The organism is Sphingomonas sp. NPDC019816 (genome assembly GCF_050274375.1).
Lineage (GTDB): Bacteria > Pseudomonadota > Alphaproteobacteria > Sphingomonadales > Sphingomonadaceae > Sphingomonas.
This window is the reverse complement of record NZ_JBNNOB010000015.1, coordinates 1-42637: the sequence shown is the minus strand read 5'-3', so window position 1 is coordinate 42637 and position 42637 is coordinate 1. Positions and strand designations below refer to the sequence as shown.

Sequence of the window (42637 nt, the reverse complement as noted above, 5' to 3'; positions counted from 1 at the left end):
CGTCACTCCGCGCTCGACTACATCAGCCCCGCGCAGTTCGAACGAACCGCGTCACGCTGAGCAAATGCCTCTCCACTTAAGCGGGGCAAGTCCAGAAACTTTTTACACGAGTCGAATTCGCTGTCGTTGTCGCTGACATATTGCCAGCCGTCACCGGTCTTCCTGAGCAATATGACGCCGTCGCCGGTATAGCCGCCCATGGCGTTCTTGGCGTTGACGACGAGACAGGCCTTCTTGGTCGTGGGGTTGAAATAGAAGTCGCCGAACTTGGCGGATTCCGGGTCCTTGAGGTTGCGTCTGACTTCCTCTTCCGCGCCGCTTCGATCGCTGGTGCAGGCCCCTAACAATGTGACCGTCGCGAGGAGGGCAAGCAGGCGCAGTGGTCCTTTGATTGTCATGATTGTTCCCTCTGTTGATGGCTGATGGAAATGCGACATCGCGCCTCGACGCTGGATCGCGCAGGCGTGGTTGTGGATGTCGTCATGGTGTCGTCGCCCCCTGATGGAGCGACCTTCGGCTCAAACCCTCGTGCCGCCCCTATGTACCTCTCGGGAGCGGCGGCCGAAGCCGGATGTTGGAAACCTGTCCGTATGAGCAGGCGCATGCGCCTTTACCGGCAGACCGGCTGGACATGCGCGCATGCCACCCGGCCTCGAACATGCGTTCGCGACCGAGTTCATACGGAAAGGGGTTTCCACGCCCCGCCCCCCGGCTTTCACAGGAGGCGCGACGATTATGGAAGGCTGGTGGGCGGTTCGCAATAGCCGTTGCGACGAGTCATCGGTACTTAGCAAGCCTTCATATAAGATGCTGCGCCTTGCGCGTGTGGGGCGAATGCCGCTCCATTATCGAAATAGATAGAGATCAATTAAAATCAGTCAGTCTACTTTTGCTTGGCCAATTACGATAAGACAGATTTGCCCGGGTTTCCAGTTGCGATACATGAAGGTATGGTGTTTGAGTACAATATAAAAATTCTACTTTGCACGTAATAAGTATTAATAATGAAAAGTAATAGATAATGGTAATTTATTAATGTCATTGACCTACTTGTATTTTTAACCTATTAAAATGAGCGCATCGCCCTTACTACTGTAGTAAATTGAAACTTTAAAGATTTAAAATGTACTAATTTCTTATTGGCAATCTGTTGCTATTTGCTGAATAGCAATGGCCTGCTCGCCGAGCACTGCGGTTGTGCGTTGCACTCACCATGAGACCACGATGCGATTATAGTCTCGTCGTCCCTCGCGCTTCTGCCGGCCATGCTGGTCCAGCGGGCGACGCTAGCGGTGCAGATTCGTGCCCCCAAGTGGGAATGTTCGCCAAACTTGCGCCACATTTCAGGTTGTGTTCTATCTATGTTCCGCCTGAAGAAAATGGCCCTCAGTCAAAAAGGACGTCGTTTTCGGGTGCATGAATCGCTATCGTCCAAGTGACGCTATTTTGTTAGGGGACGCCAATGACCACGAAATCCGTCGCGCCTACCAAGGAGCGAATCGAAGCCAAGCCTTCTGAGCCTGCCTCATCAACCAGCCAGCCCGGCCGATCAAGCTGGGTTACAGCAGACAGTAAGATTGCTGGAATCATGCATGGGGATTCCGCGTCCATGCTAAAGCAATTGCCCGACGAGATTTTCAACGTCGCTGTCACCTCACCGCCATATTATTGGGTGCGCGACTACGGTTACGATGGTCAGGTCGGCCACGAAGATAGTGTAGATGCGTATGTTGAAGCGCTGATGAAAGTGTTCGATGAGGTGAAGCGGACGCTACATCCAGAAGGCGTTTTCTTTCTCAACATCGGCGATACATATTATTCTGGTAATGGCCAGCCGCATGGCAGCGACCCACGAAGTTCGTCGCGAAATTTTGCACGAAAGAAGTTGAGGCCCGTCGACCAATCTGGATGGGACATCCCGAAAAAGTCGATGATCGGCGTTCCGTGGAAAGTCGCCTTCGCGATGCAAGCCCGGGGCTGGACGCTGCGGAGTGACATTATTTGGAATCGGGGTAACGCTTTTGTCGAGCCCACTGCTCGAGACCGTCCATATCGCCAATACGAACATGTCTTTATGTTTTCGAAGACCCGCTTCTATTCTTTCGACCGCAGCAAGCTAGTCGAAGAAGACGTGTGGAATATACCAATTGAGCGCAGCATGCGGACGCGAGAAGCAGGTCACAACGCCGCTTTTCCCTCTGAGTTGGTGCGTCGGTGCATCGAAGTCGGCAGCCCCGTCAGCGGCCACGTCCTGGATCCCTTCGTCGGCTCCGGCACGACCATATTCACTGCGCTGGCTCACGATCGGAATGTCGTCGGCGTAGACATGAGCGAAGATTACGTGGACTACGTTGCGACGACCCTCGAATGCGATGGCCATAAACCCATATCCTGGGAGGAAGTGCAGGAGCGACTTAAAAAACCTTCTGGACTTTGGGAGACATGGGCTGGCAACAAGAGCAACTTCCGCAAGCCGGGCCGAAAGCGAGCTGACTGATCAGTGCAATATTTTGATATCCCTACAATCAAGGACGCCGTTGAGCGTCTGCAGAGTTATCAAGGCACGAAGCTCATTTCGGCGTTCGTCTTCGCCGCTAATGACGTAAACGTGAATGCGGTGACCGACCTTTCCAAACGGCTCGGCACCGATCGACTTGTAGATCGATACTTTAGTGGAGCGTTGGTGGGCCTGCCGCCAATGCAGCGAGGGAATCTCCTTCGGCCCCGATTCACGGATGTGACCTGGAAGAGTGGGCGCTTCGCAGGCGATTATGTCATTCGTCAGGATACGAGATTTTGGGCGAACATTTCGTCAAGCCGAGGGCATCGTGAGTGGGCGCAGCGCGGCCTGATCGAGGGAGACAAGTCGATCTTCCAACTCAAGCCCGGCTTTCAGGCTGAGTTCGAACAGGACATCCCAGCCGATTTCCATTTTGAAGATTTTATGGTCTGGCTCTTCGCCTTCGAGGGCTTTCCCGACGAGGTCGACGGGTGGCCTTCACTGTATGACCATCTAGTTCAGACGGTACTTGAGCTTGCGCAATTCCAACCCGAGTATGTTGGGCGTTTCAAGCTCGCAGTCCCCGCTGAACCTTGGCCCGCGACTATCCCTAACAGGCCTACTAATGAAGAGTTTCTCGCTGAGCTTGCGCCCAAATTGCAGGTACTGCTCAGCACGGTCGAGGCGGAACCCGAGCGCGAAAATGAATTGCCACCGCTTCCAGATGATGATGCCGATTATATAGCTGTTTCCACGGCGATTCGGTTGAAGGAGAGCTTTTCGTTCCTACTGGCAGGACCTCCTGGCACCGGGAAATCTCGTAAAGCGCGTCAGATCGCTACCAAGTTGGCTGGGGCTCCCGAGCGCGAGTTGTTCCTTCAGTTTCATCCAGCGATGGGCTACGATGATTTTGTGCAAGGCTTCCGGCCCGTTGCCGTCAAGAACGACAATGGCGAGGAGATCGGTGTCACTTACAAGCTCGCCTCGCGCCTTTTCATGAAACACGCCGAAAAGGCTCAAGGTGACCTCACTCACAATTATGTTATTGTGATTGACGAATTGAACCGGGGTGATGTCGCCAGAATTTTTGGTGAGGTCCTGACATATTTGGAGCCAGCATATCGCAGGAAGTCGTTTCGTCTGTCTTATGCGGACTCTGACGTCACCCTTCCCGAAAATCTGATTATTGTCGCTACGGCGAACCCCTACGACCGTTCCGTGACAGATTTAGATGATGCCTTGCTGCGTCGGTTTTGGGTAATCGAAATGAAACCTGACGCCGCCATACTGCGTGCCCATCTTCTGGACAAGGGTGTCGAGCCCGGCCTTCTAAATCGGACCGTTCGGTTATTCACAATAATAGATGGTGTAATGCCAAATGGTTTTGGTCATACCAACTTTTTGCGAGTGCGAGCGCTGGACGATCTTAAGGCCGTGTGGGTCGGTCGCGTGAGAATGGGGCTAAGCCGTTCCTTCATCCATGATCGAGAAACTTACATCTCTACAGAAACAGAAGTCGAAGCCCTCTTGGCAGCGGGACAGGAAGAGGGCGTAGCGCCTGATGGTGACGTAGCACCTCCTGCGGAAGCATGAGATGGTTTGGGCCCCTCGCGTAGTCGAGATTGAGGAACGCGAGAACCGTATCTTCCCGCGTGAAGACTTATTCGACAGCGCTGGTTATTCACTCGTACTACCCGAAACGCGCGCCCTGTCGGCAGTCGAACTCAAAGACGTCCGGGAGGGGGTCAATCTTCGAGCGTTGGGTTTGATTGGCTATTTGCCCCTTACCGGGCAGATTGTGCTGAACCTACGGCCGAAGTTTCCTGTGAAAAACTTGTGGCGGATGCTTGCGATTGCAGACAACAATTACGATCGCATGCTGCCTGTTTTGCGTTCATACGAGCAAGCCAGAGAAATCCCGCCGCATCAGCTGCTTGCCAGGGGGTTTTGCTATTACCTGCGCGCCATAATGAATATGGGCTTGGCCCGTAGCTACTATCGCGAACCCTATACTGGCTTTTATAAACCGAAGGTTGACTTTTCCCGTACCGTAGCTCGACATCTGTCGAGGGGCGATGACCTCACCATTTCGGGGGACGTTTTCGGTTTTTCGGCAAACCTCCCTGTGAATGCAGTGCTGAAGTCTGCCTGCCTTGCGTTTCTCCGCCTCATCCCCCGAGATCCGAAATGGCTTACCGAAAGAAAGCTCTTGCTGGAGGGCTTGAACTCGCTTCACCGAGTACGGTCGAGCGCGATGCTTGTAGGAGGCGAGGCCCTGGCAAATACGGTTCCTCGCTGGCTTCAAGATCATTATCACGGCGCCCTGTCTGTTTACGCAATGTTACTAGGCTACACTGATATCGGCTTTGGTTACGAAGCGCAGGGAAGTAAAATGCCGTCGTTCCTGTTCTCGCTGGACGAGGTTTTTGAAAGCTTCGTGCGTAATGTTTTTCGAACGGCATCGAGGGAGAGGAAGGTTGCGGTGCTCGATGGTAACAATCCCAAGCACCATGGTCGCTTATTTCTCGACAGTAATCGGTTTCCTACCAAGCCAGACCTTATCTTCCATCGAAAGAAAGCGGTGATTGGACTGGCTGAAGTGAAATATAAGCCGGAGATTAAAGAACATGATCGGTATCAGCTTCTTAGCCATGTGCTAGCAGCTCAGTGTAAGATTGGCGTCTGGATTTCGCCGAGAACAGCAGGACGAGCAGAAGGTCTCGAGTATATCGGCTCAGTCGCTACAGGCGCGAAATTCTATCACTACCAAATCGATATTGGTAATGATCTGGACAAAGCTAGCGCCGCAATGATCGAACAGGTGACCGCTTTACTGAATGACTAGAGATGCAACCAAATGTGGCAGCGCGTTCTATGCTAATTTTCCAACCGACGAAATCACGTCAGGACCAGTTGACTCGCATCCGTTAGGCAATCACTAATGATCCTGCTGGAAGAATTGTGGTGCAGCACAGGATCTCTAGCCTATGACCCGGTTATTACAAATGATTTTCTCTGCCAGCTAAGCCAAGGCGGCCGAACCTTTACATAGCCCGGCGTATCAACCCGTTGGCGTTGCGTTACGATAGTAGTGTTGGGGGAATCGTGCATTCACGAGGTTACCCTCCGCCCACCGACCGGAAGGGGCTTCGGCAGCAGCAGCGACGCATCCCGGCAGGAGTAGAAACAATACCTATTTCCGATGGCATGGACGTAAGCCGCTTTCATCTGATCCAGCCCCATAAGAGTCGAGACCAGCATGAACAGTGTCACCATACCTCGCTCCAGGCGCCACACCGCTAATTTCTATACAGAGGTTTGGCGTGGGTCAGAGCCGCTCCCTGCCCAAAGCCGTTCCAAGCAGGACCTAGTCACCTCCCAAGCCGAACGCACGTTCAGCAGGACGCCGCTGCGTTGCCTTGTGGAAGTGCTATAAAGAAGGGTGGTGCCGCTTACAGGACTCGAACCTGTGACCCCCGCATTACGAATGCGATGCTCTACCAGCTGAGCTAAAGCGGCCCTTTGTCGAAACCGGCTGGTGTCCGGTTGAGGAGGGCGCGGTTAACAGGTCTGTGGGGGGCTGGCAAGCGGCTTTGGCGTCTTTACGCGCCGTTAACGACGATGTCGGCATGAGGGGGCGGAACAAACAGGAAGGCGATGATGACCACCGGGCCGGATCTGAACGAGGCGTCGTCCGTCGACCGGGGCGGTGAGGGCGAGGGCCTAGGTGAGGACCGGGGCGAGGATGTCCTGTTCGGGCTGGCCGGGGTGGAGCGGCGGCTGCATGCCCGCGCCTATCATCACTGGGTGTCCCTGCTGGGCGATGCGCCCTATCCGCTGATCGCCGCGCTCGATCCGCGGGGGATCGCCGATTTCGCCGCCAATTCGGTGCTGCTCGATTTTCGAGATGGTGAGGGCGATCCGGCGATCGCCTATATCGGCGAGGCGTTGCGCGAGGAATGCGGCGCGGTTGCCATGCCCGCCCGGGTCGCCGACCTGCCGCCGGCATCGCTGCTGTCGCGGATGATCGGCCATTATCCGCCGATCCTGTCCAGCAAGGCGCCCGCCGGTTTCGAGGCGGAGTTCGTCAACGATCGGGGACGGACGACGCTCTACCGCGCGATCCTGCTGCCCTATTCCTCGACGGGACAGGCCATCGACTTCATCCACGGGGTCGTGAACTGGAAGGAGGTCGCCGATCCGCTGTTGCAGGCGACGCTCGATTCGGCGCTGATCGATGCGATGAACGCCGACCGGCCGGCATCGAAATCCGGGGGCGACCTTTGGACACCGGCGGAGATCCCGGCGACCGATCGCATTCGACGTGATCCGGCGGCGCGGGCGCATGTCACGCTTGAAACGGGCGCGACGCCCGGCAGCCTCGTCGTCATGGTGGGCCGGGTGGAGACGGACGGGCGCATCGCCATACTCGGTTCGGTCACCGACGATCCCGAATTGTCGGACAGGGTATTGCGCGCTTCGCAATGAAAATTGCGCTGCGGCGCAACATCTTTTCTCATCGCGCAAAGGGTTGAGCGGCGCGAAAGCCGGGCCTAGGACTTGGGGCCTATGGCACCGAATATGTCGCATCCGATGGCCGACGCGATCGCCGCACGGCTTACCCAAGGCGCCCTTCCGGCGGAATTGCAGGGGTTCGGCCCCTCGGAGGTGGCGGCCGCAGCGGCCTTCGTCGCCGGTGTGGCCGAGCGGCGGTCGGCAGGCGAGCCGTCGATCGCGCTGGAGCCGATCTCAGGCGACGACACGCATCGTCGGATGCGCCTGGCCATCGTCAATGACGACATGCCCTTCCTGGTCGATTCGATCGCGGCGATGGTCGGCGCGGACGGCATCGCCATCGACCGGGTGATCCACCCCGTCCTGCCCGTCACCCGCGATGCCGAAGGACAGCTTCAGACGATCGGTGCGGGCGGAAAGTCCGAATCGTTCATCTATCTGGAAATGGAACGCGCCGATGCGCGCGACCGGCGCGGGCTGGTCGACGATTTGCGTGCCGTCCTGGCCGATGTGCGGGCGGCCGTCGCCGACTGGTCGGGGTTGCAGGACGCGCTGGCCGCCGACGCGACCACGCTGGGCGAGAAGAATGGCGAGGGTGCCGCGCTCCTCCTGTGGTTCCTGAACGGCAAGCTGACGCTGCTGGGCCATGAGAAATGGTATGAGGACGGCCGCGACGCGCCCGCGCTGGGCATCGCGCGGACGCCGCACAAGGTGCCGCTGCTCGCCGATACGTCGCGCCAGCGCGCGCTGGACTATTTCGTCCAGGGTGGTGCAGCACCGTTACTGCTCAAGTCCAACGCGATCTCGACCGTCCATCGCTCGGTACCGCTCGATCTGGTGCTGGTGCCGGTAATGGACGACGGCCGTGTGATCGGCCTGTCGATCCATGCGGGGCTGTGGACCAGCGCCGCGCTGGCCAGCCCGCCGCATGAGGTGCCGGTGCTGCGTACCCGCCTCGCCGCGCTCCAGGCCAAGTTCGGTTTCGACCCGCGCGGTCATACCGGCAAGGCGCTGACCCATGCGCTGACCGCGTTGCCGCATGATCTCGTCACGGCCTTCCCGGCGGACGCGCTGGAGACGCTGGCGCTGACCGCCATGTCGTTGGCCGACCGGCCGCGCCCCGAGCTGGTGCTGATCCGATCGGCATTGCAGCGGCATCTGTTCGCCTTTGTCTGGTTGCCGCGCGACGAGCTGACCACCGCGCGCCGCGTCGCGATCGGCGACATGCTGGGCGAGGCCGCCAATGGCTCGCTGCTCAACTGGTCGATCGCGCTGGAGGACGGCGTCGTCGCGCTGATCCGCTATACCATCGACCTGCGCCAGGACGGGCGCCTGCCCGATACGGCGGCGCTGGCCGAGCGGCTGCGCAAGATGGTGCGCGGCTGGATGCCCGATGTCGAGGCGGCGCTGGCCGAACAGGTGCCGGCACCCCGGGCGGCGCGCCTCGCGCTGCGCTGGGCCAATGGCTTCCCGACCAATTACCGCAATGTCAGCGATGCGGCCGAAGCCGCCGCCGACATTCTGCGCCTGTCGAGCCTGGAGGACGAGAATAGCCGCTCGGTCCGCCTGTTCCCGGTCCAGCCGGGGCAGGATCGCCAGCTGAAGATCTACAAGCTGAACGGCGCGCTGCCGCTGTCGGACGCGGTGCCGGTCTTGGAGAATTTCGGTTTCCGCGTGATCGGCGAGCTGCCGACGCGTCTGCGCGACGACGCTGATCCCTTCGTCCATGACTTCATCGTCGAAACCGAGGCGACGACCGAGCCCGAGGGCGCGGCGGTGCTGGAGGGGGCGATCGCGGCGGTGCTGGAGGGCGCGGCGGAGAACGACGCGTTCAATCGCCTGATCGTCGATGCCGGCCTCAGCCCGCAGGCGGTGGTGCTGTTCCGCGCCTGGTTCCGCTATCTGCGTCAGGCCGGGCTGCCTTATGGGCTGACGACCGTGGTCGATGCGCTGCGCCGGGCACCCCGCCTCGCGACTGCGCTGATCGAGCGGTTCACGGCGGCGCATGATCCGAAGGCGCGAGGCGACATCGCCGCTGCGGACGCCGCGATCGCCGCCGGGCTGGATGCGGTGTCGGCGATCGACGACGACCGTATCCTGCGCAGCATTCGCGACATGATCGCCGCCACGCTGCGCACCAACGCCTTTGCCGAGGCGGGCAAGGAAGCGTTGGCGTTCAAGTTGGACAGCCACCAGATTCCGGGACTTCCCGCCCCGCTGCCCTGGCGCGAAGTGTGGGTCTACAGCCCCCGCGTTGAGGGTATCCATCTGCGCGCCGGACCCGTGGCGCGTGGCGGCCTGCGCTGGTCGGATCGCCGCGACGACTTCCGCACCGAAATCCTGGGCCTGATGAAGGCGCAGCGGGTGAAGAACGCGGTCATCGTGCCGACCGGCGCGAAGGGCGGTTTCTACCCGAAGCAGCTGCCGTCGCCCGTGACCGACCGTGACGGCTGGGCGGCCGAGGGCAAGGAAAGCTACCGCGTCTTCATCCGCGCGCTGCTGTCGATCACCGACAATATCGTCGAGGGCGTGGTGGTGCACCCGGACGGCGTGCGCGTGCTGGACGGCGAGGACCCCTATTTCGTGGTCGCCGCCGACAAGGGCACCGCGACCTTCTCCGACGTCGCCAATGCGCTGGCGCTGGAGCGCGGCTTTTGGCTGGGCGACGCCTTCGCGAGCGGGGGCAGCCAGGGCTATGACCACAAGGCGATGGGCATCACCGCCAAGGGTGCCTGGGTGTCGGTGCAGCGCCACTTCGCCGAGCGTGGGCTGGACGTGCAGAACCAGCCGATCCGCGTCGTCGGCTGCGGCGACATGTCGGGCGATGTGTTCGGCAACGGAATGCTGTTGTCCAAGGCGATCAAGCTGGTCGCGGCGTTCGACCATCGCCACATCTTCCTCGACCCCAATCCCGATCCCGCGACCAGCTGGGACGAGCGGGCGCGCATGTTCGCGCTCCCCCGGTCGAGCTGGGCGGATTATGACACCAGCCTGATCTCGGCCGGCGGCGGCGTCTTCCCGCGTTCGGCCAAGACCATCCCGCTGTCGGACGAAATCCGCGAGGCGTTGGGCATCACCGCGACGTCGCTGGAGCCGACCGCGCTGATTTCGGCGATCCTGAAGGCCCCGGCCGATCTGCTGTGGTTCGGCGGTATCGGGACCTACATCAAGGCGGCGGCGGAGAATAACGTCCAGGTCGGCGATCCGGCCAACGACCGTCTGCGCGTCGATGCCGAGGATCTGCGCGTCACCGCCATCGGCGAGGGCGCTAATCTGGGCGTGACCCAGGCCGCACGCATCGCCTTTGCCGAGCGCGGCGGGCGGATCAACACCGACTTCATCGACAATTCGGCGGGCGTCGACTGCTCGGATAACGAGGTCAACATCAAGATCGCGCTCAACCGCGAGATGATCGAGGGCCGTCTGGCGGAGGGCGACCGCAACACGCTGCTCGCCTCGATGACCGATGACGTGGCGCATCTGGTGCTGGAGGATAACCGCCTCCAGACTTTGGGTCTGTCGATCGCCGAGGCGGACGGCGCGGGCGCGATGCCGAGCTATGTCCGCGTGATCGAGATCTTCGAGGGCACCGGGCGGCTCGACCGCGCGGTCGAGGGGCTGGGCAGCAACGACGTGCTGCTGCGGCGCGGACAGGACGGCATCGCGCTGACCCGGCCTGAACTCGCCGTGCTGCTGGCGACGGCCAAGCTGACCTTGCAGGACGCGATCGAGACCAGCCCGCTGGCGCTGGACGACGAACTGCTCCCCGATCTGCGCGCGGCCTTCCCGCCCGCCATGCAGGAGGCGTTCGGCGAGGCGATCGACCAGCATCGCCTGCGCGGCGAGATCGTCGCGACCAAGCTCGCCAACCGGATCGTCAACCGCATGGGCATCCTCCACCCGTTCGAGCTGGCGGAGGAGGAAGGCGCGGCGATGGCCGACATCGCCGCGATGTTCGTCGTGGTCGAACGGCTGTTCGATCTGCCGTCCTTGTGGACCGCGATCGAGACGGCGGCGATGCCCGAAGCGGCGCGTATCGCGCTGTTCGACGAGGTGGCGCGCGCCACCCGCTCGCAGATCGCCGACCTGTTGCGCTCCATGCCTGCGGGCACCGCGCCCGGCGCGGCGCTGGAGCGGTTGCAGCCCGGCATCGAGCGGCTCGCGGCGGAAACGCCCGCGCTGCTGCGCGACGAGGCCAAGGCGCAGAGCGCCCGCGTGGTCGCGGCGCTGGAGGAAGCGGGGGCGCCCGCCGATCTGGCGGCACGAGTGGTGCGGGTGTCCGAACTCGACGGCGCGGTGGGGCTGGCCGATCTGGGCCAGCGGCTGTCGCTCGACGAGACGCGGTTGACCCATGCCTTTACCCGTCTGGGTCAAGCGCTCGGTCTCGACTGGGCACAGGGGCAGGCGGCGCGGATCAGCCCCAGCGATCCGTGGGAGCGGTTGCTGATCGCTGGCCTCGCGCGCGATTTCCAGCAGCAGCGGCTCGACTTCCTCGGCCGTGCGGGCGCGACCGATCCTGAGGCGGCGGTCGAAGCCTGGCTGGAACGCAACGCCGCGCGCGTCGGCCAGTTCAAGGCGGTGATCGACCGGGCGCGCCTCGCGGCCCAACCCAACGCCGCGATGCTGGCCCAGATCGCAGGCCAAGCGCGGGTGCTGCTCGGGCGCTGATCTGTTCCCCGGCGAAGGCCGGGGTCCAGTTCCTGTGTCGCTGGAGGCGCGCAAAACGCCGCGTGGGCATCTCCCGCGCGGCGTTTTGCTGTTTCACGCGAAGCCGCGATGACGCGAAGATTGATTTCGGGCGGAGACGCGGAGGCGCGGAGAAGAAGGTTTGTTCGCGCAGAGGCGCAGAGGACGCAGAGAGGCAGAAACGCGCGCAGCGCCCTCTATTCGTCAGCGTCCGAGATAAGAAGGCCGCTGGCGCGGCGGGCGAGACACCTCCGCGCCTCCGCGCCTCCGCGCGAACCAACCTTCTTTCTTCTTCGCGTCCTCGCGGCTTCGCGCGAAAATCAGATCGCCGCACACTTCTCCAGCAACCAGTTGCGATCCGCCCCCTCCAGCTCCGGCGCCAGAACGTCCGCCACCCGCGCATGGTACGCGTTGAGCCACCCACGCTCCTCCGTCGTCAGCAACTCGGGAACGATCAGCGTCCGCTCGATCGGGCACAGGGTCAGCGTCTCGAAGCCCAGCATGTCGCGGTCCGCGCCGGCGATCTCGCGCGGTTCGACCAGCACGAGATTCTCGATGCGGATGCCATACTCGCCCGCCTTGTAATAACCCGGCTCGTTGGACAGCATCATGCCCGCTCGCAGCGGCTCCATCGCCGCACCGCCGGGATAGTTGGGCGCGGCGATACGCTGCGGCCCCTCATGGACCGACAGGTACGCGCCCACGCCGTGCCCGGTGCCATGCGCGTAATCCAGCCCGACCTCCCAGAGCGGTCGCCGCGCCAGCGAGTCCAGATGCCCGCCCAACGTCCCGTCCGGGAAGACGGCGGTGGCGAGGCCGATATGCCCCTTCAGCACGCGGGTGAAGCGGTCGCGCATCTCGGGCGTAGGCTCGCCGATCGGCATGACGCGGGTGATGTCGGTGGTGCCGTCCTGATATTGTCCGCCCGAGTCGATCAGGAATAATTGCCCCAACTCGATCGCCGCGTTCGACTCCTCGGTGACATGGTAATGCGGGCTGGCGCCGTGCGCGCCGGTCGCCGAGATGGTCGAGAAGCTGGTGTCTTTCAGCAGGCCCGTCGCCTCGCGACACGCCAGCAATTGCGCAGCGGCGGAGAGTTCGGTCTGCCCGCCCTTGGGGCACTCCAACTCCACCCAGCGCAGGAAGCGGACCATCGCCGCGCCGTCGTGCACCGAGGCGGCGCGGTGCCCGGCAACCTCGGCGGGGTTCTTGATCGCCTTGGTCAGCACCACCGGATCGCGAAGCGCGAGCACCTTGGCCCCGCCCGCCTCCAGTCCTTGCGCGATCGCGGCGACCGCACGCTCGGGATCGGCGACGACGCGCTTGCCGGCAAAGCCGGTCAGATAGCCCTCGAACGCCGTGCGCTCATGCAGCCGCACCGCATTGCCCAGATGCGCGCGGACCTCCGCCGTGATCTTTTCGGGGGCGATGAACAGGTCGGTCTCACCATCGGCGTGGACGATCGCATAGGACAGCGCGACCGGCGTATGCGCGACATCCGCCCCGCGTACGTTCAGCGCCCAGGCGATCGAATCGAGCGCCGACAGCACCACCGCATCGGCGCGCTGTTCGGCCAGCCATTCGCCGATCCGCGCACGCTTGGCGGCCGAGCTTTCGCCGGCCACCTCGTCGCGCTGCACCGTCATCACGGCGGGCGAGGGGGCGGGGCGATCGCTCCAGACCGCGTCGATCGGATTGGCGGCTACGGGGACCAGCTCCGCCTCGCGATCCGCCAGGGCGGCGGCCATGTCGGCGACCTGCTGGCGGGTGTGTAGCCACGGGTCATAGCCGATCCGCTGCCCCGCCGCCGTCTCGCGGCCCAGCCAGCCCGCCACGCTGTCCTGCGGCACGGGGATATAGGCATAATCGTCACCCGACACCTGTTCGCGCACTTGCAGCGTGTAGCGCCCATCGGTGAAGATCGCCGCCTTGGTCGCCAGCACCACCGCCGACCCGGCCGATCCGCCAAAGCCGGTCAGCCAGCCCAGGCGCTGCGCATAGTCGCCGACATATTCGCTCATATGCTCGTCGGTCAGCGGCACCACGAAGCCGTCGAGCCCCTGATGAGCGAGTTCGGCGCGAAGCGCGGCAAGACGGGTGGAATGAGACATGACGGGACCTGACAGGCGTGAAAACGGAAGATGCGGTCTAACCCCGCACGGTACGCAGGTCGAGCCTGACGGCGGCTCAACTGGGCTGAGGATCAGGGGGGTTGAGGATATTGTCAGACCATATACGATCCTGGCATCGGAAAGAGGTGGCATGATGGACCGGCGGGCATTGTTGATCGGGGCGGGCGCGGTAACCTTGCTGGGGGGCGTCGCGCGCGCGGCCAGGTCGGCGGCGTTCCGGCCGGGCGAGGTGTGGAACGACAACAACGGCGTCGCGATCAACGCGCATGGCGGCGGGCTGCTGCGTCATGCCGGGCGCTGGTGGTGGTATGGCGAGCACAAGACGGCGGGCAAGGCGGGCAATACCGCGCTGGTCGGCGTCCATGCCTATAGCTCGACCGATCTGGTGAACTGGCGCGACGAGGGCATCGCGTTGCCCGTATCGGACGATCCCGACAGCCCGATCGCGCGCGGCTGTATCCTGGAGCGGCCCAAGGTCGTCTATAATCCCCGCACCCGTACATTCGTGATGTGGTTCCATCTGGAATTGAAGGGGCAGGGCTATGCCGCGGCGCAGGCCGGGGTGGCGATCGCGCGCCGGCCGCAGGGGCCGTTCCGCTTCCTGCGTGCGGGCCGCGTCAATCCCGGCATCTGGCCCGCCAATGCGACGGCCGAGGACAAGGCGCCGGACACCACGCTGGCGCGCGACTTTGCGGGCGGACAGATGGCGCGTGACATGACGGTCTTCGTCGATGGCGACACCGCCTGGCAGGTCTATGCGTCCGAAGAGAACGCCACGCTCCAGATCGCGCGGCTGGCACCCGACTGGACAGCCCATGACGGCTATTATGTCCGCGCGCTGCCCGATGGTGGGAACGAGGCGCCCGCGCTCTTCAAGGCCAAGGGGCGCTATTACATGTTCGCATCGGGCCTGACCGGCTGGCGGCCCAATCCCGGGCGGGTCTATGTCGCGGACCGGGTGACGGGGCCGTGGCGCTCGCTGGGCAATCCGGTGCGCGGCAGCGAGGAGGACCGGAAGACGACCTTCCACTCGCAATCGACCTTCGTGGTGCCGCTGCCCCCGGAACGGTCGGGCGGCGAACCGCGCTTCATCTTCATGGCCGATCGCTGGCGACCCGACAATGCGATCGACGGACGCTATGTGTGGTTGCCGGTGGAATGGGACGGCGAAACACCCGTCTTGCGCTGGCGGGATCGCTGGACCCTGGCCGATGGATGGAATGCGCGATGATCTTCGCCGCCACCATGCCGTTCGCCGGTGTCGGCGCGTCCCCGACACGTCGCGGTCGGCCGGTGCAAGCGCATTGCCGCCCCCTTTTCAAGACGCTGACGGTCAGGCCATGACCCCAACGCCGTATCGGCGATGACCGCGATGGCGATCGGATGAAACCGATTGTGACATCTCCGTCACCGAATCGTCATCCCGATCACATCGCAACGTAACAAAGCGCCGCCACGGGGACGGGAACGACCGGCGCCGGGGGGTGTCGGCACGACCAGCACCCAGGGGGAGCATCATGCACGCCATCCGTTCCGGCATCCGCGGTCTCGCGGGGGCCTCTTTCATCGCATTGGGCCTCGCCAGCGCGCCCGCTTGGGCGGGTGTCAGCGACGCCGCGCCGGCGGGCGTGCCCGCGGCGGGTCCGATCCTGTCGGGGCGCATCTATGATGCGACCGGCGTGGCGCTGCCCGGCGCGCGGGTGGTGGTCGAGCGGACGGGCGCCCAGGCGACGACCAACTTGCAGGGCGAGTTCAGCATCGTCACCCCGGACGAGCCGGGCGACGTCACCCTGCTGATCGACTATCTTGGTCGCCCGCCCGTCACCCGCGTCGTCAGCGCGGCCGCGCGCGGGCGCGACGTGTCGCTGACCCTGCCCGCCGCCAGCGGGGAGGTGGGCGACATCGTCGTCACCGGCGCCTCGCTGCTCGATAACACCGCGCGCGCACTCAACCAGCAGCGGACCGCCGACAACACCGTCACCATCATCTCGTCCGACGCGATCGGCCGCTTCCCCGATCCCAACATCGCCGAAGCGCTCCAGCGCGCGCCCGGCGTCGGCATCGAGCGTGACCAGGGCGAGGGCCGCTATATCAACGTGCGCGGCGCACCGAGCGAGTGGTCGGCCATCTCGGTCGACGGCATCCAGATCCCCTCGGTCGACCCGACGACGCGCGCGGTCGACCTCGACACGCTGCCCTCCGACATCGTCGCGAACCTGGAAGTGACCAAGTCGCTGCTCCCGTACCAGGATGCGGACTCGATCGCGGGCGCGGTCAATATCACCACCCGCTCGCCCTTCGACCGCAAGGGCTTCGCGCTGACCGGCATGGCGGGCGCCAGCTATAACCAGTACGGCAAGGGCAGCGACTATCGCGGATCGGCCGCGGTCAGCGACACCTTCGGCCCGGACCGCCAGTTCGGCCTGCTGTTCTCGGGCAGCTATTCGCGCACCCATCGCCAGCCCGACAATGTCGAGAATGGCTGGGCGCAGACGCCGGCAGGCTTGCGCGTCACCGAGACGCTGTTCAAGGATTACGACACCAAGCGCCAGCGCTTCGCCGGAACGGGCGCGTTCGAATGGCGCCCGTCGGACCGCACCCATGCCTGGGTACGCGGCACCTATGCCCGATTCGAGGATGACGAATATCGCAACCGCATCGGGATCCTGTGGGGTGACGGCTCGCTGCTGGCCGGCTCCACCGACCGTTCGGCGACTTGGCGCAACACCCGCATCGAAAAGCAGGTGCGACACCGCAAGCAGGTCAACGAGATCTGGACCGCGACTGCCGGCATCGAGCAGCGGCTGGGTGAGGGCACGATCCGCGCCGACGTCGCCTATAGCGAAAGCGCGCAAACCTATCCGCGCCGCGACGAGCTGCTGTTCCGCTCGTCGCTACGCCCGACGCTGTCCTATGACTTCGCCAATGTCGATCTGCCCAGCTATTCGCTGTTCACCTCGAAGGAGCATCTCCAGCTCGGCACCTACGGCTTTCGTGAAAACGCCTATCGGTCGAACACGACCAAGAATGACGAGCTGACGCTGGCCATCCGTTCGGACGTGCCGCTGGGCGATTTCGTCACCTTGTCGAGCGGCGGCAAATATCGCGAGCGGCACATCAACGCCGATGAGGAGCGGTTCCGCGACCGCCGCGCGTCCGCGGCGCCGACGCAGAGCCTGGCAGGGCTGTTGTCCGACCAGGACTCGCGCAATTTCGGCTATGAACTGGGCAAGCGCTTCGACACCGGGTTGGTGGATGCCTATTTCGACGCGACCAAGGCCGCCTCGGAGCGTCGCCTGCCGCAGTCGCTGACCGCCGACTATACCGCCGAGGAGAAGATCCTGGGCCTGTTCGGCATGGCCAAATATGTGAAGGACGGCACGACCCTGATCGCCGGGCTTCGCGTCGAGACCACCGATTTCGATGCCCAGGCCCCCAGCGTGTCGCGCACCGGCGCGGTGACCACCGCGCGCGGGCGAAACGGCTATACCGACTTCTTCCCGAACCTGACGCTGCGCCAGGCCTTCACCCCGAACCTGATCCTGCGCGGCGCGCTGAGCCGTGCGATCAACCGCCCCAACTTCCCCCAGATCGCCCCGCGCGTGCTGGAGGCGACCGAGGGTAACACGGTGCGTGTCGAGTTCGGCAACCCCGATCTGCGGCCGACCCTGTCGAACAATGCCGATGCGGGGCTGGAATATTACATCCGGCCTCTGGGTGTGATCTCGGTCAACGGCTTCTACAAGGACCTGACCGACTATCGCTACACGCTGACCAGCACCGGCGTGTACAATGGCGTGGCTGGCGCGATCCTGAGCAGCCCGATCAATGCGCGCCGGGGCGAGCTCTACGGTGTCGAGCTGAACTGGCAGCAGCAGTTGAGCTTCCTGCCGGGCGTGCTGGGCGGCCTGGGCGTCTTCGCCAACTATACCTATACCAAGGGGCACGCGACCTTCGACGCCGCCTATGGCGGGCGCAGCCGCTTCGCGCTGCCGGGTCAGTCGACCCATATGTGGAACGCCAGCGTCTTCTACGAGCGCGGGCCGGTCAATGTCCGCGTCGCCTATACCAAGCGCTCGGACTATCTGGACGAGATCAACGCCGACAACCCCGCGCTGGACCTGTATTGGGAAGGTCGCGGCCAGCTCGACGTGACGGGCAGCGTGCAGTTGGCGAAGGGCATCAACCTGTTCGCCGAGGGCAAGAACCTGACCAACACGCCAGGCGTGCGCTATTTCGGCGAGCGTTTCCGTACCTATGAATATGAGAAGTTCGGCTACACGCTGTTCGGCGGCCTGCGGGTGAAGCTGTGAGGGCCGCGCTCCTCACGCTGTTGCTCGCCGGATGCGCCAGCGTGCCCGCGACCACGCCGACCGCCGATGCGCCGGTCATCGCCGCGAGTGCCGAGACCGATCCGGTCGACAGCATGGCGGACGCGGCCGACGATCCCGCGATCTGGCGCAACGCCGCCAATCCGGCCGCGAGTCTGGTCATCGGTACCGACAAGCAGGCGGGCATCCATGTCTATGACCTGAAGGGCAAGCGCCTGTCCTTCACGCCGGCCGCGCGGCTCAACAATGTCGACCTGCGCGACATGGGCGGACGCGTGATCGTTGCGGCCAGCGACCGCGCCGACAAGGCGACCGCGCATGTCGCGCTGTTCACCCTCGACACCGTGGCGCGCCGGCTGGTGCCGATGGGCCGCTATCCGGTGGGCGCGGGCGAGGCGTACGGCATGTGCCTGTGGACCCGTGCCAGGGACAAGGCGCTGTTCGGTTTCGTCGTGCTGAAGGATGGGCGGATCGACCAGGTCCGCATTGACGTCTCCGGGACCACCCCGCGTGTCGAGACGGTGCGTAGCATGAAGCTCGGTACCCAGGCCGAGGGGTGCGTGGTCGATGACCGTACGGGCACGCTCTACGTCGCCGAGGAGGATGTCGGGCTGTGGCGCTTTGCCGCCGATCCCGCCGCGCCGACGACCGCCACCCCGATCGCCAGGGTCGATGGCCGCACCCTCGTCGCCGATGCCGAAGGGCTGGCGCTGGCGCCCCGGGGGGCCAGGGGCGGCTATCTGGTCGCCTCCAGCCAGGGGGACAATGCCTATACCCTCTACCGCTTGCCCGACATGACCTATGCCGGGCGCTTCCGCATCGGCGGGGGCCAGATCGACGGGACCAGCGAGACCGACGGGATCGAGCTGGCGCTCGGTGATTTCGGCCCCGATTACCCTGAGGGCCTGTTCGTCGCGCAGGATGGCGACAACGCACCCGACACGCAGAATTTCAAATATGTCAGCTGGGCGAAGGTGAAGGCGGCACTGGGGCTGTAGGTCCTCGCGTATAAGGAGAGGTCGGGGGCTTCAAAAGGCGTACCCTGGAAGCGATTCCCCCCTCCGCCATGCTTCGCATGGTCCCCCTCCCCGCGCCGGGGAGGGGCCCCGATATTGTGGCGAAACGGGACATGCCGCGCCATGCGCCGCCCCGTCCTCGGTGCATGGCAATTGCCCTGAACCGACCCTTCGGGCATGGCCCGGCGACAGGGCTCGTGGGGCGGTCCCGGTCAGTTGGGATGGATGACATGAAGATTGCGGTTTTCGGCCTGGGCTATGTCGGCCTGTCCAACGCGGTGCTGCTGGCGCAGCACAACATGGTCGTCGCGGTCGACATTTCGGCCGAGCGGGTGGCGATGGTCAATGCGCGCACCTCGCCGATCATCGATGCCGAGTTGCAGGATTTCCTGGCCAGCCGCACGCTCGACCTGTCCGCCACGACCGACGCACAGGCCGCCTTATCGGGCGCCGATTACGTCATCGTCGCCACCCCGACCAATTACGATGTCGACACCAACAGCTTCAACACCGAGTCGGTGGAGGCGGTCATCGCGCTCGCCAAGGCCCATGCGCCGGAGGCCACCGTGGTCGTCAAGTCGACCATCCCGGTCGGCTTCGTCGACGATGTCCGCGCGCGGCTGGGCACCACCCAGGTGATCTTCAGCCCCGAATTCCTGCGCGAGGGGCGCGCGCTCTACGACAATCTCCACCCCTCGCGGATCATCGTCGGCGAGGATTCGGAGCGCGCGCGCGTCTTCGCCGATCTGCTCGCCCAGGGAGCGGAGAAGCAGGACATTCCCGTCCTGTTCACCGGCAGCCGCGAGGCCGAGGCGATCAAGCTGTTCGCCAACACCTATCTCGCGATGCGCGTCGCCTTCTTCAACGAACTCGACAGCTATGCGATCGCCGGCGGCATGGACACGCGCCAGATCATCGAGGGCGTCGGCCTCGATCCGCGTATCGGCAGCCACTATAACAATCCCAGCTTCGGTTACGGCGGCTATTGCCTACCCAAGGACACCAAGCAGCTGCTCGCCAACTATACCAGCGTGCCGCAGAACCTGATCCGCGCCATCGTCGACGCCAATCGCACGCGCAAGGACTTCCTGGCCGACCGGATCATCGCCAAGCGTCCCGGCAAGGTCGGCATCTTCCGCCTGACGATGAAGGCGGGGTCGGACAATTTCCGCCAGTCCTCGATCCAGGGCATCATGAAGCGGATCAAGGCCAAGGGGATCGAGGTCGTGGTCTTCGAGCCCAGCCTGGCCGAGGACAGCTTTTTCGGCTCGAAGGTCTACCGCGACCTCGCCGCCTTCAAGCAGGACAGCGACGTCATCATCGCCAACCGCAACGACCCCGAACTGGCCGATGTCCAAACCAAGCTGTTCACCCGCGACATCTTCGGATCGGACTGATCGCCCCCGCCGGTCAGAACAGCTTGCGCACCCCCACCCGGATCGATCGGCCCAGCGGGTCGATATAGGCGGGCTGAAAGCGGTTGGGGGTCTGGCCGTTGCGGTCGGTGACGTTGATCCGGTCGTTCAGCAGATTCTCGACCGTGAAATTGACGTTCAGCCCCTTGGCCCAGGGCTTTTGGACGATCTTGTCGACCTGAATGAAACTGTAGAGGACCAGCCAGGTCCGCCCCGAAAAGCGCAGGTCGGAGGCGGCGATGTCGTTGCGGACGCGGGTCGGCCCCTGGAGGCGGCCATAGAGGCCCAGGTTGAACACGCCGTAGGAGAAATTGCCGTTCAGATCGACGTCCCAGCGCGGTCGCCCGCCCGTGCCGTTGAGAGTCGCACCGTCGAGCAGGTCGAGGACCGCGCCGCCGTTGCGCAGGGTCAGTCGATCCTCCAGCCGGTAATTGGTCGTCGCCGATACCCATAAGGAGGGCGGTCGCTTGGGTGAGCGGGGCGGGGGTGCGGTCTTGGCCACAGCCGCCTCCGCGTCGGGCTGGGGCGGTGGCGGGGGTGGCGGGGTCTTGCCCAGCGTCACTTGCGCATTGACCGTCAGGCGCAGTTTGCGCTCGCGCTCGAACGCCAGATTGACCGGGCGCAGATCGACGCTGACCAGCTGGCCCAGCGCATCGCGTACGAACAGGTCGGGAAACACCCGCTGGAACGCCGGCGTGGCACCGCCCAGCGATGCGGCCTGATTGTCGATATGCGTTTCGACATAGTCCGTGCTGAGGCGAATATCCTTGTCCTTGATCGGCTGCACCGCAAAGCCCAGCGTCGTGGTCCGCCGCTTTTCGGGGGCCAGATCGGGATTGCCGCCGGCGATGGTGGTGACGAGCGTGCTGCGCCCGGTCACATAATCGAAAAAGGGCGTGTTGGGCGTCGCCAGCACCGGTGCGACGAGCTGGGTCACGGCGGGTGCGGCCTGCGCGAGATTGATCGAGGCGTTGAGCTGGACGCCTCGGAACGGCGTCCAGTTCAGTCCGAGATCGGAGGTGTTGAGGCGCCCGAAGTCGGATACCTGCGACACGCCCGCCATCGCGCTCAACTGCATTTCGCCCAGAAAGGACAGGGAGCCCTCGCGTGCCGAGGCGATCGGCACGACGGCATTGACGCTGGCCCCGCGCGTCGTGCGGCCGACCCCGCCCGTGGCGAGCGCCAGGTTGGTGCTCGCGTCGCTGTCGATCCGGGCGTAATCGGTGGTGACGGTCAACATCGCCTCACCTGCGGGCAGGCGCGCGACGGGGCCGTTGGCGGTCGCCTTGATCCCGATCGTGTCCGATGCCGCCCGGCTGCGATTGCGGGTGCGCCGCCCGGCGGTCGTGGGATCGATTGCCGCCATCGGATCACCCCCCGCATCGATCGATGCCCTAAGCGCGCCGAGCGGTACGCCTGTCTCGGACATGCTGCGCGACACCATGCGATCGTAGTTGCCGGTGATCGCCCAGGCCCAGCGGCGGGCATCGCCGGTCAGCGTGCCGCCGCCATGCAGCGCCATGCTGGTCGTCCGCTGATGCAGCACGCTGTCGGGGAGGTAGCGATAGAGGAGCGCGTCATTGGCGAAGGGGAAGACGTCCAGGCCCCCGGGCACCCGCAACAGGGCGGGGGCCAGACCGTTCAGCCCCTTGCTCTGCATCGCCTCCATCGACAGCGTCAGCGATCCCGACACGGTTTTGTTGAGGGGCGAGGCCAGGCTCGCCTCGCTATGGATGGTGTCGCTCAACGGCTGGAGCGTCCGGTAAGGGCCGAGATCGGTGACGGCGGCCGGGCTGTTCGCATAGCCCGCAAGCGTGCCCCGCGCGGCCGGATCGACCGGCACCCCGGCCAGCGTGACGCGTCGCCCCGCCAGCGCATCGAGCCGGGGGTCGAGACTGGCGCCGTCCACGCCCGCCACATTGCCGGTCGTGGCGAATAGCGTGTCGGGATCGGGCACGATGTCGCGCTGGCTTTGCAACACGCGGTTCTGGCGCAGATGCCAGACGTTGAAGGTCAGGCGTCGCGGCCCGTCGATCCGCGCCGAGGTGACCTCGCCATATCGGGTGCCACCCCCGCCCTCGGTCGTGACGCCGGGCAGGATATGGGCCGTCACCGCGCGGAATGTCTTCTTGGTGATGAAGTTCATCACCCGCACATTGGGGGGATAGCCGAACCGTGCCGCTTCCTGCTCGGGAAGTATCTCGACCCGGTCCATCGCCTCATAGGGTAGCGACTGGAACTCGGCGAACCCGGACACGCGCCGCCCGTTGAGCAGCATCACTGGCTCGCCCCCGCTGGTCGAACTGGTCAGCGACTTCATCTTCTTCAACAGATCGCCGACACTCGTCGCGCCCAATGCCTCCAGCGCCTGCCCGTCGAGCACCGCCACAGGCTCGACCGCGCCGATGACGGAGCCGGGGATGCGCTTGCCGGTGACGGTCACTTCCGCAGGGGGCGTCTGTTCTCCGGCATCGCTCTGCGCCATCGCCCCTGTCGGCATCGCTAGTCCCAGGACAGCCGCCGACCATCCCGCGCAGACCCTTGGCTGCACGCGCTCCCTGTACCGCATCGTCCAGCCACTCCCATCGCCGACGTGATGGCGATACTTAGTGTGGCGATGATGTCACAATTAAGGCAAATTTTCCGGGCTGCTTGACTTTTTGTTGGTATATTAAGGCCGCCAAATAATCTGATGCCTTTCCGGGTACTTTGCATGGGAAGGGCGGGTCAGAGTTGCGGGGCCACCGGCGCCTCAACCCGCGCCGCCGCCGCCGGCACGGGCGCGGTGCGACGATGCAGGACGCCGCGCATCACCCGCACATAATGGTCCGCGCCATGTTCGATGGTGAAGCGCCGCGCCTGGTGGAGGGTGCGCTGGGCGTTCTGGCTCTGGGGGCGGGCGGCGCGGATGGCGGCGGCGAAGGCCGTTTCGTCGCCGACCGGCACCAGCGTGCCCAGCGTGCCCTGTTGCAGCAAAGCGGCCATCGATCGGCTGCAATCGGTGGCGATGATGCCGATATTGGCGGCCAGCGCCTCCAGGATCACCGCCGGCACGCCTTCGTAATGCGAGGACAGGAGGAGGGTGTCGTGGCGTGACAACAGCGCGGCGGGGTTGGCGACATAGCCCTGGAACGCGACACGCCCGGCCACGCCGAGTTCGGCCGCCAGCGCCTCCAGCATCGTGCGTTCGGGACCCTCGCCGAAGATGGTCAGCGTGTCGGCGGGGCCTGCGCCGCGCGCGAAACCGCGCAGCATCAGCGCAAGGTTCTTCTGCGGGGCGAGCCGCGCCACGGTGACGAAGCGGTGCCCGCCACCGTCACCGTCACGTGGCGGCACGACCGGCGCGTCCCGGCGCAACGCGGCGATCTGCGCCTCCGACAGGGCGGGATCGGGGATGATCGCGACGCGGGCGGGCGACACGCCGACGCACTGCACGATCTCGGCGCGCATCGGCTTTTCCATGCCGACGAAATGGTCGATCGCCAGCCCCTGGATGCGCAGCCAGATGCGATAGAAGAGGCGGTAGAACCAAGACGCGTCGGCGCGGTCGAGATTGTTGCTGATCTTGGCGACGATCGGCGGGCAATCGCGCCCCAGGATCAGCTTCAGCATCACAGCGACGAAGGCATAGGTGTTGCCCGCGCAGAACAGCACGTCCGGCCGGATCGTCCGCACCGCGCGCGGCAGCGTGGCGACCATCCATAGCGTCTCCCAATGCGCGATGCCCGGCCAGCGACGTCGGGGCGTCACGAAGTCGAGCCCTTCGCCGACATCCCGCGCCATCGCGCCATCGGTGCGCCCCAGGAACAGCGGCGCATCGACGCCGGTCGCGCGCCAGCGATGGACGAGGCGCAGCGCGATACGCTCCACCCCACCCGGCTCGAAACTATGGAGGAAGGTCAGGACGCGCACGTCGTCCGTCCGTCCCGATTCCCGTCGATATGGGCCATGATCCCGCTCATAGGCGGCCCGGATAGCATGACCGGCCGGGGTATAGACAGCCCCCCGATGACACCCGCGTCATCGCGCGTGCGGCCGATGGGGATTCGCATTGCCGCTTGCCTTCGCGGGCAAAGCGACCCACCCGCTGGTCGCATGAAGGACGCACAGGGGCGACAGGGTTGGACGGGGCAAGGCGGCTGGGCCGGGCGGGGGGCGGTGCTGCTGCTCCTGAGCATCATCGCGCTGGTCGCCCGTGCGCAGACCTTCGGCAATCCGGTGATCGGTTTCGACGAGCAATTCTATCTGCTGGTCGGCGACCGGACGCTGCACGGCGCGCTGCCCTATGTCGACATCTTCGATCGCAAGCCGATCGGCCTGTTCCTGCTCTATGCGGGTGCGCGAAGCCTGGGGGGCGACGGGTTCCTGGCCTATAAGCTGGTCGCCGCCGGTTTCGTCATCGCCACCGCCTATGGCGTGCAACAGGTGGCGCGGCGCTTCGCGGGCGCGAAGGGCGGGATCGTCGCGGCGATCCTCTATATCCTGTGGCTGAACCTGATGGAGGGGGAAGGGGGGCAGTCCCCCGTCTTCTACAATGCGCTGATGCTGGCGGCGGCGGCTGCGGTGCTGCGCGCCGTCGAGGGGCGGGGACGGTTGTTCGCGCAGGGCGCGGTGGCGATGGCGGCGGTGGGATGCGCGCTTCAGATCAAATATTCGGTGCTGCCCGAAGGGGTCGCCTTCGGCTGTATCCTGCTGTGGCGGGGATGGCGCATGCGGGTGTCGATGGTGCGGCTGGCGGGCATGGCGTCGGGGTGGATCGCGCTGGCCCTGCTGCCGACGGTGATGGCGTACGGCGTCTATGCCGCCATGGGGCTGGGTTCCGCCTGGCTGTTCGGCAATGTCCTGTCGGTCGGCGGACAGGCGGCACGGCCTTTCGTCGATGAGCTGGAAGGGCTGGCGGCGTGCGTCGGCATCCTGTCGCCGCTGATAGTGGCGATCGCGTTCGGCCGGCCGTGGCGGCGTGTGCCGGCCGAGGCGCGGGACGGCTTCGGCGTGCTCCTGATCTGGCTGACGGTGACGGTCGCGGCGGTGCTGCTCTATGGCCGGTTCGGCAGCCCCCATTATGCGATGCCCATCGTCCTGCCCGCCGTGATCGTCGCGGCCCCCGTGTTCGACCGCTGGCGGCGGGGATGGATCGTCGCCTTCGTCTTCGTCATCGCGCTGGCGGGGCAGATCGTGCTGTCCTTGAGCGAACGCGCCAAGGGCGGCGCGGCCGAGGCGATGGCGGTCGCGCGTGCGGCGACACCGGCGGGGGGGTGCCTTTATGTCTATGACGGCTATCCGGCGCTCTACATGCTGACCCATAGCTGCCTGCCGTCGCGCTGGGTGTTTCCAGGCCATCTCAACACCCGCGACGAAGCCAGCGCAGCCGCGATCGGCATCGATCCCGTCGCCGAGATCCGCCGCATCCTGGCGACCCGGCCCGGTGCGATCGTCGATGACTATCCGCGCTTCGCCTTCGGCAATCCCGCCACCCGCGCGGTGCTGCGCGACCTGCTGGCGCGCGACTATCATCTCGCGGCCTGCGTGCCGACGGGGCCGAGCCGGGTGCGGCTGGTCTATCGGCCGGGGCCGGGAAAGCCGCCCGCCGGCTGTCCGTCCGCGGCCGATCTGGACCAGCCGGCCTGACCGACCGGGACGCTTCCTCCCTTCGCGACCCACGCGATGGCCTCCGCGATTCGGCGTTTGCGCTCATCCTGTCGGCCCCGATACCGCCCCCGCGCGTTATTCCCGATGCCGCAACGGCTTGGGCGGCAGCCACCCCTTTCGGTGGCGCGAAAGCCTAGCTACATCCGGGCGATGACCGAACCCGCCACGCCGACGCCGACGCCGCCCCTTGCCCAGACCCGCCCGCACAGCTTCACCGCGCACGGGGTCACCATCGAGGACCCCTATGCCTGGCTGAAAGACCCCGCCTATCCCGAGGTTACCGACAAGGACGTCCTGGCCTATGTCGAGGCGGAGAACGCCTATTTCGAGGAGGTGATGGCCCCGCGCCAGCCGCTGATCGACCGGCTGTATGAAGAGATGAAGGGGCGGATCAAGGAGGATGAATCCTCCGTCCCGCAAAAGGATGGCGACTGGCTCTACTGGACCGGGTTCGAGACCGGCGGCCAGTATCGCAAATGGTGGCGCAAGCCGGTCGCCGGCGGCCCCGACGAACTGCTGCTCGACGAACCCGCGCTGGCCGAGGGCAAGGAATATTTCCGGCTGGGCGCCTTCTCGATCAGCAACAATGGCCGTTACCTGGCCTATGCGATCGACGACAATGGCTCGGAGCGGTTCGAGGTGCGGATCAAGGACCTGACCACCGGCGAGCATTTGCCCGAGGTCATCCCCGGCATGTTGTCGGAGATCGTCTGGGTCGCCGACGACAGCGGCTTCCTTTACGGCGTGGCGAATGCCCAGTGGCGCACCGACAATGCGCGGTTCCACCGGCTGGGCACCGACGTCACGGAAGACGTCGAGCTGTTCCACGAGGATGACGAAGGCTACCGCGTGGCCGTCGCGGAAACCTCCGCGCGCAACTGGATCGTGATCGCGACCGGCGATCACGTCACCAGCGAGGTGCGGCTGCTGCCCGCAGACAATGTCTTCGCCGAACCGATCCTGGTCGCGCCCCGTAAGGAGGGGCGCGAATATGACGTGGACGAGCATGACGGCACGCTGTTCATCCACACGAACGACGTCGACCCGCAATTCCGCCTGTGCACCGCCTCGATCGACAATCCCGGCGACTGGCACGAGTTGATCGCGCCGAGCCCGCATTTCTATATGACCGGGGTCGAGTGCTATAAGGACTTCTTCGTGGTCGAGGGGCGCGAGGACGGTTTGGACCGCATCGCCATCCACCGCTATGATACGCCCACCGTACCGCAGCGGATCGAATTTCCCGAGGCGAGCTATACGGCGGGACTAGGGGACAACCCCGAATATGACGTGTCCGTCTTGCGCCTGGGTTACGAGTCGATGGTCACGCCGGGTACGGTCTATGACTATGACGTCGCGACCGGTGGCCTGACCCAGCTGAAGGTGCAGGAAATCCCGTCGGGCTATGACGCGGCCAAGTACCGCACCGAGCGGCTGAAGATTTCCGCGCGCGACGGGACGATGGTGCCGGTTTCGATCGTCTACCCCAAGGACTTCCCGCGCGACGGATCGGGCAAGCTGTTCCTCTATGCCTACGGCGCATACGGCTATGCCATTCCGCCGGGCTTTTCGACCGGCCGCATGAGCCTGCTCGATCGCGGCTTCGCCTATGCCATCGCGCATATTCGCGGCGGCGACGATCTGGGCCAGCAATGGTATCTGGACGGCAAGCTGGAGAAGCGGACCAACACCTTCCACGACTTTGTCGATGTGGCGAAGGGGCTGATCGACGGTGGCTGGACGGCCAAGGGCCAGATCGCCATCGCGGGCCGATCGGCGGGTGGCGAATTGATGGGCGCGGTGGTCAATTCCGACCCTGAGCTGTGGGGTGCGGTGATCGCCGATGTGCCGTTCGTCGACGTGCTCAACACGATGATGGATGCCGAACTGCCGCTGACGCCGGGCGAGTGGCCCGAATGGGGCAACCCGATCGAGGACAAGGCGGCGTTCGAGCTCATCCGCAGCTACAGCCCCTATGACAATGTCCGGGCGCAGGCCTATCCGCCCATGTTCATCTCGGGCGGGCTGAACGATCCGCGCGTGACCTATTGGGAGCCCGCCAAATGGGCGGCCCGCCTGCGCGCCACCAAGACCGACGACAATCTGTTGTTGCTCAAGACCAACATGGGTGCGGGCCATGGCGGCAAGTCGGGCCGGTTCGAGTCCCTGCGCGAAGGTGCGGAGGAGCATGCCTTTGTCCTGTGGCAGATGGGAGTCGAGTCCTGAGTATCGAGGCGATCGTCGCGCGCTTCGGCGTGGTGGCGATCGCGCTGGGCGCGGGGCTGGAGGGGGAGACGGCGGTCGTCACCGGCGGCATCCTGGCGCATCAGGGGCTGGTCGCCTGGCCGCTCGCGGTGGTGGCGGCGGCGGTCGGTTCGTTCCTGGCCGACCAGATCTTCTTCACCATCGGCCGGCGTGCGCGCGACGGCCGATGGGTGGGACGCCTGCGCCAGCGGCGCGTCTATGCTCGTGTCATGACGATGATGGAGAAGCATCCGGTCGGCTTCATCTTCGCCTTTCGCTTCCTCTATGGCCTGCGTACGATCAGCCCGGTCGCGATCGGCACCAGCGACGTGCCGACCCGGCTGTTCGTCGCGGTCAATGCCGTGTCCGCCGCATGCTGGGCGTCGCTGTTCATCGGCATCGGCTATCTGTTCGGCGAGGCGTTTCAGGAACTGGCGGCGCGCTGGCGGCCCAGCCTGCCGCATATCCTGATGGCCGCCGCGCTGGTCATGATCGCCGCCGCGATCGGCTGGGGCCTGCGCACGCTTTGGCAACGGCACAAGGAACCGGGTGACACGGCATGAGCCGCTATAGCATGACCATTACCGCCGGCCCGGAGCATATCGACGAGCTGGGCCATGTGAACAACGCCGTCTGGGTCCAGTGGATTCAGGCGATCGCCAGCGCGCACTGGGAAGCCGTCGCGCCGCCCGAGCATGTCGCGGCGCATATCTGGGTCGTGACCCGGCACGAGATCGACTATCGCGGTAATGTCGTGGCGGGTGAGACGGTGACCGCCGAGACCTGGGTGCCCAACCCGCCCAAGGGCGCGCGCTTCGACCGGCATGTCCGCTTCATCGGCGCGGACGGGCAGGTGAAGGTGGAGGCGGTGACGACCTGGGCGCTGATCGACCGGGAAACCGGCCGGCTGCTGCGCGTCACGCCCGAGATCGCCGCGCCCTTCATGGTTTGAGCGCAAGAAGCGGGACGCATCGTGCACGCCGTTGCGCTAGGGTCGGCCCCATGTTGAGCGAATGCATCATGGCCTCGCCGGTGGGCGAGCTGACCCTCGTGGCGAGCGAGCAGGGCTTGCGCGCCGTCCTCTGGGCGGAGGAGCGGGCGGGGCGTGTGCCCTTGCCCGAGCGGCGCGATGATCCGGCGCATGCCGTGCTGGCCGAGGCGGTGCGCCAGCTGACCGCGTATTTCGCCGGGGAACGCCGCGTATTCGACCTGCCGCTCGATCCCGTCGGCACCGATTTCCAGAAGATCGTCTGGATCGGCCTGAATGCCATTCCCTATGGGGAGACGCGCAGCTACGCCGCGCTCGCCGCCGCGATCGGCCGGCCGGGCGCCTCGCGCGCGGTGGGAGCCGCCAATGGCCGCAATCCGCTGTCGATCGTCACGCCCTGCCACCGGGTGGTCGGCGCCAACGGCACGCTGACCGGCTTTGCGGGTGGGCTGGCGGTGAAGCAATGGCTGCTCGCGCACGAACGCGGCGAGCCGGTCCTGGCACTGGCATGAGCTATCCGCCGCGTGCCTTTCGCGAAACGCGCGAGGATGTGCTGCTGGCGGCGGTGGCGGAGATCGGCCTCGCCTCGCTGGTCGTGTGCGCGACGGCATACCCGAGGCGGTGCCGCTGCCGATGATCGCCGGACTCGCGGCATCGGACGCGGCAAAGGAAAGGGCGATGGCGGTGGTGATGGAACAGGTGGAACGCTACCGGGCGGGGTAAGCGGATCGACAATTTGATCCTCTCTGGAATGGGGGGGGGGGGACCATGCGCAGCATGTTGGAGGGGGATCGTCGCTAGATATGTTTCAAGAGGAAGCCCCCCCTCCACCAGGGCTTCGCCCTGCCACCTCCGGGGAGGATATGAGTGTGAAGGCGATGTCACTGGCGGCGCGAGAAACGTGGCCGTATCGGGCTGAATATCAATTCGTGTCGGAGACACCGAATGCGTCTGCTTCCTTGCGCCACGCTTCTCGCCGTCTTGCTGCCCACTTCCCTTCCCGCACAGGAGGCACCTACCTCCTGCTGCCGCACGCTGGGCGAGGTTCGCACCAACATCGACCGGATCGACGACCAGATCCTGCGCCTGATGGCCGAGCGGTCACGCTATGTCGCGCAGGCTGGGCGGTTCAAGACCTCCGCCGCGACTGTGCGTGATGAGGCCCGCATCCGTCAGATCCTGACGCGTATCCGGGCCAAGTCGGCGGTGGCGGGAGTGAACCCCGACGTGGCCGAGGCGACCTTCCGCGCGATGGTCGAGGGATTCACGGCAGAGGAGGCGCGGCAGGTCGGCCGTTAGTCCCGTGGCCTGATACCCTCACCCTTCTGGCGCTTCGCGCCTTCCTCCCTCTCTCATCGGGAGAGGGAAGGGGCCCACCCGCGTTGGCGGGTGGGAAGGGTGAGGGCGGTTCGATCCGTCAGTCCTCGTCCCAGACAATCGCGATCGGCGCATCGATGCCCAGTACCGCATGGACCGGACAGGCCGCCGCTGCCGCTTCCAACCGCTTGCGTTGCGCCGTGTCGTACCGCCCCGGCACCCGGACCGTCACGCCCAGCGTCGTGATCCGGCGCGGCGCGTTGCCCATCGTCTTGGTGACGGTCGCGGTTGCACCTGCCAGTTCCAGCCCGGCGACGCGCCCCGCCATCGCCATGATGCTCAGGACGCAGCCGCCAAGCGATGCCGACAGCAAGTCACTGGGCGAAAAGCCTTCGCCGCGCCCGTTCAGGTCCCGGGGCGCGTCCAAGATCAGCACCGCACCATTGTCCGGGTGCGTGACGTGGCAGCGCAGACCGCCTTCATAATGGACGACGAGATCCGCCACCTCAGCCGCTGTTACGCAGCGCGGTGGCGATGCCGTTGATCGACAACAGGATGCCCTCGCCGATACGCGGATCGTCCTCGCCGGCACGGTGGCGCTTCATCAATTCGATCTGAAGCAGGTTGAGCGGTTCGATATAGGGCAGGCGCAGGCGGATCGACGCCTCCAGCGCGGGATTGTCGGCCAGCAGCCGCGATTGTCCGGTCACGGTCAGCAACCCGTCGCGCGCGCGGTGCCAGCCGTCATGGATGCGCCCGAAGATCGCGTCGCGCATCCCCGCATCCTCGACCAGCCCGGCATAGCGGCGCGCGATGCCGATGTCGGACTTGGCGAGCACCATCTCCATATTCGCCAGCGTGGCGGCGAAGAAGGGCCAGCTTTCCGCCATCTCGGCGAGCAGCGCTTTGTCCTCGAAATTCGCGATCGCGGTGCCGACCCCGTACCAGCCGGGCAGCATGACGCGCGCCTGCGCCCAGCTGAACACCCAGGGGATGGCGCGCAGATCCTCGATCGCGTCGGATTTCTTGCGGCTGGCCGGACGGCTGCCGATCTTCAGGCCGGCGATCTCGGCGATCGGCGTCATCTGGCGGAAGAATGTGCGGAAACCCTCGGTGCCGTAGACCAGGTCGCGATAGGTGGTGAAGGCGGTCGCCGACAGCGCCTCCATCGCGGCGGTGAAGCGCGCGGTGTCCGCCGCGGACAGCCGGTCGGGTTCCAGGCTGGCGAGCAGGGTGGCCGAGGCCATCGCTTCCAGGTTGGTCAGCGCCGAGTCGCGCGTGCCGTATTTCCCGGCGATCACCTCGCCCTGTTCGGTGATGCGGATGCGGCCCTGCACCGTGCCGTGCGGCTGGGCGCGGATCGCGGCGAAGGCGCTGCCGCCGCCGCGTCCCACCGCACCGCCGCGTCCGTGGAACAGCTGCATCCTGACGCCCGCCGCGTCGAACACGGGGCGAAAGGCGCTCGACGCCTTGGACAGCGACCAGGTCGAGGTGAGGTAGCCGCCATCCTTGTTCGAGTCCGAATAGCCGATCATCACTTCCTGATGACCCCGTGCCCGGACGATGGCGGCGATCTCGGGCAGGTCGAAATAGGCGCGCATGATCTCCGGGCCCGCCTCCAGATCCTCGATCGTCTCGAACAGGGGCACCGCCATGATCGCGGCGGTGGCGGGCTCGCCGGGTCGGTAGAGGCCGAATTCCTTCAGCATCAGGTTGATTTCGAGCAGGTCGGACACCGACTTGCCCATCGAGACGATGTAGTTGGTGATGCACTTCGGCCCATATTTGGCATGGGCGTCGGCGGCGGCCTGGACGATGGCGAGTTCGGAGCGGGTCTCGTCCGAATAATCGGCATAGCGGCTGAACAGCGGCCGGGCATTGGCGAGTTCGCGGCGAAGCAGCGCCACGCGCGCCTCCTCGTCCAGCGCCAGATAGTCCGCCTCGACCCCGGCGACCTTCAGCAGTTCGGCGACGACACGCTCATGCACCGCCGAATTCTGGCGCAGGTCGAGCGTGGCGAGATGGAAGCCGAAGGTTTCGACCGCACGGATCAATCGGCCCAGAGCCCCGCCGCTGGCCAGCGCGCCGTCGCCCCGTGCCGCCAGCGCGCGGGCGATCGCGACCAGATCGGAGCGCAGCCCCTTGGGGTCGGCATAGGGCTCGCCGGTCAGCCGACCGGGGCGGGGCGGGGTCTTGCCGGTCAGCGTCGCGTGGGTGGCGGCGAGCCGCGCATAGATGCCCGACAGGGCCCGGCGATACGGTTCGTCGGCGCGGCTGAGCGCGTCGTCGCCGCTCGCCTCGGCCAGCGCCAGCACCGCCTCGTCCACCGGCGCATGTTCGGTCGAGATCGACAGCTCGGCACCCAGTGCGTGCACCGCCTCGCAATAATGGGTCAGCACCGCATCGGCGGCCTGCGCCAGCGCGGTGGTCAGCGACTCGGCGGTGACGAAGGGATTGCCGTCGCGGTCGCCGCCGATCCAAGAACCGGGGCGCAGGAAGGCGGGTACGCGCGCGCCGAACGCCTTGTCCCAGCGCTGATACAGTGCGGGCAGCGCCGGCAGGAATACGTCGCGCAAGTAAGAGAGCGCGGTTTCCACCTCGTCGGTGACGTACAGCCGCTCGCGGCGCAGCACGCGCGTCTGCCATAGCAGCGCGATCTGTCGCCCGATCGCCGCCTCGACATCGTCGCCATCCGGGGTCACCGTCCGGCCGGCGTCGCGCATCGCCAGCAATTCGGCGATGCGGTTGCGATGGTCGATCATGCTCTTGCGCCGCACCTCGGTCGGGTGCGCGGTCAGCACCGGCACCACCAGGGCCTGCCCGAGCAGCGTCATGGCGGCGTCGCGGTCGATGCCCTGTTCGGCCAGCGTCTCCAGCACATCGGTGATGTCGGCGGCGGGCTCGCGCGCGATGCCCTGGCGATCCTCGGCCAGATTGGCGAGCATCGAAAACAGCATGAACCCGCGCACGAAATCCAGCGTCTCGTCGAGGGCGAGCTTTTCCAGTTGCAGGTCGACCGAACCGTCTTCCCCCAAGCCGCGATAACGATCGACCGAGGCCCGCCGGATCGCCTCCGTCGCCTCGAACAGTGCGTCGCCGCCATAGCGGCGGATCACATCGCCGAGCTGCGCGCCCAGGAAGCGGATGTCGGCATTGTTGGCGATCGGGGGAAGACTGGTCATGGCGGCTATTGCTGCAACGCAATAGGCAAGGCGTCAACCTGCGGCGGCATGCAATTTTGGTATAATATCACCGATCGCTATAGCCTATAATTGCTTTATTTGGCTTTTTCCGCATTCATATTGGCGCCGGTCGCCACCGGGTTGGTCGGAGTGGCGGGCCGTTCGGTGCGTGAGGCTTCGCGTTCCTCGGAGGTAACGGTCCCGTCGCGGTTCAGGTCCATGCGGTCGAAGCGCGCCAGCATGCCTTCGAAGAACTCGCTCTCGGTGATTTCACCGTCCTTGTTGCGATCGAGTGCCCACAGGCGGGAATTGGTCGCGGGCATTTCATCCGCGGTGATGATGTCGTTGCCATCGCGGTCGAGTTCGCGGAAGCGGCGGGCCATCAGGCTGCCGAAATCGACGCGGCTGGTGACGGAGGGCGGCACGAAGCCCGCCTTGGCCGCCGCCCGATCGGCCTCCGCACGGCTTTCCTCCTTCTTGCCACACGCGGTGGTGGCGGCCAGCAATGCCGTCAGCCCCAGGCCCATCGCCCAACCCCGCATTTCCGACTCCTTGGCTCGTTACGCTTCCAGTTCAACGTCCCAATAGAGCCAGTCGTGCCATGTTTCATGAAGATAATTGGGCGGGAAGCTGCGGCCATGTTCCTGTAAATGCCAGTTTGTCGGGCGAATCGGCTCGACATGCAGCGGCATCGCGGCCTGGCGGGGCGTCCGCCCGCCCTTCTTCAGGTTGCACGGCGAACAGGCGGTGACGACATTTTCCCAGGTGGTCCGCCCGCCTTGCGCGCGCGGAATGACATGGTCGAAGGTCAGGTCGCGGTGCGATCCGCAATATTGGCAGGAAAAGCGGTCGCGCAGGAACAGGTTGAAGCGGGTGAAGGCGGGAAATTGCGACGGCTTCACGAACTGCTTCAGCGCGATGACCGAGGGCAGCTTGACCTTGGCGGTCGGGCTGCGCACCTCGCGCTCATAATGGGCGACGATATCCACCCGGTCGAGGAACACGGCCTTCACCGCGGTCTGCCAAGGCCAGACCGACAGCGGATAATAGGACAGCGGCGTATAGTCCGCATTCAGCACGAGCGCCGGACAACTGTCCGGGTGTCGGATCAAGTCGGGATGAAACACAGCTCCTCCCTTCGTGGTACGCCGACGCTCTTCGCGCAGGCGCGTGACATGGCTATGACACTATACGCTATGACAGCATGGGATGGGAATCGCGGTCAAGGGTGCGCGGGATGAGCGGCGCGGCGGACATCGTCACCCGTTTCGCGCCCAGCCCGACCGGGCGGCTGCATCTGGGGCATGCGCTGTCGGCTGTGCGCGCGCATGATCTGGCGCGGGGCGCCGGCGGGCGCTTCCTGCTGCGGATCGAGGATATCGACGGCACGCGCAGCCGGCCCGAGCATGTCGAGACCATCCTGCGTGATCTGGAATGGCTGGGGCTGGCATGGGATGACCTGTCCTTCCAGTCGCAGCGGCTGGACCTCTATGCGACGGCGCAAGGACGGCTGGCCGACCTGCTCTATCCCTGTTTCTGCACCCGCGCCGAAATCGCCGCCAGCCTGTCGGCGCCGCATGGGGCCACGCCGCTCTATCCGGGGACGTGCCGCCATCTGTCGCCCGCCGATCGGCAGGCGCGGATGGGCGAGCCGCATAGCTGGCGGATCGACATGGCACGTGCGGTCGAACGCGCCGGGCCGCTGACCTGGCATGACGAATATGCAGGCGAGGTCATCGCCGATCCGATGAGCCATGGCGACGTGATCCTGGCGCGCAAGGATGCGCCGGCCAGCTATCATCTGGCGGTGATCGTCGACGATGCCGCGCAAGGGGTGAGCGATGTCGTGCGCGGAGTCGACCTGTTCGACGCCACCCATGTCCACCGGCTGCTCCAGGCGCTGCTCGACCTGCCGACGCCGCATTATCATCATCATCCGCTGATCATCGGTGCGGATGGGCAGCGGCTGGCCAAGCGCCACGGTGCACCCGCGCTGGCGGCAATGCGCGAGGCGGGCGCGGACGGCCATACACTCAGCGATGCGCTGCGGCGCAATATGCTTCCTGCTGGATTTCGGCTGGGGGAGGCGTAAGCTCGGGCCCATGACCACTTTTCTCGTGATCCTGCTGATCGCGGCGATGCTCGCCACCCTGGTCGCGCTGGTGCGCGGCATCGTCAGCTTCCTGCAAGAGGCCTCGGCCGAGGCGCGCGGCGAAGGGCCGACTGCGTCGCAGCTGAAATCCAACCGGATGATGCAGCAGCGCATCTTCTTCCAGGCGCTGGCGATCACCGTCGTCGTCCTGCTGCTGTTCATGGCGGGGCGCACCTGATCCCATGGTCAAGCTGACGAAGATCTACACCCGCACCGGCGATGCGGGCACGACCGGGCTGGTCGACGGGACGCGCCGGTCCAAGGCCGACGCGCGGCTGGTCGCGATCGGCGAGGTGGACGAGGCGAACAGCGCGATCGGCGTGGCGCTGCTGAGCATCGATGGTTCGCTGGCCGAGGATCTGATGCGCATCCAGAACGACCTGTTCGACCTGGGCGCCGATCTTGCCACGCCCGGCGAGGTGGAGGGCGCGCTGCGCATCCTGCCCGAGCAGGTCGCGCGGCTGGAGGATCAGATCGACGCGATGAACGCGAAACTGTCGCCGCTGACCAGCTTCATCCTGCCCGGCGGTACCCAAGCGGCGGCGCATCTGCATCTGGCGCGGGCGATCGCGCGGCGGGCCGAGCGGGCGGGCGTGGCACTCGGGGAACATGAGCCGATCAATCCGTCCGCGCTCGCCTATCTGAACCGATTGTCCGACTGGCTGTTCGTCGCGGCGCGCGCGGTGAACAAAAACGGGGCATCGGACGTTCTTTGGGTTCCAGGAGGGGTGCGCGCGATACGGTAACGGGCCGGTCGATGTGCCCCCGCTAGTCCGGGGAGCATCCGAATGCCGACTCTCATTCCGTCCTCCGCGACGGCCCCGACGCCTGCCGATCCGCTGGTCTCCCGCTATCGTGACGTCCGCGCGCTGACCCTGGCGCTGGCCGCGCCGCTGTCCGATGCCGATGCCACCGTCCAGTCGATGCCCGATGCATCGCCCGCCAAATGGCACATGGCGCACACCACCTGGTTCTTCGAAACCTTCGTGCTACGCGATCATGTGCCGGATTATCACCTGCACGATCCGCGCTTCCCCTTCCTGTTCAACAGCTATTACGAGGCGGAAGGGAAGCGCCACGCGCGCCACCGCCGGGGCATGATCACCCGTCCGACGCTGGACGAGGTGCGGGCGTACCGCGCGCATGTCGACGAAGCGCTGGTGGCGGCGCTGCCCGATCTGCCCGAGGCGGCCCGCGAACTGGTGGCGCTGGGCTGCCATCATGAGGAGCAGCATCAGGAACTGTTCGTCACCGACATCCTGCACCTGTTCTCGGAAAATCCGCTCGAGCCGGCGCTGTACGCGGCCCAGCCCAAGACGCCGGTGGCGATGCCCGGTCCGGTCGACTGGATCGAAGGGGCCAGCGGGATCGTGCGGATCGGCCATGACAGCCAGGGCTTCGCCTTCGATTGCGAGGGGCCACGCCACGATACGCTGCTCCACCCCCATGCCATTGCCGATCGCACCGTCACCAATGCCGAGTGGATGAACTTCATCGCCGACGGCGGCTATCGCGATCCCCGGCTCTGGCTGTCGGACGGCTGGGCCTGGGTGAAAGGCGAGGGGATCGCCGCGCCGCTTTATTGGGAAGAGCGCGACGGTGGCTGGACCCGCTTCGGGCTGGACGGTCGCCGGCCGGTCGATCCCGCCGCCCCCGTCACCCATGTCAGCTTCTACGAGGCGGACGCCTATGCCAGCTGGGCCGGCGCGCGCCTGCCGACCGAGGCGGAGTGGGAAGCGGCTGCCGTGTCGCATGATCCGGCCGGCGGCAACCAGATGGACGATGCCGGCGCGGTCGAGCCGCGTCCGTCGCCCGACAGCCCCGCCTTCTTCGGCGATGTCTGGGAATGGACCGGCAGCGCCTACCGGCCCTATCCCGGCTTCCACCCCGTCGAGGGCGCGGTCGGCGAATATAATGGCAAGTTCATGAACGGGCAGTTCGTGCTGCGCGGCGGCAGCTGCGCCACGCCGCGCGGGCATGTCCGCGCCTGTTACCGCAACTTCTTCTACCCCCATCAGCGCTGGCAGTTCACCGGCGTCCGTCTGGCAAAGGACCTGTAATCATGCTGAAGCCCGAGATCGAGGACGGTCAGATGTCCCTTGCCGACCCCGCCTTCCGCGCCGATGTCCTCGCGGGGCTGGAGCGTCGTCCGCGCGCCATTCCCGCGCGCTGGTTCTACGACCGCAAGGGGTCCGAGCTGTTCGAGGCGATCACCGACCTGCCCGAATATTATCCCACCCGCACCGAGACCACGATCCTGGAGACGATGTGCCCCGATCTGGTCGCGCATGTCGGCAAGGGCCGCGCGGTCGTCGAGTTCGGCTCGGGCTCCTCGACCAAGACGCCGGTGCTGCTGCGCTGTGTCGAACCCTCGGCCTATGTGCCGATCGACATTTCGGGCGACTTCCTGCGCGAATCGGCGCGCAACCTGCAACAGGCCTTTCCCGACCTGCCCATCCATCCGCTGGAGGGGGATTTCATGCATCCGCTGACGCTGCCGGCGATGGTGGCGGATGCGCCCAAGCTGGGCTTCTTCCCCGGCTCGACCATCGGCAACATGACGCCCGCCATGGCGACCGACCTGCTGCGCGCGATGCGCGGCTCGCTGGGCGAGGGGGCGATGCTGCTGATCGGGATGGACCGCGCCAAGCCGGCCGACATCCTGGTGCCCGCCTATGACGATGCGTAAGGGGTGACCGCGGCGTTCAACCGCAACCTGCTCGACCGGATCAACCGCGAGCTCGACGGTACCATTCCGGTCGAGGCGTTCCGTCACCGTGCGGTGTGGAACGACGATCGCTCGCGGATCGAGATGCATCTGGCCGCCGAGCGCGATGTCGACTTCACCATCGAGGGGCGCCCCTTCGCCATGGCGGCGGGTGAGACCATCCATACCGAGAACAGCCACAAATACGGACCCCGCGACGCCAAAATCCTGCTGCGTGCCGGTGGCTGGACCCCCGTGGCCCAGTGGAGCGATCCCGACGACCTGTTCGGCGTCTATCTGGCGGAGGCGCAATCGGCCCGGCTCGCGCCGTGACCATCCGGGCGCACAAAAAGGCCGGTAAGGCCGTTTTTTTAAAAAGACTGGGTCTTTTTTCTTTATCCGACGTTGTGTTCCTTGGTTCGGTAGAAATCAGGTCATGATAAAGTCCTTTCTGCCGTGCCCCACCGCAAGTTCTTTTGATGGTAACGTGCCAACGAATAGGGTTTGTGTTGGTTTCCAAGTGGGAGGAGCATGATGACGGAAAGCGCACAATTGCTCGACGCGTTTGATGCACGGGCCCAGCGCCGGGATCAACGACGCGACTTTTTCAAAATGGCGATGGGCGCTGCGGCCGTGGGGGCGACCGCCTTCACCCTGACCAGCAAGGCGGGTGCGCAGGCGACCATCACCGACGCCGATATCCTGAATTTCGCGCTGAACCTCGAATATCTCGAAGCGCAATTCTATGCCTATGCCGCCAATGGGACGGGCCTGCCCGCCAACCAGCTGACCGGAACGGGGACGCAGGGCGCGGTGACGGGCGGCGCGCAGGTGCCGTTCGGCAATGATACGATCGTCCAGGCCTATGCCCGCGAGATCGCGGCGGACGAAGCGGCGCATGTCGCCTTCCTGCGCACCGCGCTCGGCAGTGCGGCGGTGGCGCAGCCGGCGATCAATATTTCGGGCGACGCCAACGGCCCGTTCACGGCGGCGGCCCGCCTGGCCGGGGTGGTCGGCAACACCGAGACCTTCAACCCCTATGCCTCGCCCACGGCGTTCCTGCTCGCGGCCTATATCTTCGAGGATGTCGGCGTGACGGCCTATAAGGGCGCCTCGCCGCTGATCACCAGCAAGCCGTTCCTGCAGGCGGCGGCCGGTATCCTGGCGGTCGAGGCCTATCACGCCGCGATCATCCGCACGACGCTCTACTCGCGCGGCTATGACGAGCTGATGCCGATGCCCTCGCTGGTGACGGCGACGGGCCAAATCTCGGCATTGCGCGACAGCGTCGACGGGTCGAGCGTCCTGGACCAGGGCATTGCCCGCACGACGGTCAACGGACAGCTCGTGTCCAACATCGTGCCGACCGATACGAATGGCATCGTGTTCAGCCGCTCTCCGCAACAGGTGCTGAACATCGTCTATTTGAACAGGGCGGCGGCTACCCTGGGCGGCTTCTTCCCCGCCGGCGTCAACGGTAACCTGCGCGCGAGCGTGGCGAACTGATCCCTTTTTTCCTCGATTGGAGAGGATCATCATCATGAGCGAAGAACGCTTCATTCTCGACGTGATCGAAGAGGCATCGGCCAAGCGCCGGGCCGACCGCCGCCGTTTCATGCGCATGGCCGCCGGGGCCGGTGCCGTGGGCGGGCTGGCGATGCTGGGCGCGTGCAACAACGACGATGACGATGTCATCATCGTCCCCACCCCGACCCCCACCCCGACCTCGACCGCCACAGTCACCGACGCCGATGTGCTGAACTTCGCGCTTCAGCTCGAATATCTCGAAGCGCAATTCTACAGCTACGCCGCCTTCGGCACCGGCCTGTCCTCGTCGCTGCTTGCCGGGGTGGGCACGCAAGGTGCGGTCGCGATCAACACCAGCGCGGCCAATGGCGCCGGCCAGCCGCGCCAGGTCCAGTTCAAGGACCCGATCGTGGCGCAATATGCCCGCGAAATCGCCTATGACGAGATCGCGCACGTCACCTTCCTGCGCAACGCGCTGGGCAGCGCGGCGGTGGCGCAGCCGGCGATCAACCTGTCGGGCGACGCCAATGGCGCCTTTACGGCGGCGGCGCGTGCGGCGGGCGTGATCGACAACAACTCGACCTTCGACCCCTATTCGTCCGACGAGTTCTTCCTGCTGGGCGCCTATCTGTTCGAGGATGTCGGCGTCACCGCCTATATGGGTGGCGTCACCCTGTTGTCGAACAAGAACTTCATCGAGGCGGCGGCGGGCATCCACGCGGCCGAGGCCTATCACGCGGGTCTGGTCCGCACGACGCTCTATCGCAAGGGGCTGACCAACACCGCGTTGATTACCAATGCGGGCAAGATCTCGGACGCGCGCGACAGCCTGGATGGATCGACCGATCTCGATCAGGGCATCGTCGCGACGGTGAACGGGCAGCAGGTTGCCAATATCGTGCCGGCCGACTCCAACGCGATCGCCTTTGTCCGCACGCCCGGCCAGGTGCTCAACATCGTCTATCTCAACAAGGCGTCGGTGACGAGCGGCGGCTTCTTCCCCGGCGGCCTGAACGGCACGGTCCGCTCCAGCGCGGCCAGCGGCTGACGATTACCCTTGCCCCACGGCCTCCCTTTCGGGGCGGCCATTTCACTACGGGCCCTGACCCCGACCGGCATCTTCCCTTTCGCCGGTCGGGGTATTTTTATGTCCGTTCGCCGCGCGAGAGGGGCGGGCGGGCCGGCGCGTGACGAAACCGCTTCTTCGCGGCGCGATTTGCGCCTATGCAGGGCGCATCCCCGGGGGAGCGCTGGCCTGCGCTTGAGAGGGGGGCAAGAGCCCCTGACCCGCTGAACCTGATCCGGTTGACACCGGCGTAGGGAGGGAGCGGCCCCATCTCTCATGGTCCGTTTCCTCCGCATGGAGTGGACGACTATGGCAGATATCCCCGCAAAGGCCGAGATCCCCCCCGCGGGCAGCGCAATCGGCGTGACGACCGGCCCCATTCGTGGCTCGAAGAAGATTCACGTCGGCCCGTTGAACGTCGCGATGCGCGAAATCCATCTCGACCCGTCCTCGGGCGAGCCGCCCTTGCGTGTGTACGATACCAGCGGCCCCTATACCGACCCGAACGCGCGTATCGACATCATGGGCGGCCTGCCGCAGATTCGCCGCAGTTGGATCGACGCGCGCGGCGATGTCGAGGCCTATGACGGCCGCGAGATCCGCCCCGAAGATAACGGCCAGCTCGGCCCCGACCGGTCGGGCGGCGTGCCGCAATTCCCACGTACCGGGCTCAACCGCCCCTTGCGCGCGAAGCCCGGCATGAACGTCAGCCAGATGCACTATGCCCGCCAAGGCATCATCACGCCCGAGATGGAATATGTCGCGACCCGCGAGAACCTGGGCCGCGAGATGCTGAAGGAGTATGTCCGCGACGGCGAGAGCTTCGGCGCGGCGATTCCCGATTACGTGACGCCCGAATTCGTCCGCGACGAAGTGGCGCGCGGCCGGGCCATCATCCCCAACAACATCAACCACCCCGAATCCGAGCCCATGGCGATCGGCCGCAACTTCCTGGTCAAGATCAACGCCAATATCGGCAATTCGGCGGTCGCCAGCAACGTGGCGTCCGAGGTCGACAAGTTGGTCTGGTCGATCCGCTGGGGCGCGGACACGGTGATGGACCTGTCGACGGGGCGCAACATCCACGACACGCGCGAGTGGATCATCCGCAATTCGCCGGTGCCGATCGGTACGGTGCCCATCTATCAGGCGCTGGAAAAGGTCGGCGGCATCGCCGAGGAGCTGACCTGGGAGATCTTCCGCGACACGC

The 42637-nt window shown here is 65.4% G+C and carries 32 protein-coding genes, 1 tRNA gene, 1 pseudogene and 1 riboswitch; of the genes and pseudogenes, 24 read left to right on the top strand and 10 right to left on the bottom strand.

The genetic code is table 11. From position 1 onward, the window contains the following. Nucleotides 1–17 precede the first annotated feature (17 nt). Nucleotides 18–398, bottom strand: coding sequence for a hypothetical protein (locus tag ACQKJZ_RS03890; protein ID WP_427730050.1), 381 nt, complete (start codon nucleotides 396–398; stop codon nucleotides 18–20). Between the two features lie 1064 nt (nucleotides 399–1462). On the opposite strand from ACQKJZ_RS03890, the gene ACQKJZ_RS03885 reads away from it, so the two are divergent. From ACQKJZ_RS03885 to ACQKJZ_RS03875, 3 genes are read left to right on the top strand one after another with little or no spacing between them, the layout of a single operon-like run. Continuing rightward, entirely contained in the window at nucleotides 1463–2497 is a 1035-nt protein-coding gene (locus tag ACQKJZ_RS03885; protein ID WP_427730049.1) for a DNA-methyltransferase, read from the top strand. A gap of 3 nt (nucleotides 2498–2500) precedes the next feature. Further along, nucleotides 2501–4093 (top strand): McrB family protein, encoded by a 1593-nt coding sequence (locus tag ACQKJZ_RS03880; protein WP_427730048.1) that lies wholly within the window; start codon nucleotides 2501–2503, stop codon nucleotides 4091–4093. Between the two features lies 1 nt (nucleotide 4094). Then, on the top strand, nucleotides 4095–5345 hold the full coding sequence (locus ACQKJZ_RS03875; protein ID WP_427730047.1) for a 5-methylcytosine restriction system specificity protein McrC: 1251 nt from the start codon (nucleotides 4095–4097) through the stop codon (nucleotides 5343–5345). Nucleotides 5346–5611: 266 nt separating this feature from the next. Here ACQKJZ_RS03875 and ACQKJZ_RS03870 read toward each other — a convergent pair whose 3' ends face one another. Both ACQKJZ_RS03870 and ACQKJZ_RS03865 read right to left on the bottom strand, forming a co-directional pair. After that, nucleotides 5612–5761, bottom strand: coding sequence for an S-adenosylmethionine:tRNA ribosyltransferase-isomerase (locus ACQKJZ_RS03870; protein WP_427730053.1), 150 nt, complete (start codon nucleotides 5759–5761; stop codon nucleotides 5612–5614). A gap of 182 nt (nucleotides 5762–5943) precedes the next feature. Beyond that, nucleotides 5944–6019: transfer RNA gene (locus ACQKJZ_RS03865), tRNA-Thr, on the bottom strand. 138 nt (nucleotides 6020–6157) lie between these two features. Here ACQKJZ_RS03865 and ACQKJZ_RS03860 point away from each other — a divergent pair. Next, nucleotides 6158–6988 (top strand): hypothetical protein, encoded by an 831-nt coding sequence (locus ACQKJZ_RS03860; RefSeq protein WP_427730046.1) that lies wholly within the window; start codon nucleotides 6158–6160, stop codon nucleotides 6986–6988. Nucleotides 6989–7081: 93 nt separating this feature from the next. Further along, nucleotides 7082–11683 carry an NAD-glutamate dehydrogenase gene (locus tag ACQKJZ_RS03855; RefSeq protein ID WP_427730045.1) on the top strand — a complete coding sequence of 1534 codons (4602 nt, stop codon included), beginning with the start codon at nucleotides 7082–7084 and terminating at the stop codon, nucleotides 11681–11683. Between the two features lie 338 nt (nucleotides 11684–12021). On the opposite strand, the gene ACQKJZ_RS03850 is transcribed toward ACQKJZ_RS03855, so the two are convergent. Further along, a complete protein-coding gene (locus ACQKJZ_RS03850; protein WP_427730044.1) occupies nucleotides 12022–13812 on the bottom strand; it encodes an aminopeptidase P family protein in 1791 nt (596 codons plus the stop codon). Nucleotides 13813–13963: 151 nt separating this feature from the next. On the opposite strand from ACQKJZ_RS03850, the gene ACQKJZ_RS03845 reads away from it, so the two are divergent. The 4 genes from ACQKJZ_RS03845 to ACQKJZ_RS03830 all read left to right on the top strand — a co-directional run bounded on the left by ACQKJZ_RS03845 (nucleotide 13964) and on the right by ACQKJZ_RS03830 (nucleotide 20577). Then, nucleotides 13964–15064, top strand: a complete 1101-nt coding sequence (locus ACQKJZ_RS03845; RefSeq protein WP_427730043.1) for a glycoside hydrolase family 43 protein — start codon at nucleotides 13964–13966, stop codon at nucleotides 15062–15064. A gap of 286 nt (nucleotides 15065–15350) precedes the next feature. Further along, on the top strand, nucleotides 15351–18146 hold the full coding sequence (locus tag ACQKJZ_RS03840) for a TonB-dependent receptor (RefSeq protein WP_427730042.1): 2796 nt from the start codon (nucleotides 15351–15353) through the stop codon (nucleotides 18144–18146). Then, on the top strand, nucleotides 18143–19162 hold the full coding sequence (locus ACQKJZ_RS03835; protein ID WP_427730041.1) for a phytase: 1020 nt from the start codon (nucleotides 18143–18145) through the stop codon (nucleotides 19160–19162). Before ACQKJZ_RS03840 ends, ACQKJZ_RS03835 begins: the two co-directional genes overlap by 4 nt. Nucleotides 19163–19410: 248 nt before the next feature. Further along, nucleotides 19411–20577 (top strand): nucleotide sugar dehydrogenase, encoded by a 1167-nt coding sequence (locus tag ACQKJZ_RS03830; protein WP_427730040.1) that lies wholly within the window; start codon nucleotides 19411–19413, stop codon nucleotides 20575–20577. Between the two features lie 13 nt (nucleotides 20578–20590). On the opposite strand, the gene ACQKJZ_RS03825 is transcribed toward ACQKJZ_RS03830, so the two are convergent. Together ACQKJZ_RS03825 and ACQKJZ_RS03820 are read right to left on the bottom strand one after the other, a co-directional pair. Further along, entirely contained in the window at nucleotides 20591–23095 is a 2505-nt protein-coding gene (locus tag ACQKJZ_RS03825) for a TonB-dependent receptor domain-containing protein (protein ID WP_427730039.1), read from the bottom strand. Between the two features lie 227 nt (nucleotides 23096–23322). Further along, nucleotides 23323–24507 (bottom strand): glycosyltransferase, encoded by a 1185-nt coding sequence (locus ACQKJZ_RS03820; protein WP_427730038.1) that lies wholly within the window; start codon nucleotides 24505–24507, stop codon nucleotides 23323–23325. A 183-nt stretch (nucleotides 24508–24690) separates the two neighbouring features. Here ACQKJZ_RS03820 and ACQKJZ_RS03815 point away from each other — a divergent pair, with 183 nt between their 5' ends. From ACQKJZ_RS03815 to ACQKJZ_RS03785, 7 genes are all read left to right on the top strand, one after another. After that, nucleotides 24691–26223 carry a hypothetical protein gene (locus tag ACQKJZ_RS03815; RefSeq protein WP_427730036.1) on the top strand — a complete coding sequence of 511 codons (1533 nt, stop codon included), beginning with the start codon at nucleotides 24691–24693 and terminating at the stop codon, nucleotides 26221–26223. 171 nt (nucleotides 26224–26394) lie between these two features. Then, nucleotides 26395–28470 (top strand): S9 family peptidase, encoded by a 2076-nt coding sequence (locus ACQKJZ_RS03810; protein ID WP_427730035.1) that lies wholly within the window; start codon nucleotides 26395–26397, stop codon nucleotides 28468–28470. Further along, nucleotides 28446–29051, top strand: a complete 606-nt coding sequence (locus ACQKJZ_RS03805) for a DedA family protein (protein WP_427730034.1) — start codon at nucleotides 28446–28448, stop codon at nucleotides 29049–29051. The genes ACQKJZ_RS03810 and ACQKJZ_RS03805 overlap by 25 nt, the downstream gene beginning before the upstream one ends. Continuing rightward, nucleotides 29048–29440 carry an acyl-CoA thioesterase gene (locus ACQKJZ_RS03800; RefSeq protein WP_427730033.1) on the top strand — a complete coding sequence of 131 codons (393 nt, stop codon included), beginning with the start codon at nucleotides 29048–29050 and terminating at the stop codon, nucleotides 29438–29440. The genes ACQKJZ_RS03805 and ACQKJZ_RS03800 overlap by 4 nt, the downstream gene beginning before the upstream one ends. Before the next feature lie 50 nt (nucleotides 29441–29490). Next, complete coding sequence (locus tag ACQKJZ_RS03795) at nucleotides 29491–29988, top strand: methylated-DNA--[protein]-cysteine S-methyltransferase (protein ID WP_427730032.1); 498 nt, start codon at nucleotides 29491–29493, stop codon at nucleotides 29986–29988. After that, nucleotides 29985–30113: a hypothetical protein gene (locus tag ACQKJZ_RS03790; RefSeq protein WP_427730031.1), complete on the top strand. Its 129-nt coding sequence runs from the start codon at nucleotides 29985–29987 to the stop codon at nucleotides 30111–30113. The genes ACQKJZ_RS03795 and ACQKJZ_RS03790 overlap by 4 nt, the downstream gene beginning before the upstream one ends. Nucleotides 30114–30421: 308 nt before the next feature. Further along, on the top strand, nucleotides 30422–30775 hold the full coding sequence (locus ACQKJZ_RS03785; protein WP_427730030.1) for a chorismate mutase: 354 nt from the start codon (nucleotides 30422–30424) through the stop codon (nucleotides 30773–30775). A 118-nt stretch (nucleotides 30776–30893) separates the two neighbouring features. On the opposite strand, the gene ACQKJZ_RS03780 is transcribed toward ACQKJZ_RS03785, so the two are convergent. From ACQKJZ_RS03780 to ACQKJZ_RS03765, 4 genes are all read right to left on the bottom strand, one after another. Further along, nucleotides 30894–31298, bottom strand: coding sequence for an OsmC family protein (locus ACQKJZ_RS03780; protein WP_427730029.1), 405 nt, complete (start codon nucleotides 31296–31298; stop codon nucleotides 30894–30896). 1 nt (nucleotide 31299) lies between these two features. Next, complete coding sequence (ppc, locus tag ACQKJZ_RS03775) at nucleotides 31300–33975, bottom strand: phosphoenolpyruvate carboxylase (protein WP_427730028.1); 2676 nt, start codon at nucleotides 33973–33975, stop codon at nucleotides 31300–31302. Nucleotides 33976–34070: 95 nt separating this feature from the next. Next, the gene (locus ACQKJZ_RS03770; RefSeq protein WP_427730027.1) at nucleotides 34071–34502 is read right to left on the bottom strand and encodes a hypothetical protein; all 432 of its coding nucleotides are present in this window, start codon (nucleotides 34500–34502) and stop codon (nucleotides 34071–34073) included. 33 nt (nucleotides 34503–34535) lie between these two features. Further along, entirely contained in the window at nucleotides 34536–35102 is a 567-nt protein-coding gene (locus ACQKJZ_RS03765) for an HNH endonuclease (RefSeq protein WP_183952556.1), read from the bottom strand. 110 nt (nucleotides 35103–35212) lie between these two features. Here ACQKJZ_RS03765 and gluQRS point away from each other — a divergent pair, with 110 nt between their 5' ends. From gluQRS to ACQKJZ_RS03725, 8 genes and pseudogenes are all read left to right on the top strand, one after another. Then, nucleotides 35213–36067 carry a tRNA glutamyl-Q(34) synthetase GluQRS gene (gluQRS, locus tag ACQKJZ_RS03760; protein ID WP_427730026.1) on the top strand — a complete coding sequence of 285 codons (855 nt, stop codon included), beginning with the start codon at nucleotides 35213–35215 and terminating at the stop codon, nucleotides 36065–36067. Between the two features lie 10 nt (nucleotides 36068–36077). Continuing rightward, nucleotides 36078–36305 (top strand): twin transmembrane helix small protein, encoded by a 228-nt coding sequence (locus ACQKJZ_RS03755; protein WP_183952554.1) that lies wholly within the window; start codon nucleotides 36078–36080, stop codon nucleotides 36303–36305. 4 nt (nucleotides 36306–36309) lie between these two features. After that, on the top strand, nucleotides 36310–36873 hold the full coding sequence (locus ACQKJZ_RS03750) for a cob(I)yrinic acid a,c-diamide adenosyltransferase (RefSeq protein WP_427730025.1): 564 nt from the start codon (nucleotides 36310–36312) through the stop codon (nucleotides 36871–36873). A 42-nt stretch (nucleotides 36874–36915) separates the two neighbouring features. After that, the gene (gene egtB, locus ACQKJZ_RS03745; RefSeq protein ID WP_427730024.1) at nucleotides 36916–38187 is read left to right on the top strand and encodes an ergothioneine biosynthesis protein EgtB; all 1272 of its coding nucleotides are present in this window, start codon (nucleotides 36916–36918) and stop codon (nucleotides 38185–38187) included. Nucleotides 38188–38189: 2 nt separating this feature from the next. Next, nucleotides 38190–39167, top strand: a pseudogene (gene egtD, locus ACQKJZ_RS03740) (L-histidine N(alpha)-methyltransferase). Nucleotides 39168–39368: 201 nt separating this feature from the next. Next, on the top strand, nucleotides 39369–40340 hold the full coding sequence (locus ACQKJZ_RS03735) for a ferritin-like domain-containing protein (protein ID WP_427730051.1): 972 nt from the start codon (nucleotides 39369–39371) through the stop codon (nucleotides 40338–40340). Between the two features lie 34 nt (nucleotides 40341–40374). Continuing rightward, nucleotides 40375–41409, top strand: a complete 1035-nt coding sequence (locus ACQKJZ_RS03730) for a ferritin-like domain-containing protein (RefSeq protein WP_312487393.1) — start codon at nucleotides 40375–40377, stop codon at nucleotides 41407–41409. A 188-nt stretch (nucleotides 41410–41597) separates the two neighbouring features. Next, a riboswitch (TPP riboswitch) is annotated at nucleotides 41598–41688 on the top strand. 48 nt (nucleotides 41689–41736) lie between these two features. Further along, nucleotides 41737–42637: phosphomethylpyrimidine synthase ThiC (locus tag ACQKJZ_RS03725; RefSeq protein ID WP_427730023.1), on the top strand; the 901-nt coding region annotated here is incomplete at its 3' end.

Bases quoted from the DNA above. Each gene is read 5' to 3' on its own strand.
- ACQKJZ_RS03890 (WP_427730050.1), bottom strand. From the start codon at position 398: ATGACAATCAAAGGACCACTGCGCCTGCTTGCCCTCCTCGCGACGGTC.
- ACQKJZ_RS03885 (WP_427730049.1), top strand. From the start codon at position 1,463: ATGACCACGAAATCCGTCGCGCCTACCAAGGAGCGAATCGAAGCCAAG.
- ACQKJZ_RS03875 (WP_427730047.1), top strand. From the start codon at position 4,095: ATGGTTTGGGCCCCTCGCGTAGTCGAGATTGAGGAACGCGAGAACCGT.
- ACQKJZ_RS03870 (WP_427730053.1), bottom strand. From the start codon at position 5,761: ATGCTGGTCTCGACTCTTATGGGGCTGGATCAGATGAAAGCGGCTTAC.
- ACQKJZ_RS03860 (WP_427730046.1), top strand. From the start codon at position 6,158: ATGATGACCACCGGGCCGGATCTGAACGAGGCGTCGTCCGTCGACCGG.
- ACQKJZ_RS03855 (WP_427730045.1), top strand. From the start codon at position 7,082: ATGTCGCATCCGATGGCCGACGCGATCGCCGCACGGCTTACCCAAGGC.
- ACQKJZ_RS03850 (WP_427730044.1), bottom strand. From the start codon at position 13,812: ATGTCTCATTCCACCCGTCTTGCCGCGCTTCGCGCCGAACTCGCTCAT.
- ACQKJZ_RS03845 (WP_427730043.1), top strand. From the start codon at position 13,964: ATGATGGACCGGCGGGCATTGTTGATCGGGGCGGGCGCGGTAACCTTG.
- ACQKJZ_RS03840 (WP_427730042.1), top strand. From the start codon at position 15,351: ATGCACGCCATCCGTTCCGGCATCCGCGGTCTCGCGGGGGCCTCTTTC.
- ACQKJZ_RS03830 (WP_427730040.1), top strand. From the start codon at position 19,411: ATGAAGATTGCGGTTTTCGGCCTGGGCTATGTCGGCCTGTCCAACGCG.
- ACQKJZ_RS03825 (WP_427730039.1), bottom strand. From the start codon at position 23,095: ATGCCGACAGGGGCGATGGCGCAGAGCGATGCCGGAGAACAGACGCCC.
- ACQKJZ_RS03815 (WP_427730036.1), top strand. From the start codon at position 24,691: ATGAAGGACGCACAGGGGCGACAGGGTTGGACGGGGCAAGGCGGCTGG.
- ACQKJZ_RS03810 (WP_427730035.1), top strand. From the start codon at position 26,395: ATGACCGAACCCGCCACGCCGACGCCGACGCCGCCCCTTGCCCAGACC.
- ACQKJZ_RS03800 (WP_427730033.1), top strand. From the start codon at position 29,048: ATGAGCCGCTATAGCATGACCATTACCGCCGGCCCGGAGCATATCGAC.
- ACQKJZ_RS03795 (WP_427730032.1), top strand. From the start codon at position 29,491: ATGTTGAGCGAATGCATCATGGCCTCGCCGGTGGGCGAGCTGACCCTC.
- ACQKJZ_RS03790 (WP_427730031.1), top strand. From the start codon at position 29,985: ATGAGCTATCCGCCGCGTGCCTTTCGCGAAACGCGCGAGGATGTGCTG.
- ACQKJZ_RS03785 (WP_427730030.1), top strand. From the start codon at position 30,422: ATGCGTCTGCTTCCTTGCGCCACGCTTCTCGCCGTCTTGCTGCCCACT.
- ppc (WP_427730028.1), bottom strand. From the start codon at position 33,975: ATGACCAGTCTTCCCCCGATCGCCAACAATGCCGACATCCGCTTCCTG.
- ACQKJZ_RS03770 (WP_427730027.1), bottom strand. From the start codon at position 34,502: ATGGGCCTGGGGCTGACGGCATTGCTGGCCGCCACCACCGCGTGTGGC.
- gluQRS (WP_427730026.1), top strand. From the start codon at position 35,213: ATGAGCGGCGCGGCGGACATCGTCACCCGTTTCGCGCCCAGCCCGACC.
- ACQKJZ_RS03755 (WP_183952554.1), top strand. From the start codon at position 36,078: ATGACCACTTTTCTCGTGATCCTGCTGATCGCGGCGATGCTCGCCACC.
- ACQKJZ_RS03750 (WP_427730025.1), top strand. From the start codon at position 36,310: ATGGTCAAGCTGACGAAGATCTACACCCGCACCGGCGATGCGGGCACG.
- egtB (WP_427730024.1), top strand. From the start codon at position 36,916: ATGCCGACTCTCATTCCGTCCTCCGCGACGGCCCCGACGCCTGCCGAT.
- ACQKJZ_RS03735 (WP_427730051.1), top strand. From the start codon at position 39,369: ATGACGGAAAGCGCACAATTGCTCGACGCGTTTGATGCACGGGCCCAG.
- ACQKJZ_RS03730 (WP_312487393.1), top strand. From the start codon at position 40,375: ATGAGCGAAGAACGCTTCATTCTCGACGTGATCGAAGAGGCATCGGCC.